Genomic DNA, 57,671 nt, shown 5'->3' with positions numbered 1-57,671 from the left:
AAGCCTTCCTCGCTCACTTCCAGTTCCTGCCCGGCCACCACGAGCGACGTCGCAGTCGCTTCCTCAATGACCAGAGGGCCGGCAATTCTCGCGAAAGACGGCAGCCGGGTGCGCTCGTAGACGGGGCAGGACACCCACCCGGTCGTCCCGCCGAAATAGACTTCGCGGCGCCCCTTCAAGGCCGCATCCAGCGATCGGCCGGCACGATCCAGTTTCGGGATGGCGATAACCGGGCCATGGAGCACAGCCTCCAGATGGATCATCGTGATCTCGACCGGCGAACTAGACAGGGAGAAGGTGTAGGCGCGCTCATGAGCCGCATGGAAGCGTTCGGCAAAGCTTTCGGCATCATCCTCCATTTCGAAGAGAGCGAAAACGCCGTGTTCCTGGCCGCGATAGCGGGCTTCGACGCGGCAGGCATAGCGTATTTCTGCTGCATCGCCCTTGGCGAAATATTTGACCGCCTCGCGCTTCAGCTCGTCGAACCGGCGCTTCAGATTGCTGACGGCTTCCGGACCAAGGGGAGCGAACCACGTGCTGCGGAAATCGGCCCGCGGCTCGGCTGCCAGCATTCCCCAGGCCGAAAATATGCCGGGATGCGGCGGCACGACCGTCATCTTCACGCCAAGATCGCGCCCCAGACGCGCAGCAAGCGCAGGGCCGGCTCCTCCGGAGATGACGAAAGCGGCATCGCGCGGATCGTGGCCACGCTGGACGGTCACCAGCTTCAACGCATTGATCATCGATGCATGCGCAATCTCGACGATGGCGAGCGCCGCATCTTCGACTGACAGCCCCATTGGCCTGGCAATCGTCGCAATCGCGGCCGCAGCCTTGGACTTGTCGAGCTGCATCTGCCCGCCGGCAAAGCTTGCCGGATCGAAAATGCCGAGCGTCAGCAAGGCATCGGACAACGTAGGCTTCTCGCCGCCCCGGCCATAACAGGCAGGGCCCGGTGTCGATCCGGCGCTTTGTGGGCCGACGCAGAGCGCGCCGCGCTCGTCGATGCGGGCAATCGAGCCGCCGCCGGCACCGATCTCGACGATATCGACCACCGGCACCTGAACCGGATAGCCGGGCGCGATGCGGGTGTGCTCGAGCTTGTATTCGCTGTCGAGCGTCGGGCGGCTGTCATGGATCAACGAGCATTTTGCCGTCGTGCCGCCGACATCGAGCGACAAGACTTCGGATTCGCCAAGCACCGTCCCGATGCGCGCGGCACCGGCAACGCCACCGGCCGGGCCGGATTCGACCAGTGTCAGAGGGCTCATCTGCGCCTGATCGAAGGTGGAGATACCGCCATTCGACTGCATGGCATAATAGGGGCAGGTGAGGTCGCGCTCCGTCAGCGCGCTCTCGAGCCGCGCAAAATAATGCTTGATGATCGGCTGCACATAGGCGTTGAGTACGGTCGTGTTCGACCGCTCATATTCGCGCCATTGGCGGGAAACCTGGTGACTAGCGCAAACCGTAACATCCGGCAACGCCTCAGCGAGCGCATTGGCGCAGGCGATCTCATGCTCAGGATTGGCATAGCTGTGAAGGAAGATGATGGCAACTGCCTCCACATCGCGAGCGCGGCATTCGCGAACGATCGGTTCGATATCTCCAAGCTCGATGGGCGTCAGCACGCGGCCCTTGGCGTCCATGCGCTCGCGCACCTCGAAGCGCAGGCTGCGCGGCACGAAGGCTTCCGGGCTCTTGAACTGCAGATTGTAGAGATCGGGACGATTGCCGCGGCCGATTTCCAGCACGTCACGAAATCCTGCGGTGGTCACCAGTGCCGTCTTGACACCCTTGCGCTCTGTAATCGCGTTGATGACGGTCGTTCCGCCATGGGCGAAAAAGATCACATCGCGGGTCGAAAGCCCGTCCTTCTTTTCGGCAAGCTCGATCGCTGCAAGAACGCCCTCGGATTGGTCGTGAACGGTCGTCAGGCTCTTGGCGGTGAAGATTTCGCCCGTGCGCTCATCATAACCAACGAGGTCGGTAAAGGTACCGCCTACATCCGTCGCCAGTCTGATCATGACGCCATACTTTCTTCATATCCATAAAGGTTGCGCGCCACCTCTCGACTGATGTAGCCATCTTCGACATCACGGCGGACCTGCTCCGGCTCGCGAGCGCGCGGATCGCCCCAGCCGCCGCCGCCGCCGGTGATGATCCGCACGAGATCCCCGCGCTTCAGTTCGATATGCGGCTCGCGGCCGAAATTGTGGACTTTCCCGCCGTTCTCCTCCACCTGCAGAAGATTGACGCTGCCGGGCTTGCCGCCCTCTGCTCCCCAGGGTGGCGTATCCGTTCGCCCGAAGCTGCAATAGGCGGAAGCGCCGTCCCCGAGGATTTCATAATCGCGAATGACGCCGAACCCGCCGCGACGGCGTCCGGCCCCCGATCCACCCTCGACATTGAGCCCATAGCGGCGCACGAGCAAAGGAAAGCGCGCTTCGATGACCTCCACGGAGTAATTATAGGTATCGCCATCGGTGAGTGCGATCAGCGCGCTAGCGCCGTCACTGTCCCTGCTCGCTCCCCAACCGCCATGCTGCGGCTCGATATGGATGAATGGCTGCCCTGCGTGGTCCTTGCCGGAAACATAGACGACGCAGAGGCTCGTATAGGATCCGGCGGAGAACCGCTCAGGCATCAGCTTGGCAAGGGACTTCCAGACCAGTTCTGAAGCATGCACCGAGCCCTCATAGTACCAGCCTGTTGGCGATGGCTTCTCGGCAGTGAAAACAGAGCCTTGCGGCGCGATGACGGAAAGTGGACGAAACCACCCCTCATTGGAGGGCGCCTGGGGCGCAACCAGCGCCTTAAAGATGGTGCGCACTGCCGATTGCAGAGCACCGGCCGCGCAATTGATCGGGCCTGCGACCGCTGGCGGGCAACCGGTAAAATCCGCCGTCAGGCGATCTCCGAAAATCGTGACGGCCACCTTGACCGAAATAGGATCGGTGGTGACGCCATCCCCGTCGATGATATCTTCCGCCTCATAGGTGCCATCGGGCAGTGCGGCGATGGCCGCGCGCGCCTGCTTCTCGCTCACCGACAGAAGGCGATCGAATGCGGCCTCGACGACATCGGTGCCATATTTGCGCGCAAGCTCGGCCATGCGTCTGGCGGCAACGCGGACGGTCGCAACCTGCGCCGTGAGATCGCCTATTGCGACTTCGGGCAGACGGACATTCTCGCGGATGATGCGCAGAACCTCGCCCGAAAAGCGATCACTGCGCACGACTTTCACGCCCGGCAGCCTCAAGCCCTCCTGAAAGACAGAGGTGGCATTGGGCGCAAGCGAGCCCGGAACCGAACCGCCGACATCGAGATAATGGGCAACATTGATGGCATAGGCAAGGATTCGGCCATCCAAGAAGATCGGCTTGACGATAGCAAAATCGCAGGCATGCGTGCCGCCGGAATAAGGATCATTGGTAAGCAGAATGTCGCCGTCTTCCAGATCGTCGCCATAGAGTGCGATCAGCGACTTGACCTGTGTGCCGAAGGTGCCGGTAAAGAGGGTGATGCCGTTCATCTGCGCCACCAGCTCACCGTCACGGGTGAGGAGACCGCAGGCAAAATCAAGCACTTCATAGATCACAGGACTCATCGAGGTCCTGGCCATGACTACGCCCATCTCGTCGACAGTGGCTGCCAGCTTGCCCTCGATAATCTCCTGCGTCACCGGATCGACGACGATCACGAATCTACCTCTCATCATTATATTCGCACGAGTGCAGATTAGGGGTTTTTTCATCCATCGATAGCCTCTCCGATGGGTGGGCGGAGACGTCAAAACCCACCCGAATGGGTAGGTTATCGATCAAGCACGCCTTTTTGACGTGCCGCCGTAACAGCCGCGGTCCGCGTTGAGACGTTGAGCTTCGCAAAGATATTGCGCAGGTGAAACTTGATGGTGTTGTCGGACAAGACGAGCATTCGGCCGATTTCCTTGTTGGAAAGCCCCGAGCTCAGCAATTCCAGCACCATGCGCTCCCGGCCGGTGAAGACAGAACCGTCTTCACCGCCGATGGTCGGCTCTTCCGATAGGTCCGCATCCGAAAATAGCGACTGAAGGCGCTGGCGAGTGATGGCTGCGACAGTCGGATGTTTGACAAGCGCACGAAGCTCTGAAAGCGCGGCCGGGTGACCCAAACGAAACAGGCTGCGATAATCGGCAAGCGGAGTCGTCAACACGAGATCGGATAGGCGGGCGGCGGCAGCTTCGCCGCGGCCTTCCGCCAGGAGAATTTCGATTTCGATGAGAGCAAGCTCGATCGCACGCGGAACATGCGGGCGCTGCGTCTGGCGCATCATGAACTGATCGAAGATCTCGCGCGCCTTGGCCTTGTCACCAAGGACCAGATGGGAGCGTGTCCAGAAGATCGCCGGCGTGGTTCCACGCAAATGAATAGCCAGCGTGTTGGCGCGATCCGAAGCGATTGCCTGCAAGCCGAAGCCGTTGGCCTCAGCATGGCGGATTGCATGATCGAGATCGCCAGAGGCCATGAGCAGCATGGCGCGCTCGCCATCGATCAGCCGAGTGAGCCGATCGAAACTACGCCGTCTCGCAGTGGCGCGAATGCGGTCCATGGCTGCATGGGCGGCAAGCAGATCCCCACGCATGCGCAGAATCTGCTGTTCAGCCATGAAGCCGGCCGCCAGAAGATCGAACCAGGTATCGTGGAGCTCAAGATGCGGCAGCGCCCATCCGAGCATCTCCGCCGCAATTTCCGTCTCACCGCGCATCGACAGAACCTCGGCCTTCAACACCTGGCCGACGGCATCGAGATCACTGCCCGGGCCAATATTGGTCTGCGCTTCGCAGATCAGTTCCTCGTAGGCCGACAAGGCGCTCGCACAATCGCCGGATAGAAAGAATGCCTGACCGACATGAGTATAAAGATGCATCGCGCCGAAATCGGCTCCGCCGTCGCGAAAGGCGCGAATGGCCAGGTGTCCGTAGTGTAGGGCCCGGTCAAGCTCGCTACGGATCAGAAAATTGTAGGAGAGCATATTGAGCGCCAGTGCTCGATGGATGAGTTCCATTCCATCCGGCTGTCGCAGGTCATCCTCGAGAGCGGAAAGATCGGACGCACTGGCCCAATGATCAGTATAAAGCGCCAACAGAATGCGCACCACGCGCACATCCTTCGCCAAGATCGGATCGCCGGCGGCCGCCCGATCGGCGATGACGAGATAATGGTTGGCCGCGGCAAGCTGCGCCGCCTTGGCATTGAAGATCGAAAGACCAAGGGTCGCAAGCGGAAAGCGGGCCAGATCGATTTCCGAGGCGTGCCCGCTCAGGGCCTGAAACAGTGTTGCGCCGCCGCGGGTGGTGGCATAGACGCGCCGCCAGCCGCCAGCAGTTTCGACAATGCGCGCCGCAAGATTGGAATCGCTTGCCGAAAGTGCGTGATGCACGGCCCGGTCTATGTCGCCCCGGGCTTCGAACCAGTGTGCCGCACGAGTAAGAGCGCGATTGGCATCGACACCCCTGCGACTGGCGGTTTTCTTGAGGAATTCGTTGAAGACAGGATGAAACCGCATCCAATTGCCGGGACCGGCAAGCAAGGTGACCGGAAGTGCATATTCGGCCAGACTTTCGCAGAGGTCGGCACGCTCTCTGCTTTCCAGCACCGCTTCGAGAAGCGAATGATTGAAAGCCGGAAGAGCAGCCGTATCGATGAGAAACTGGCGTATCTCCTCAGGGAGATGCTCGAACACCTGCTCCGACAGATAGGAGCCCATATCCGTATCGCCGCCATCGAAAGAGGCAAGGATGCTGTCACTTTCATCCGATTCCGATACGAGCAAGCTCACCATCTGCAGTGCGACCGCCCAGCCTTCGGTTCGCCGATTGAAAGAACCGATCTGCTCCTCGGTCAGATATGTGCCCTTGCCGGCAAAGAGCTCCCCGGCTTCGGCATCGCTGAAGCCCAGCTCGGCAACGCCGAACTGCTTGAATTCACCACGCAACCGCAATGCCGAGAGTGGAAAGCGTGGCGGGCTGCGGCTGACCAGCACCAGCTTGACGTGCTCGAGTGAAAGATCGGCGAGGATCTTCGCCATAAGCGCCTCGGTCGCATCCGTCTGGGCGAAATGATAGTCGTCGAGAAAGACGACAAGGGGGCCTTCGATCTTGCGAAGGCGGGTCGCTAGCACCGAAAGCAATGCTGCCGCGGGCAGGTTGCCGGCATCCCCCCCATCCTCATGAAGCAGCGCCTGCAAGGCATCGATCAATGCAAGCAGAAAGGCTTCCTGGTTCGTGTGTTCAGCATCGAGCGACACCCAGCAGAGCTTGACACCATCCGCCTTCAACAACTCGTACCATTGAACGGCAAGCGACGTCTTTCCGTAGCCGGCGGGTGCGACAATGGTCGTCAAACGGCGCAGCCCGGCTCGCCGGAGCTGCCGCAACAGGTCGCTACGTTTGATTGTTTGCTGCCCGCTTGAAGGGGGAGCAAATCGATTCTGTCCACTCATGGGGCGGGATGATGATGTCTTGGCAGATAGTTTGCAACCCACGCGAAAACGTTTGCAGGGCCTGTTTTTCTTCATCATCTGGAAGATGTCACCCCACAGGCAGTGGTTGATATCTCGCGACATTGCAACGAAGACCTTGAAATTGCAGGAAAGGGCTCGATGCGACCGAAGATGGAGCTGATGAACGGGCGCTGGCGAAGAAAATTCCCTGTTTCCTGCCATAAACGGTCCGTTAGGGATTTGTTGACCATAATTGGAGGGTATAGCGATGCCGCAGGCGCGGCGCCTCTGGTTTCTGTTTCTCTTAGCAAGGGCGAAAGTCGTATCCGTGCATCACGTGATCTTTTCCATTCCGGCGGCATTCTTCGCCACGACTTTCTCGTTCATCGCTTTCCGAGTGGCGCTGATCGCGGTGCTGATGCTCGGCGCCTTTGCAGGCTCGGCGGCGGCCGAGGACCGGGCTCTCAAGCTCTTCTTCACGCATACGGGGGAAAGGTCGACCATCGTCTTCAAGCGCAACGGCAATTATGACCCGCGCGGCCTTGCTCAGATCAACCGCTTCTTGCGCGACTGGCGAAAGAACGAGCCGACCAGGATCGATCCGGAGCTGCTCGATCTCGTCTGGGAAGTCTACCGCCGCAGCGGCGCCAAGGAGGCCATTCACGTGGTTTCGGCCTACCGCTCTCCCTCGACCAACAGCATGCTGCGCAACCGCTCGCGCAGCTCCGGCGTCGCCAAGCACAGCCAGCACACCCTCGGCAAGGCAATGGATTTTTACATTCCCGGCGTGAAGCTTTCGAGCCTGCGCGCAATCGCCATGCAGATGCAGATTGGCGGCGTGGGCTTCTATCCCAATTCCGGCTCGCCCTTCGTGCATCTGGATGTCGGCAGGGTGCGGGCCTGGCCGAGAATGTCGCGTCAGGAGCTTGCGCGGCTTTTCCCAAATGGGCAAACGCTTCACGTGCCGGCGGATGGCAGACCGCTGCCGGGTTATGACGTAGCAGTCGCGCAATCAAAAAAGCGCCCTTCCCAGATGGCGAGTAAGATCGCTGTCATGGATGACGATAGTGACGATGCAGGATCCCTCACAGCGTCTCGCAACGTTGAACCCGACCGCAGCCTTTTGACCAGCATGCTGCCAACCCCCAGAAGCCGAGCCGTGGATGGACTGGAGGCTCAGCTTGGCAAGCGGGTGGCTGAAGCAAACAAGAGCGAGCCCTTCGCCGACCTCGCGGCCTATGCCGTTCCGCTACCGGCGTGGCGGCCGAGCAGCAGCATCGTCGTCATCCCTGCGACCGCACCGGAAAGACCAACTCCCGCGCTCGCCAGCCTAGTCGTGGGACGCAGCGACGCCGGAAAGCTCGTCGTGTCTGACAATGCGGAGAATACGGCCGAGAGCGCCATGGCAAAGATGCAGCCGATCGCCGCCCTTCCCTCAGCGGCGACACGGGATGTCTCGGCCGGTATAGGAGACATGTCGACGAAGGCGATCGTCGCCTGGGCCTTGCGTCCGCCGGGCATGGCCATCGACATGACACTTCCAGGCCTCGTCAGCGCGCCCATTCCGATGCATGACGACATGGCGGAGGCTCAAGCCGGAGCTATCAGCTATGACGGTGACGATTTCGATGTCGAGCGGTTCGGCTTCGAAGGTTGAGGCGAACTCGCACGATCCGGCAATACGATTCGCTCCGGTCGGACATGATCGGAGCGGGGCAAGCCACTTTGTTCCGCTATCTCAACAGATGCAATCAACCTGCCATGTATTGAATGTTGCATCGGCCGTGAACCAAAGATTTCTGGACATGCGCGCGCACGCCGAAAACCCGTGCGATCAGTTCCTGCGTCAGCACCTCTTCGGGCGGCCCGGCCGCAACGACCTCGCCATTTTGTAAAACGGCAAGGCTGTCGCAAAACATGGCCGCAAGATTGAGATCGTGCAATGCCACGATGGAGGTGACATCGAGCTTGGAGACTAGGCCGAGAATATCGAGCTGATGTTGGATATCGAGATGGTTCGTCGGCTCGTCCAGCAGTAGCTCGCTTGGAGTCTGGGCAAGCGCCCTCGCAATATGGACGCGCTGTCGTTCACCGCCCGACAAGGTTTGCCACGGCTGACTAGCACGGCCTTGCATACCGACACGGGCAAGCGCATCGGAAACCGCCGCATCGTCATAAGCGCTCCAGGCCGACAGAGGACCGCGATGGGGAGTGCGGCCGAGACGCACGACGTCCATCACGGTGACCTGCGTATCGGTTGTCGCCTGCTGCTCGACGAGCGCGATGCGGCGGGCGATATCGCCGCGGGAGATGGAGGCAATATCGCTGCCGCCGAGCCGGATGACGCCGCTTTTGACCTTCCGCAAGCGGCAGATCAGCCTGAGCAGGCTCGATTTACCCGAGCCGTTCGGCCCAAGAAGCCCGAGTACCTTGCCTTTTTCCACCGTGAGGCTGACGCCGTTGACGATCAGACTATTGCCGGCTGCAAAGGTTACCGTGTCCACAGCGATGCTCATGCTGTCCTCCGGGCGCGATAGAGAATGAGGGCGAAGGCCGGCGCTCCGAACAAGGCCGTGACGACGCCGATCGGCAGAATCTGCTGGGGAATGATGACCCGCGAGATGATATCGGCCGCAGCCATGAAGATTGCGCCGGCCAGAGCCGCTGCCGGCAGCAGCCGATTATGGCTTGGCCCGACAACGAAGCGGGCCGCATGCGGAATGACGAGCCCGACGAAGCCAATCGAGCCGACGATGCTGACGACCGCCGCCGTCATGAAGGCAGTCACGCCAAGCAGAACGATCTGCGCGCGCTTGACCGCAATACCAAGCGATGCGGCCGCATCCGTGCCGAAAATGAAGGCATCGAGCACGCGGACATGCGCCATGCAGATGGCAAAGCCGATGATGGCAACCGGCGCCGAAAGATAGACATCCGGCCAGCGCACGCCGCTCATGGAGCCGAGCAGCCAGAACATGACGCCTCTCGCCTGCTCGGCGTTGGCTGAGGTGGTGACGATATAGGAAGTGAGCGCGTTGAAGAGCTGCGATCCAGCGACGCCGCATAGAATGATGCGCTCACTCGTGCCGCCGACGCCGGCGGCAAGCAGGCCGACGAACAGGAAGGCGACGACCGCGCCGAGGAAGGCGCCGCCGGAAAGGCCCAGAATGCCGTAGCCAAGGCCGAGGATCATGATGCAGACCGCGCCGGTGGAGGCGCCGGCGGAAATGCCCAGCACGAAGGGTTCGGCGAGCGGATTGCGCAGCAACGCCTGCAAGACCACCCCGCTCAAGGCAAGCGACGCGCCGGTACTCGCAGCAACGATCGCGCGACTGAGACGATAGTCCCAGACGATGCCCTGATGGATCCGGCTGAGTTCGAAGCTCGTTCCGAATAACCGGTTCGAGACGGCCTTTACTGTTGTCGACAGCGGGATGGAAATCTCGCCGATGGATACGGCAAGACTGATCATGAAAGCAAGAAGGACGACAGCAGCCATCGCGAGTGCCAAGAGCACCCACCACGTCCTGCGTTTTGCGGCGGGGCTCATATCTTACTGCGCCAGGCCAAAGGACTTGATGCCCTTGGCCAGGACTTCAATGCCGTCGATGGTGCGGATGGTCGGGTTCATCGATTGCGCATCCATCATGACGAAACGCTTGTTCTTGACAGCATCGAGCTGGCTCGTGACGGGATCTTTTTCGAGGAAATCGACCTTGACCTTCGGATCGTCGGCCGCATAGCGGCGGCGATCCATGGTGGCGATGACGATCACGGCCGGGTTGGCCTGCGCAATGGTCTCCCACCCGACCTGCGGCCATTCCTCTTCCGTCGTCACCACGTTTCTGGCGCCGAGCGTCTCCAGAATATAGGCGGGAGCGCTGTTCTTGCCGGCGATATAAGCGTCGCCATTGACCTCCTTGCTGGAGAACCAGAACACGATCGGAAGGCCCTTGGCCTTGGCACCGGCGATCGAAGCGACCGCATCCGCCTCGCGCTTCTTCAAGTCCGCGATCAGAGCATCGCCGCGATCCCTGACGTCGAAGATCTCAGAAAGCTCGGCGATTTCCTGATAGACCAGATCCATCGTGAAAAGCTCTTTGCGCACGCCGTCGCCGCCATCGGTATTGACCTTGGCGACACAATCGGTCGGCGCAAGATAGGTATTGATACCAAGCTCGGAAAATTGCTCGCGCTTGCCGACGGAACCCTGCGCGCCGACATGCCATTCGAATTCGGCAGCGACTAGATCTGGCTCCTTGCCGACAACGGATTCGAAGCTTGGATCGTTATCGGCAAGCCGCGGGATTTTGCTGTCGGCCTCGGCATATCGCGGCAGAACCGGACCGACCCAGACCGCCGTTCCGGCGATCTTGTCGGCAAGGCCGAGCGAAAAGAGGATTTCGGTCATGCCCTGGCCGATCGAAACGATCTTCGTCGGAACCTTTTCAAAGGTAACCTTTTGACCGCAATTGTTGATGGTGAGCGGATATTGGGTGGCGGCAAAACCGGAGCCGGCCAAACCGGTCAGCCCAAGTGCAAATGCAATGGTCGTCAAAAAATGGTGCATGAAAGATCCCGATGGGATTAAGGAAACGAAGCGTCTTCAGCGCGATCGCGCAGAGAAAGACGGTCGCCGGCTGCGGAGATCCCAATCAAGGCCGATAGATTTCGGATAATGTCGAAGGCGCAGGTCAATCATTCTCTGTCCTTTCCGGGCATCCCCGCCCGGCTGATTGGATCGTGATCGACGGCAGGTCTCCTGGCTTGCGGATCTCTGACGATCATCGGCCTTCCCGCAAGCATGCTTGCAGTGGCACGGCTCAAAGCCTCAGGAAGGAACCAACAGGCTGGTCACTCCCGGATGATCGGCAATCCGCTTACAGTTGCGGGGGCAGCCACGGTCTAGGTCCCGCTTGGGTCGTCCTCACCGTGTTCCCTATTAATCCCCGCGGAGTCTTCCTTGGGGAACCGTCACGCCCAGTTATTCCGGACTGCCCCTTTCCGTCAAGGACGAGAAATGAGAAAGAGCACGTCGCGACCATTGAAAGGCGGCGAGCCTAAGCCGCCTCCGCCAGTTCCACGCGATTTCTCCCGCCTGCCTTCGCGCGATAAAGCGCCTTGTCGGCGGCCTCAAGCACATGCTTGAAATCCGTCGTCGGTTCGAGGGAGCAGGCGATTCCGATGCTGACCGTGACATGGACGGCCTCCTGCTCGAACATCAAGGTTGTACCCTCGATATCCTTGCGAATTTTCTCCGCGATGGCAGCCGCAGCCCGCGTATCGGTGTTGGGCAGCAGCACGACAATCTCCTCGCCGCCGTAGCGGGCGGCAATGTCGGTCTTGCGCACGGTTCGCCTGATGACATCGGCCAATCGCGCCAGAACGGTATCACCGAAGGAATGGCCCCAGCTGTCGTTGATCTTCTTGAAGTGGTCGATATCAAGCATGATGATCGAAAAGGGGATACGCCGCGTGCCCGCTTCCTTGCTGCAACGATCGCCTTCGCGCTGCAGCACCCGGCGGTTGGGAAGCCTTGTGAGCGGATCGAGGCTCGCTTCATTCTCCAACGCACGCTGGATGCCGATGCGATATTGCTCCCGCTGCAAGAGATCCGACAACAGCATGACACCGAGGATATTGACGATCGTCACCGGAAGTGTGGCCGAGATCAGAAGGGCGCGCGCAACCGCCCACGGCAAAAGGAAGACAACCACAATGGATGAGCAGGTCGCTAAGCCGAACAGAGCCGATCGCCGCCAGCCCGTGCCGGTCCATTGCCGCGGCAGCAGACTGAGTACATAGCCCACGATCGCGACGATTACGATGCCGGCAACGCCGATTGCGGCACCCATGCCGCCCACCATGTACCGAAACAGGCCCATCATCGCCGCAGCGACAACGGTTGCCAAAAGGCCGCCATAGATCGGCGTTAGGACAAGGAGGATCGAGCGGCCATCCTGAATCACGCCTGGCATCCATTGGATGGGATCGCCCATGGAAAGAATGCCGACCAGCCCGAACAGCAGCCCGACGGCCACGGATTTCAAAGCGCCACGCTCGACGGTACGGATGACCCAGGAATAGGCATAGACAATAATTGCCACCTGGCCGAGGACACGTATTAGAGAGATCAGATGTGTTTCGACTTCCATGGCGATTCCCAGTCTTCGCAACGCGCCGCAATGGATGAGCTGCGGCGGCATGGTCGAAGTCCTTACGAGATACCATGCGATCTCTAAAAATAGTTTATATGCCTCTCATCGATCGGCAGTGCAGCGGCATCACGGCACGAATTGACGCATTGCGCTTGCGATAGGCCTGCCCTATGACTGAGACCTTATCCGCGAATGCGGTGGTGGGGACAAGCATGCGGAAGACGATTTCGCGAACATTTCAGTGGAGCGCGCGCATTCTTTGCGCCGTTGCGCTGTTGTTCGTCGGCTTCGCCCATCAACCGATCGTAGCAACCGCCGACGAAATATCCCCGATCGAGCTTGCCCAATACCGGCTTCCGGACGGATCGCTGCCCGTCCTCTGCATCACCTATAAGGATGCCGATGGCAAGGTGCATGGGAAAGCCTATGCGCCCGGATGCGAGGCATGCCGGATTGCGTCTGCCGCGATGCTGCCTGCGCCTCCGACCGACATTTGCGAACGCCTCGCTTCTCCGTTTGGAGAGACGGTCGTCGCTAGATCGGAGGCGTTCCACCGCCAGCTTTATCCGCCGAATACAGGTCCGAGAGCCCCTCCCCTCCTCGACATCGTTGGCTGAACCGGCATTGCGGCTTTCGTCGCGATGCCCGCCGTCAACCCTGCCGCTTGCGCGACCATTACGTCGCGACATCTGAGGATTGGTGTTCCCAGCTGCATCCTGCCGAACAAAGCAGGCCGATTGGCCCGTCGTTCAGGGAAAGCTCGCGCCAAATGGCGAACCATCTCGCCGCACCATCCTCAGATCGACTGCTTGCGGCAGCCTTGCCGATCTTCGGAGGATTTCATGTCTGCCATTACCACTGTAGAGCCTGCAGCCGCAGCATCTCATAATATGTCGCTCTATCGCGCGATCTGGCGCTGGCATTTTTTCGCCGGCCTGCTCGTCATCCCTTTCATGCTCAATCTGGCGATCACCGGCTCGCTCTACCTCTTCAAGGACCAGATCGCCGATACCTTCTATTCGCACCGCTATCTTGTCACCGAGGCCGGCGCCATGCTGCGGCCGCAGCAGATCGCCGATGCGGCGCTTTCGGCCTTTCCGGGCGCGCGCGCAATCTCCTATCACGAAGCGTCGGCGCCGAACCGCTCGGCCTGGATAACGCTGTCCAAGGATGGACAATCGACCATCGTCTACGTCAATCCTTACGACGGCGGCATCCTGGGATCGGTGGGGTCGAAACAGGAATTCGGCTGGGTCGTCAAGCGCATTCACAGTCTCGATTATTTCGGGAAGTGGGCCAATCGCATCATCGAGATCGTCGCGGGCTTCGCCCTCGTCCTCGTGGTAACCGGCATCTATCTGTGGTGGCCGCGCCAACAGAGCGGCGGCGTTCTTACGGTTCGAGGCACCCCGTCGCGGCGCGTCTTCTGGCGTGACCTGCATGCCGTAACGGGAGCGCTCGCCGGCATTCTGATCTTTTTTCTTGCCTTCAGTGGCATGCCGTGGTCCGGCTATTGGGGCGCCAATGTCAACGCCTGGCTGACCGCAAACAATCTCGGCACGCCGGCAGCCGTGTGGGACGATGTGCCGAAATCGACGAAGGTCACGCAGGATATCGTCAGCCGCGCCGGCTGGGTGGTCGAAAACGCACCCGTTCCGCTCTCCGACATCGCGGCGGCGCAATCGGCCGAGCCGATCGGTCTCGACAAGGCCGTCGAGATCATGCATGGGCTGGGCATGGTCGCCGGCGCGGATCTTGCAATCCCTGCGGATGAGACCGGCGTCTATACGGCAAGCCATTATTTCGGAGACCTCGGCAAGGAACGCACCGTCCATATCGACCAATATTCCGGCAAGCCGCTGGTCGATATTTCCTATGACCAGTATCCGGCACTCGGCAAGGCGATCGAATGGAGCATCAATGTCCATCAGGGACAGGAATGGGGTCTCTTCAACCAGCTTCTAATGCTGGCCGCGTGTCTCGCCATCATCCTTTGCTGCGTGACGGCCGCGACCATGTGGTGGAAGCGACGGCCATCGGGTCGTCTCGGCGTGCCGCCGATGCCGCCGCAGAAGTCCGTGTATATCGGTCTGTGGCTCATTGCCATCGTCTTCGGAATCGCTTTCCCGCTGACGGGCGTTGCCATCGTCGCGATGCTGCTCCTCGATCAGCTCCTGCTTCGCTTCGTGCCGCCTCTCCGGCGCTTCTTCTCCTGACGAGGTGAGGCGGAGCCAGTGGTTTCGCCCGCCTGCTCCCGCCGGATCAAGGATAACGATCATGCAGAAACACATCTTTGCCCTCGCGGCAACGGATATTGATGACCGACCGATCGCCATCACACGAATCCGCGGGCTTTCCGCGGATCACCAACATAATGAGGAAATCAAATGCCCCCTATCAAGAAACTGCTCCCCGCTGCCCTTGCAATCAGTATCGCCCTTGCCGGCCAGGCTATGGCGCATGCCCATCTGAAATCCGCCGTTCCGGCGGCCGACGGCACGGTCAAGACCACTCCGTCAAAACTCGACCTGACCTTCTCGGAAGCTCTCAATGTGAAATTCAGCGGCATTGAGATAACCGGTCCCAACAAGGCAATCGTCAAGACCGGCGAGGCCATGCTGATGAATAGCGGCACCACGCTCATGGTGCCGGTAACCGACAAGCTTGCACCGGGAAAGTACACGGTCGAATGGCAAGTACTCTCAACGGATGGCCACAAGACCAACGGGAGCTACAGTTTCACCATAGCGCCCTGAACGGCCCGGACACTGGCGGCAAACGCCTGATTGCCAGTCGACTTACTTGCGATAAGCGGATGGATTGATGCCGTGACGCTGCAGGCGCGCATAGAGACTGCGGCGGGGCAGTCTGAGCGCCTGCGCGACCTCGGCGATATCCCCTTCGAAGCGTTCCAGCGTGGCCCGCAGAATGTTTGCCTCGAAGTGATCTATCTGCTCCGAGAGGCCAAGCCCCGGCGCAGGCTGACTAAGAGCGGAGGAAAGACCTAGCGCCGCTTGGGTCGCATAGTTGCGAAGCTCCCGGACATTGCCTGGCCAATCGTGCGTCAGAAACCGTGCCTCCATCGCGGCATCGATGGGCGGGCGCGGCACGCCATGCAGGCGGGCGGCCTCGTCGAGGAAAGCGCTGAACAACAGGCCGATATCGGCGCGGCGTTCCCGCAAGGGCGGAATGCGGATTCGTACGGTTTCCAGCCGATAGAGCAGATCGGCGCGAAAACGGCCATCAGCGACGGCAGCATGCAGATCGCTTTTGGTTGCAGCGACGATACGGAGATCGACGGAGGTCGGCTCGCCGCTTGCAGAAGGCAGCTCGCGTTCCTCGGCGACACGCAGAAGCCGCCCCTGCAGCATGGGCGACATGCTGTCGATCTCGTCGAGAAACAGCGTGCCGCGATCCGCTTCGGCAATGCGTCCGCGCCGAACGCGGTTTCCGAACAGGGCTTCATCGGCGATCACATCCGGCAGAGCAGCGCAATCGACCGCGATAAAGCTGCGCGCACGCCGTCTGCTCCAGCGGTGGATGAGCCGGGCCACGAGCTCCTTGCCGGTCCCCGTTTCGCCTTCGATCAGAACATCCACGTCGGCATTTGCGACCTGGCGGATCGTTTCCCGCAGCCGTGCCATGACCGCCGTCTGGCCGAGAAGCGGCGATGCATCCTCCGCCTCGGCGGCGGCCTGCCGTAAACGCCGGTTTTCCAGCACCAGGCGGCGCGTTTCCAGCGCCCGGCGCACGGACGCAATCAGGTGATCGGTGGCAAAGGGCTTGGCAACGAAATCATAGGCGCCCTGCTTCAGCGCTCGGACAGCCATGGCGATATCGCCGTGGCCGGTCATTAAGATAACGGGCAAGTCCGGATCGCGCGCCAGCACGGCTTCGAGCAGATCGTGCCCATCGACGCGCGGCAGGCGGATATCGCTGACGATCACACCGGGCAGTGCGGTTGCAAGGCTTGCCAACGCCGATTGCCCATCACCATGCGTCTCCACGTCGAAGCCCGCTATGGCGAAGGAATCGGCGAGCGCGGCATTGAAGGGGCCGTCATCTTCGACCAGAAGAACTTTTTGCGACGCTTCCAAGGTCATGCCCGCCTCATCGTCATTATGAAAGCCGCGCCACCGAGCGGAGAAGGGCCGATGGTCAACGACCCGCCGAGATCATTCATGATGTCCTGCGCAATCCCTAACCCGAGACCAAGTCCATCGGGCTTGCCGGTAATAAACGGACGGAATATCTCCTTGGCCAGTGCCGGATCGACGCCGGGACCATTATCGGCGATGGTCAGTTTCACCATGTCCTTTCCGGCGGCGTCGACGAGCAGCGCAACATGCGGATCCTCGACACCGGCAACCGCATCGATAGCGTTCTGCAGCAGATTGACGATGACTTGCTCCAGCCGCACCCGCTCGGCAAGCACATGGGGCTGGCCCTCCGCCGGCAGCTCCAGCCGCACGCCGGCTTTGCGAAACCGATTCCCCACCAGCAGCAAGGCGCCGGCGATGATCACATCGAGCGGTTCCGCTCCGGCCGCGCGCCGCCCCCGGCGTGAAAAACGCCGCATCTCCTGCGTGATCGTCCCGATGCGCGCAGTCACTTCGACCGCGGCATCCAGATTGGCGACGACGCGATCGAGGCGATTGGCCGCAAGATGGTGGCGCGCATTCTCCGCGAGGGTGCGGATGGTAGCGACAGGCTGATTGATCTCATGCATCAACCCCGCCGTGATCGAACCGACGGAAGCAAGCCGGTTCGCCTGGGCAAGTTCCTCACGGGCATCGCGATATCGATCCTCGGCGCGCGCACGTTCAGCCATCTCGTCGTGCAACTCGGCCGTGCGTGCGGCGACGGCCTCCTCAAGCGCACGCCGATCCTCCGCTGCCCTGGCCGCTCGGGTGATCCGCCACCAGATTGCAGCCGCGATGACGGCCAAACCGACGATGACAGGCAAAGCCAACAACCAGGCCTGCGCCTGCGCCTCCTGTAACGCCGCGCGGCTGTCGAGAAGGTGCAGCAGACGCAAATGCGTCCCGGCCACCGGCTGCTCCGCAGCGATCAGGATCCGACCGCGCGGGCCGCGTATGCGACCGGCATCCTCGGCATGATAGTTGCCCTGCCCGAGGGCGGCGTCGCGATATTGGCCGCTGGCGGCGATGCCGGCCCTGACGTCGGGTGAAAGAGGTGCAAGCGTCGTCAGCACCTGTGACGGCTCGGATGCGGCAAGGATGATCTGATGTTCGTCGACAACAAATGTTTTTCCGGGATCGTTCGCCCAGATCCGCGATACCGCATCGAACTCGAATTTGACGACGACAACTCCCACCGGAGCGGCGGCATCACCGACCCTGCGGGCCAAAAACAGACCCGGCCGGCCGCTGATCGCTCCAGCGCCGTAATATTCCGCCGTGCCGTCTTTCAGCGCCTCGGAAAAATAGGGACGGAAGCTGAAGTTCTTGCCGACGAAGCTGTCTTCAGTCCCTGCATTTGATGCGGAAATGACAAGCCCCTTCTGATCGACGAGATAGATGATATAGGCGCCGGTTTCCCGCGCCAGGAAACGAAGTTTTTCGTCAAGGCGGCGGGCGGCATCCGTTGTGGGGCTCGCGAGCGCCTCACCAAGATCGCGATATTCGCCGAGCACGATTGGAAGAAGCCGGAACCGCGCCAGCTCACTGTCGAGCAGGCGGATATGCTGGACCGCAAGGCCGCTCGCCTCCGCATTCAGCCGCCTGAGAGCGTCCTGACGCGAAAACGAAAGCGCCGCATACCAAATGGCGGCGGCAGCGGCCAAACCAGTTACCACTAGCAGCACAATTTTCTTCAGACTTGGCCCCTTCATTTGTGCAGAATATTGCACAAGCTTCGAAATGGCCATGCAAAATCTTGCGCACGACGCATGAAGACCGAGGATCTCAGCTTGGGAAAAATGAGATATATCAACGGAATATCCTGAGCGATCCTTAAATCTCGTGCCCCGCGTTTTCCCCACGTATCAATAGCGTCACTGGGAGAGTGACCTTCAATACGCAAGACGGGCGCCTGTTGGCCAGGCAATAGCATTGCCGATAACCGCGCTGGATACCGGCCGCCAGGCACCCGAATGCGCACGGCTCTCCTGACAAACCCGTCGTTTGCAGCGCCATCGTTGCGCACGACGATCCGAAGCAAGAACGGGAGGAGAGGAACAATGCTCAATACACTAGAAGATTCCATCACGACGACGGCAGCGACGGAAGCAGCCGCGCGGCGTCAACGCCTGAAATCGATCATCGGCGGTTCCACCGGCAATCTGGTCGAATGGTTCGACTGGTATGTCTATGCGGCTTTCGCGCTCTATTTCGCACCGCATTTCTTCCCCGCCGGCGACCAGACGGCCCAGCTGTTGAATTCGGCGGCAGTTTTTGCCGTGGGTTTTGTCATGCGGCCGATCGGCGCCTGGATCATGGGGCTCTATGCCGACCGCAAGGGCCGGAAAGCCGGCCTCGCCCTTTCCGTGACGCTGATGTGCGCGGGGTCGCTGATCATTGCGCTGACGCCGGGATATGAAACCATTGGCGTTGTGGCACCGGCACTTCTGGTCCTCGCCCGCCTGATGCAGGGCCTGTCCGTCGGTGGCGAGTACGGCGCCTCGGCGACCTATCTTTCCGAAATGGCCGGCCGCCAGCGCCGCGGCTTCTTCTCATCCTTTCAGTACGTGACGCTGATCTCGGGCCAGCTCCTCGCCATCGCACTGTTGATCCTGCTGCAGGCCGCGATGACAACGGAAGCACTGAACGCCTGGGGATGGCGCATTCCCTTCTTCATGGGAGCGGCGCTTGCAGTCGTGGTCTTCTGGCTGCGGCGTGGCCTTGCCGAAACCGAGAGCTTCAAGAATGTGCGCGCGAGCGATACGCAGAAATCCGGCTTCTGGATGCTCATCACCCGGCATCCCAAGGAAACAGCGCTCGTCATGCTGCTGACGGCCGGCGGCACGCTCGCCTTCTATGCCTATTCGATCTACATGCAGAAATTCCTGGTCAATACCTCCGGGTTCAGCCGGGAAACGTCGAGCGAAATCAACGCAATCACGTTGTTCATCTTCATGCTGCTGCAGCCGATCGCAGGCGGGCTTTCCGACAAGATCGGCCGCAAGCCGCTGATGATCGGCTTCGGCCTTTGCGGTATGCTGTTTACCTATCCGATCTTCTCGGCGCTCGAAAACACGAGGGATCCAATCATCGCTGGCCTGCTTGTCATGGGCGCATTGGTCATCGTCACCGGCTACACATCGATCAATGCGGTGGTGAAGGCGGAGCTGTTTCCCGCCCATATCCGCGCCCTCGGCGTGGCATTGCCTTATGCTCTAGCTAATACGCTCTTTGGCGGCACAGCCGAATTCGTGGCGTTGAAATTCAAAAGCAGTGGTTGGGAACAGGGCTTCTATTGGTATGTAACCGCGATGATCGGCATTTCGCTCATCGTCTATCTCTTCATGCGGGATACGGCCCGAGACAGCGCCATCCAGGAAGATTGAGAAGACGGCGGCAGAAAGGTTTCTGCCGACACAAGCTCAACCAAACAAGAAAGGCGGGACATCCATGATGTTCCGCCTGAGGCTTTAGCAGTCCACGGCATTTTCTGACTGCTTCGCAGATTGCAGCCGTCAGTGCACCAGCCCACGGCCTTTCTTGCGCCCATTCAGCAGGTGGATGAAGGTGATTCCCTGCTCCAGCAGCAGTTCCGCGGCTTTGAGATCGTTCGGGCCGAGATCGGACGAACAGCCGCGAAGATTGCAAGCCAGAAACAGCGAGTTGGTGACAGCAAACGTATCGCCGTCCTCCTCCGCCTCTTCGGCAGTGGCCTGCAGCATATCCGCGACGGCGGCCATGAGATCGGCACGCTCCTGCAGGTTCATTTCACCAAGACTTTTCGAGATCTCATTCATAGCTTCTCCTCGGCGCGCACGACTGCTGCCAACATTGGCCGGTATCGGCGCGGCTTACAATTTGGAATTGATTGAAATGCGATTGGTAAGTGAAATATGGCGATGAGCGCTCGAAGCAGCAAGGCATGGCTTCCATGTTGGAAACGCATGGCACTCCAGTTGGTTCACCATATATGAGATGGGACGTCAGCGCTCGCAGGCCCCAGCCGGAAGCTTCGTCCGTGGTCGACAAGTTTTAAAGTCGCGCCATCCAGTCGTGGTCCGGATGCAATCGTTTGAGCCAGAGGCGTAAGCCTGCTCTTTCCAAAGCCAAAAGTCCGGAGCCAGTCGGCTGGCCCCGGACGTAAGACATCTTCACGGCAAGCCGCTCAACGCGGACGGCGGATCGCTCGCAGTTTGCCGCTGCCGCCGCCACCGGCATAGAAGCGGTCCTTGCCATCGGATTCCAGACCGGAAACGCCGGCGCCCTCGGGCATTTCCAACCGCTCCAACACCTCGCCGGTCACCGGATCGACGCGGCGGACATCGCTTTCGTCGCCCTCCCAGGTGCCGTGCCATAACTCGCCATCCACCCATGTCACGCCCGTGACGATGCGGTTGGATTCGATAGTGCGTCGGATAGCGCCCGTTTCTGGATCGATTTCATAGATCTTGCGGCCGCGATGCTGCCCGACCCACAAGCTGCCCTCACTCCAGGCTAGGCCTGAATCGCCGCCTTGGCCGGGCGCCGGTATCGTGGAGACTATCTTGCCGGTTTCCGGGTCGACTTTGTGAATCTGGTCTTCGGCGATCTGATAAAGGTAACGGCCGTCAAAGGCGGTGCCGGCGTGCGAGGCAACGTCGATCGTGCGCACTTGCTCGCCGCTTTCGGGGTTGAGGGCGTGCAGTTTCTCGCCGGAGGCGAACCAGACATGCCGGCCGTCGAAGGTGACACCGTTTACGCGCGGCGCATTGTCAAAAGGGCCATATTCGCGGATGATCTCCGCTTGGGACTTTTTCATGCTTCCATCCTCCGGTCGGGAGCGGTTGAGTATCGATAATAAGAAGTCTAGTCGCTCGGCAGCGGTCCGGGGAGTAACAATGTTGTCGGGAAGCCGACGACGGGCGGCATCATCCAGCGACAGGCCCGTCCGTTACCGACGCTTTGCACCATGCCTGCAACCGCAAGCGCGTCGAGCGCACGCTGCACCGTACGCGGACTTGTCGACAGCGCAACCGACAATGCCGAACTCGACCAAGACTCGCCATCCGAGAGCAGGGCAAGCACGGAGGCATGCTCGACCTCGACCGGAGGCGCCAGCACGACGACATCACCTGCCAGCCGAGGCGCCAGCACGAAACCTTCCGCCGTCGCTCGGATCTCGGCGAGCGGCCCCAAGGCGGCTCGAAGCCTGCCGACCTCCACACGCAGCCGCGCCCTGTGGGATTCGTCGGCATGGCGGGCGCGGAACGCGCGGGAAAGCAACAGCGCCCGCGGCGCGTCGGCGGGGGCTGCCTCGGCGAGCACGCGCGCAAGGGCAAAAAGCACGGGCCTGCTCGCAAGCGATATGATGTCTCCAGCGCGGCGCACGACGTTGCGGCAGGCGTCCACGACCAAGGCATCGGACGCCAGAAGCGCCTCGACCTCATCCAGCGACAGCAATCTCTCGCTCCCCCGCGCGACCAGGCGCGCGGCCGGCTCGTCGAGTATGCGCGCCGCATCCTGTACCTCGACCACGAGCGCGGGGATTCCCGCCTTTTTTGCCGCTTCCGCCGCACGCATTAGAGCGGCACGTGCCGGCTCGATACGCAGACGACGGATAGCAATGCCGGCGACCGCCAATTCATGGCTTGCCTTTGCGGCCGGCGGCAACGGCGATGGGTCGAGCTTCGCCAGCAAGCGCTCCGCCTCATCCAGATGACCGATGAGCAGCAGGCGGCGTATCTGCAGATTGCGGGCATGGGCGGCATTAATACGATCGCCGTGTTTTTCGAGAGCGGCCCGCGCCGCCTCCAGCGCCTTTTCCGGCCAGCCGAGGTCGCGTGAGACAAGTGCGATCTCCGCCTCGGCCACCACGCAGCGGGCGCGGGCCACAGCCTCGCGGGGACCGAAGGCGCGCGCGGCACTTTTCAGAAGGGTCTTGGCGCGGGCGAGATCGCCGAGCTGGGCCATAGCAATGCCGCGAAGCGCCAGCGCCGGAGCATCGTCGCGCAATGCGACGCGCTTCAGCGCTCCCAGCACATCTCCGGCAGCGAGCGCCTGGGCAGCCGCGACGATCAGCGAGTCCATCGAAATCCCGTCACACTTGTAACTCCCACCCCTTCGCACTCCAGCCGTAAGGTATCGCACATCGGCAGGCAAGACGCAGCGCCGACAAGGACAGATGTCGCTGACAAGAGGAGATCAACCATGACGATGCATGCGACTGGAACACGTAAAGAATGGCTTTCGGCCCGACTTTCCCTGCTGGAGCAGGAAAAGGAGCTGACGCGACGCAGCGACGAGATCGCCGCCCGCCGCCAGGAATTGCCCTGGGTTAAGGTGGAAAAGGACTATCGGCTCGAGACGGACCAAGGTGTCGTTCCGCTCTCGGGTCTCTTCAAAGGGCGCTCGCAGCTTCTCGTCTATCATTTCATGTTCGGGCCGGACTATACGGCCGGTTGCCCATCCTGCTCATCGATCGCGGATGGTTTCAACGGCATCGCCGTGCATCTTGAAAACCACGATGTCGCCTTCTCGGCCATTTCCCGCGCACCGCTCGCGAAGCTGCAAGAATTCAAGCAACGCATGGGCTGGACCTTTGACTGGGCCTCTTCCGCAAACAGCGATTTTAACCATGATTTCAATGTCTGGTTCACGCCGGAGGAGCAGAGCGGCGGCAGCATCGAATATAATTATCGCCGCGAGCCGCCAATGCTCGATGCTCAGGCAGGCAAGACGATACAGCAATGGGAGCTGCGCGGCAGCGAAGGCCCGGTCGAACTAATGGCGTCAATGACGGGGACCGATATCGCGACTTACACGCGTGACCGGCCTGGCGTCAGCGCCTTCGCCATGCAGGACGAAGACGTCTATCACACCTACTCGTCCTATGCCCGCGGGCTCGACGGGCTCTGGGGTATGTATCAGTGGCTCGACCGAGCCCCGCTCGGGCGCAACGAGACCGGCGTGTGGTGGAGGCACCATGACCGCTATGGAGCAAACTGATGTCCGTCTCGTCCGAAATCGGTGAGAGGGGCGGCCGCACCGCCCCTACCCTACCCGTCATCGCCGGCCGGCTGCTGGCTTTGGCCGCCGCGCCGAGCTTCGCCCTGATGGCCGTGCTTTCCGCTTATGGTTCAGCCGGCGACATGATCTGTTCCACACAGGGCAGCTCGATGCTCGGCGGGATGGTGCCGATGTATCTGCTCATGACCTTTTTCCATTGCGGTCCCTGGCTGAAGCTGCTTGCGAGAGATGGAAATGGTGCGCGTCTGTTGGGCTAGAGCCTCGACCGAACTAGGCGAGATTCTTGAGGTAGAGGGAAAGCAGCTGGGTCTGAGAGGAAATACCGAGCTTGCGGTAGACGTTGCGGCGATGAACCTTCACTGTACCCGTCGAAATATTGAGCTTCAGGCCGATCGATTCCGATGAGTGCCCCTGCAAGACGAGTTCGACGATGGCAGTCTCACGGCTTGTCAGATTGAGGTCCCGCCAGACGGTTTCGGCTGGCGGGACAGTCTCGTTCTCACCCTTCCGGCGCCGGCGCCTGCCTCCGGCGGCCAATTGCGCATCGAAACGCGACGCAAGGCCGGACCAGTAATACCGCACCAGGCTTGCGATGAGCGGCTCGACCTTCTTCAATATCGTGAATTCCGCCGGCGGGAAAACACCGGTCTTCTCGCGTCGCATCAACGACAGGACGATGGTAATGTCGTCGTCGGCATTAACGAAGAAACCGATTTCCTCGGCAAGTCCGGTCTGCACATAATAAGTCCGGTAATACTCGCTGGAAAAGAAGCGGTCCGGCGCCAGCTCCCGCATCCTGAGCACGCCTTCGCGGCGTTCGCGCGCCGTGTGATAGAACGGATCGAGCAGATAGGGGCCGGCCTGGTAAAGCGTGACGAAGATGACATGCTCCTTGCGATCGAAGGTGCTGTAAAGATCGATCGGCCGCTCCTTCCCGCGATAGGCGAAGACGACCACGTAATCGAACCGTACTAGCGACGCCATCATCTGGCGGAACGTCTCTCCGAACTCGGCATCCGTCATCGTCGATCGGCCGATCGTGGCATTGAAGGCGGCGAAAAGCCCTTCAAGGTCGGTGCTCATATGACGATCCCCTTTGCCGCCCTGCGCAATCGAGAGCAGCCCCATATACACCTTCCATGAAGCAATCCGTACGAAAATACCTCTTTCGGGGTATATACCTCACGAGAAGCTCAGGCTTACTCTTTCCTTAACGACGGTGGCAATAAGGCAGATCAAGACTGCCGACCAACCGCAGGGAACAGACGTGGCATCCGCTTCAACGAACGATATCGAATTCCGTTCGGTCACGAAGAAATATGGCGCCGTGACCGCCGTAACGGACATCAACCTCAATGTGCCCAAGGGCGCATTTCTGGCACTTCTCGGCCCTTCCGGCTGCGGCAAGACGACGTGCCTGCGCATGATCGGCGGTTTCGAACAGCCGAGCGAAGGCACGGTGCTGATCGACGGACACGAGATGAACGGCGTTCCGGCTTACCGGCGTCCGGTCAACATGGTCTTCCAGCACTATGCGCTGTTCCCACATTTTAACGTCGCGCAGAACGTCGCCTACGGGCTGAAGCAGATGCGTCCGAAGATTGGCGCTGCCGAGATCGACCGGCGCGTTGCCGAAGCGCTCGAGATGGTCCGGCTTGGCGGCTTTGCCAGGCGGCGCATCCACGAAATGTCCGGCGGCCAGCAGCAGCGCGTGGCACTTGCGCGCGCCATCGTCAACCGCCCTTCCGTCCTGCTGCTCGACGAGCCGCTTGCCGCGCTCGACAAGAAGCTGCGCTCGGCCATGCAGATCGAGCTTCAGACGCTGCAGCGCGAGCTCGGCATCACCTTCGTTCTCGTCACCCACGACCAGGAAGAGGCGCTATCGATGGCCGATATCGTCTGCGTGATGAGCGCTGGCCGCATCCGCCAGCTCGGCACGCCGCAGGAAGTCTATGATCGCCCCGCCGATCTCTTCGTCGCCGATTTCGTCGGCAAGACCAACCGCATCGAGGCGACGATGGAAGCCGATGGCAAAACGCTTCGCCTGGCGGACGGTTCGGCACTGTCAACCGGCAAGCGGCTCGCACCGGGAGCGGCAATTGCCGCCCTGCGTCCGGAAGCGATCCATCTCAGCCACAGCATGGCGGCAGCCGGAATGTCCTTCAAGGGCACGGTGACGCATCGCATCTTCCTGGGCTCGTCTGCCGAATATGCGGTCACCGTGCCCGGTCTCGGCGATTTTCTGATCACTTCGGATCGCCGCGGCATGAACGAAAGCGATCTCGTGGGGCCGGGCGAACAGGTCTTCCTCGGCTTCGACCCCAAAGCCTTACATGTCTTTCCAGCATCGAATGCATAGACCAAAACAAGGGAACAGCATCATGAGCAAGGATTACAAGGACAATCTTCCGATTTCAGCCGAAGGCTTCATGGATGAATTCATGCGCCTGAAGCGCGGCTCCGTCAGCCGCCGTCATTTCCTCGGCATCACCGGCCTCGGCCTTGCGACGGCGGTGCTGTCTCGCGTTCCGGGCGCGCTTTCGACACCCGCCTATGCCGCCGGCGAACTCGGCACGCAAATGTCGATCGCCACTTGGCCGAACTATCACGATCCCCAGACCTTTGAGAACTTCAAGGCGGCAACCGGCGTCGCCGTCGAGGTCAATGTGTTCGGCTCGAACGAGGAAATGCTCGCCAAGCTACAGGCCGGTGCCTCCGGTTGGTCGCTGTTCGTACCGACCAACTACACGATCTCGACCCATCACAAGCTTGGCCTCATCGAAGAGCTTGACCTGTCAAAGATCCCGAACTTCAGCCAGGCAACGGAAAGCCCGCGCTTCACCAAAGAAGGACAGATCGACGGCAAAACCTACGCCGTGCCGAAGAACTGGGGCACGACCGGCTTTTCCGTCAACACCAAGAAGATCAAGACGAAGCTTTCAAGCTGGAAGGACTTCTTCGAGGTCGCTCAGACGGAAGCCGACGGCCGTGCCATGGTGCACGACTACCAGCTGACGACCATCGGCAGTGCACTGGTTTCCCTCGGCTATGACTTCAACTCGATCAAGCCGGAAGAACTCGCCAAGGCCGAGGAACTGCTGATCAAGGTCAAGCCGCATCTCTTCGCCATCAATTCCGATTATCAGCCGTCCATGCGGTCGACGGACGCCTGGCTGACGATGTGCTGGACGAATGATGGCGCGCAGCTCAACCGCGACATGCCGGAGCTTGCCTATGTGCTCGGTAAAGACGGCGGCGAGATCTGGACCGACTATTATGCAATCCCGAAGGATGCGCCGAACAAGGCGGCCGGCTACGCTTTGCTCAACTATCTGATGGACCCGAAGAATGCGGTGAAGGAGCATATCGCCAACGGCGCGCCGACCACCGACAGCCGCGTCATCTCGCTTCTGCCGAAAGACATCACCTCGAACAAGATAGTCTATCCGGACGAGGCCGCGCTGACGCCGCTCGAATTCGGCGCCGCCGTCACGCTCACCGATCCGAGCCGTGCCGAGCTGATGGCCCGTTTCAAATCGGCCTGATCTCTCCGTCAACTCCGGTCCCCGCCGCGATTGCGGCCGGGGACCGGCCCCACGTTCCGAACCGACGGATAAAGAACCTCTCGATGCCCCTTAACCCCGCCACCAAACGGCGCCTCGTCACCGCTGCCCTTGTCGGTCCGGCAGGCATCTGGCTGTTCATCTTCCTGGTGCTGCCCTTCATAGCCATCATCGTCTTTGCCTTTGGCGAGCGTGCTCCGGAGGGCGGTTATCAAGCAGCCTTCACCTTCGCGCAATTTGCCAATCTCGGCTCGCGCTCGGCTGCCTTCGTCAATACGCTGATCCTTGCGCCGATTGGCGCAGCGGCCTGCCTGCTCATCGCCTATCCGGTCGCCTATTATCTCGCTGTCAAGGCCAGCCCGCAGCGCCGGTTGCTGCTTGTTTCGCTTGTCGTCGTTCCCTTTTGGACGAGCCTTCTCGTGCGGACCTATGCCTGGATGTATCTGCTTGGCGCGCGCGGTATTCCGCATCTGCTTGAATATGTCGGAATCGAGAATGTCCGGCTCATCAATACCCCCGGTGCCGTGCTGCTCGGTATCGTGTACGGCTACCTGCCGCTGATGATCATGCCGATCTATGTCAGCCTGGAAAAGCTTGACCGCCGGCTGCTGGAGGCATCGGCCGACCTTGGCGCCAAACCCATCTCGACCTTCTTCGGCATTACGCTGCCGTTGTCCCTGCCGGGCGTTATGACCGGCGTCGCTCTGGTGACGATCCTGTTGCTCGGGGAATATCTGATCCCGCAGCTGCTCGGCGGCGGCAAGGTGTTCTTCATCGGCAATGCGCTCGTCGATCTCTTCCTGCAGTCGCGCAACTGGCCATTCGGATCGGCGATTGCCGTGACGCTCGTTGCCGTCGTCGTCATCGTGCTCCTGATTGCCATGCGCATTGCTTGGCGCGTCGCAGGCACCCGCCAGGTGGATCTCGTCTGATGCGCGCACTCGTCACTTTCGTCTATATGTTCCTCTACACACCGATCGCGCTCGTCGTCTTGTTCTCCTTCAACGCGGGCCGCAACGCCAGCGAGTTCACCGGCTTTTCGACGCAATGGTACGGGCGGGCGCTGTCCAATACCTTCCTGATGGAAGCACTGCGCAATAGTCTCATCATCGCTTTTACCAGCGCCGCGCTTGCTGCAATCTTCGGTACGATGGCGGCAATCGGCCTGGAACGGCTCGGCCCTCGCGTCCGCGCCATCTTTGACGGGCTGTTTGCCGCGGCGATCGTCGTGCCTGGTGTCGTCATCGGCATAGCGACGCTGGTGGCGTTGGTCGAAGTCTTCGGCATTATCAACCCGCTGATCGCGGCTGTCTGGCCCGGCGACCAGCCGCCTAAATTCGCGCTCGGCTACGGCTCGATCATTGCGGCACACGGCCTTTTCACCATGGCCCTGGTGACGATGATCGTGAAGGCGCGCATTGCAAGCCTGGGCCGCGATATCGTCGAGGCGTCCAACGATCTCTACGCCACACCGCTGACTACATTCCGCCAGATCGTCCTGCCGCAGATCATGCCGTCGATCCTCGCCGGCTTTCTACTCGCCTTCACCTTTTCCTTCGACGACTTCATCATCGCCTTCTTTGTCGCTGGATCGAATACGACGCTGCCGATCTATGTATTCGCCTCGATCCGCCGCGGCGTCACGCCGGAGATCAACGCAATCGCGACGATGGTGCTGATCGCATCGCTCGTCCTCATCCTCATCGCGCGCTTTCTGATGCGCGAAAAGACAACGACAAACTGACCAGGGAAAAATCAATGATACTCAAGGATCGGGTCGCAATCGTCACCGGAGCCGGCTCCGGCATCGGCCGCGCCGGGGCGCTCATCATGGCGCGCGAGGGTGCGCATGTGATCGTCGCCGATATCAATTTGGAAAATGCGACGGAAACCGTGCGCCAGATCGCCGAGGCTGACGGCAGCGCTGAAAGCCTTGCTGTCAACGTCATGGACGACGAGGCGCTCGAGGACGGTATTGCAAAGATCGCAACACGGCATGGCCGCATCGATATCCTCCACAATCATGCAGGCGCGCAGGTCGCAGGCAATCTGGAGGAGGTTGCGGTCTCCGGGTTCGATACCTCCTGGAACCTGAATGTCCGCGCGCATTTCATGGCCTCGCGTTTCGTCATGCCGATCATGAAAAAGGCGGGCAAAGGCGTCATTCTCAACACCTCGTCATCATCAGGCGTACTCTATGATCGCGAGATGATCGCTTATACCACTTCCAAGCATGCGGTCATCGCCATGACCCGGCAGATGGCCGGCGACTATGCTCGCTTTGGCATCCGCGTCAACGCGCTCTGCCCCGGCTGGGTCGACACGCCCTTCAACGCGCCATTCATCGCGCAGATGGGCGGACGCAGCGCCATCGAAGACTATATCGCCGAAAAGGTGCCACTCGGACGCTGGGCCGACGTTTCAGAAATCGCCGAGCCGATCCTGTTCCTCGTTTCCGACCGTTCCTCCTACATGACGGGACAGATCCTCGTCGTCGATGGCGGCGAGACGGTCGTCTGATCCCGATCAAAGCTCGCAGTCGACAGCATGGCCACAATCGCGGCCGATACCGGCAGCAAGGTCTCTCTTCCCACTAAAAACGTTGCGGCGAGAAGGGCGCCAGATCGATCACCAGCCTTTGTCCCGTAAGAAGGTCGGCGACCAGACGCGCAGTGCCCGCCGATTGGGTCAGGCCGAGGTGGCCGTGGCCGAAGGCATAGATCACATCCGGCGTGACCCTGGCCGGGCCGATAGCCGGCAGGCTGTCCGGCAACGATGGCCGGAAGCCCATCCATTGCTTTCCCCCCTCCGGATTGAGACCGGTCAGAAAGGCGCGGGCCTTCTGCAGCATGGCTTCGGAGCGGCGAAAATTCGCAGGCAATTCCAATCCGCCCAGTTCCACCGCACCGCCGACGCGAATGCCGGTGGAAAGCTTGCTGACGACGAAACCATGGCCACCGAAGGTTATCTGCGTGCGCAGATCGAAGGCATTGGGCGGAAGCGTCGTATTGTAGCCGCGTTCAGTTTCAAGCGGGATGCGCTCGCCCAGCGTTTTGGCGATGCGATGCGAGAAGGCGCCTGCGGTCACAACGACCTTGCCAGCCTGACGGAGCTTCCCATCCGCCGCGACCACATCGACCCCGTTGGGGATCGCGCGAAGCGACGCAATCTCGGCCCTCTCGATGACACCTCCGCGGTTGCGAAAATGCTCAGCCAGCGCCAGCGTATAAAGCTTTGGGTCGGCAATGGAGTACCAGCCAGGCGTAAAGGTGCCGAGGATGAAGCGCGAGGCCAGTCCCGGCTGGACCGCCGCCATCTCGTCTGCTTTCAGGTGCCGAAATTCGATGCCGTGATTGCGGCGCGCGTCCCAGCCGGGCAGCGAAGCATGGAACTCCGCCTCGCTTTCATAGACCTGCAGATTGCCCTCCTTGCGCAGCATCGAGAGTGTATCGGTGGCAGCGAGGAAAGGCTCCAGTTCCGCCCTGGAAAGATCCATCAGGCTTGTCTGGGCCGCCGTCGAATGGGCAACGCGCGACGGCTGGCAGGCGCGCCAGAACCGGAACATCCAGGGCGCGATCTGCAGCGCATAGGCGGGAGGTACCGAGAGCGGCCCAAGCGGATCGAGGAGCCATTTCGGCGCCTTCTTCAAAATACCGGGAGAGGCAAGCGGCAGGATATCGGTGAAGGCGAAAGCGCCGGCATTGCCGGCGGAAGCGCCAGCGGCCGGTCCTTCGCGGTCGACAACCAGGACATTCAAGCCGCGCGACTGAGCTGCAATCGCGGCGGAAAGGCCGATCACGCCGGCCCCGATGACGATAACGTCCGGTCTGCTCATGTCCGTATTTCCTCAATCCGCGTCGCTCCGCGGACAAACGCTATTCCAGGTCTCAGGCTGATCATGGGCATCCCTCTTCCCGGTATGGGATCAAGCGCGGATATCGATACGTTAAGCAATTATCGTCAAGCGTTGTGGCAAAGCGACATGCGCAACATGGGGACGAGTCGCATGTCGATTTTTTGTATACTTTATGTATTTATATTTTCCATGTTTATGATGCAAGCAAGCATAATAGGGAGAACCGAAATTGACCGATGTGACCACCCTGACACCCGCAGCATTGCAAAGCCGCCTTGAAGCGATCCTTTTCAAGGCCGGCTTCAATGCACAACAGGGAGCAGCGATCGCGCGGACGATCGTTGCCGGCGAACGGGACGCCTGCAAATCGCATGGCGTCTATCGCATCGAAGGCGTGCTGCGCACGGTCAAGGCCGGCAAAGTGCGGCCAGACGCAGTGCCTGAACTGGAGCAACGGGCTGACTCAGCCATCGTGCGCGTCGATGCCAGGAGCGGCTTTTCCAATGCCGCTTTCGAACTCGGCGTACCTGTACTTGCTGAAAAGGCTCGCCTCTTCGGCATTGCTGCGCTTGCCATCAACGACTGCACGCATTTCGCAGCACTCTGGCCGGAGGTGGAAGCGCTGACGGAGCGCGGCCTTGCCGCCTCTGCCATGTGCCCGAGCTATTCCACCGTCGCGCCCGCCGGCGGCACCGCGCCGCTGCTTGGAACCAACCCGTTCGCCTTCGGTTGGCCGCGCCTCGATAACCCGCCTTACGTCTTCGACTTTGCGACTTCCGTTGCGGCGCGCGGCGAGATAGAACTGCATCGGCGCGCCGGCAAGCCTTTGCCCGAGGGTTGGGCGATAGATGCCGATGGTCAGCCGACGACCGATCCGGAAGCAGCACTCTCCGGCGCTATGCTGCCGTTCGGCGGCCACAAGGGTTCGGCGATCGGCACCATGATCGAACTTCTGGCCGGCATCATGATCGGCGATTTTACCAGCCGCGAGGCGCTCGACTATCTCGGCTCGACCGCGTTTGCGCCACGCCACGGCGAACTCATCGTCGCCTTCTCGCCAGAGGCCTTCGCGTCAGGCCGACCAGGAAATCCGCTTGCTCGCGCCGAAGTGCTGTTCGAGGCAATTGTCGGCCAAGGCGCGCGCCTGCCCTCGCAGCGTCGCTTCGCCGCCCGCGCTCGTGCGGAAAAGGATGGCATCCCGCTGACTGCAGATGAAATCCGTCAACTCGATCGCCTGGAGGAGCTTGGCCTCGATGCTGTCGCCTGATCGACATCGAAATGTAAAGGCCAGAGCAAGATAAAAAGGAGGCCCCGCGGGGCCTCTCGCATATTGATCCTAAGCTGTCTGTAAGAGCTTAGGCCTTGTACTTCTCCACGGCGCCGGGAAGCCTGCTCCACTCGGCGTACCAGCTGTTGAACAGCTTGAACTGCGTCTCGACATAGCCGCGCTGGCTATCATTCAAGACGTCGCTTTCATTGAAATGCAGCTCGTATTCCTTGTCGCCCTTCAGCACCATCATGTACTTGAAGAAGAGAACCAGGTCCGGTCCTTCGTCGAAAGAGGACAGGACGGCAAGCGCCTGCTCCAGCTCGAGCGCGCGCTGGCGCGCGTCGACGTCACCCTTGGCGGCAGCCTGGGCAAGGTTGCAGAGATGGATAACTTCCTTGGGCAGCACGTTGCCGATGCCGGTGATCGCGCCCGTCGCGCCGCAATTGACGAAGCCGTGGAAGACGGCCGTATCGACGCCGATCATCAGCGATACCTCATCGTCGCGGCTGGTGATGTTCTCGGCGGCATAGCGCATGTCGGCGGGGCCACCGAACTCCTTGAAGCCGACGAGGTTCGGATGCTCGGCACGCAGCGCAAAGAAGAGATCGGCACGCGTGGCAAAGCCGTAATAAGGGCTGTTATAGATCACCGCCGGAAGATCGGGCGCGGCCGACAGGATCGCCTTGAAGTGCGCCTTCTGGGCTGAAATCACCGAGCCGCGCGACAGCACGCGGGGGATCACCATCAGACCCTTGGCGCCGACCTTCTGTGCATGCGCGGCATGGGCAACGGCCGAGGCCGTATTGACGGCGCCGGTACCCACCACGACAGGCACGCCTGCTTTGGCCAGCCGCTCCACCCCTTCCATGCGCTGCGCATCGGTCAGCAGCGGCCAATCGCCCATGGAGCCGCAATAGACGACAGCCGACATTCCCTCGGCAATAAGCTGCTTGCCCTTGCGCACGAGCGCATCGAAATCGGGGCTGCGATCGGCCTTGCACGGGGTCATCAAGGCAGGGATTACGCCGGAGAAAATGCTTGCGGTCATCTGTCTATCCTCTTGTGGCTTGGGCTCGAGCGGATCGGCAACCAGCCGCATCCGCCGCCACGCCTCACCATCCATGCAGCATTCATACAGCCTTGTATTTAATTTGTCGACAAGAAATATGCAGGCTAAAGACGGACGTCGAGACGCTCTCCACGCATCAGCAGTTTCTGGATCTGGCTGACGATCTGTTCGGCATGTTCGCGCGCCAGACGCTCGGCAAGTTCGGTATTCCTCGCCTCGATCGCGGCTATGATTTCATCGTGCTCCTCGACGAAACGACGCGGCAGCCGATCGTTGTAGGATTGATAATAGAGGCGCAGGAGGCGCCGGCCTTCGTTCAGCAAACGCGAGAAGAGGCTGGTGAAATAGGGATTGCGCCCGGCCTCGGCGATCGCGAGATGCAGCGCGGCATTGGTCGAGATCATCGCAAGCGCATCCTGTGCTTCGACGGCATCGGCGAATTCAGCCTGGAGAGCCTTCACGGCCTCCAAATCCTCCGGACGGTGATATTTCGCCGCAAGCTGCGTCGTGACCCGATACATCAGCACCAGCGCGTCGAAATAGCTATGCATGTTGAGGAAGTCGATCTGCGACACCATGGTCGAGCGATTGGGCAGCGTATCGATCAGCCCCTCACCCGCCAGCCGCACCAAGGCTTCACGGATCGGCGTGCGCGACATGCCGAAACGTTCGGAAAGCTGCACCTCGTCGATCGGGCTGCCCGGCGGTAGCTCCAGATCCAGAATCTCGTCACGCAAGATGTCGTAGACCACCTTCACGCCGGAGCCGCGCTTGCGCTCGTTTCGGAGGCTTGTTTCATGATCCATGGCTGGCTCACCTTTTCTTTCAGCGAGACAAGTAAAGGGCCATGCCAGCTAAATCAACGCCGCTTTCGAGCCTTCGCTAAATCGAGACTCAGCTTTTGTATATTCGACGGCGCCGCAAGCGGCGATCTTCACAGACCACCTCTTCCGGCGCCGGCACATCGCTGATCTGTGATTAAATGCGCAAATACGGCAAGTTATGATGAAGCTGCGTCGTATTTGGCCGGCCGGAGCGCCCACTTTGCGGCAAGTATGCTGCCTGGCCCGTGCACGGCTGCGAAGAGCAGCCCTGCCAGGAAAACGAAATGATCCACGAAAAAGCCGAATTCGGCCTGGTTGCCGGCCCAGTGTGCCGGACCGTGGAACGAGAAACCGAGGAAGATGACATAAACGGCGGCAACGAGCGCAGCCGGAGTAAACAGGGCACCGGTCAAGAAGCCAATGACGAGCAGCACTTCAAGGATCGCAGCACACCACGCCAGGAACAATGGAAACGGGAAACCGGCGGCGGCGATATAGCCGGCGGTGGCACCCATATCCATGAATTTGAACGAGACAGCCATCAAGAAGACGGCAGCGAAGATCAGGCGAGCGACGAGAATGGCGGCAATCTGCCAAACTGATTGAGCGTTTTCCACGATATTCCTCCAAGTTGAAGCGGTCGATGCTCCAAGGACGACCGACAGAAGGCGGTTCCGACAAGTGGAGGAAATTATTTTGACAGTGCCGACCGCTATCATCTGGTCCAGTTTGCAGTTTACTTGGCCATGCAGGCCAAGCTTAGACCCTGCGACATTTTCGCGGGCCTGCTTGTTGCGAATTCGGGATTGAGAGAGGATGCCGCGTACGCACTACCTATCGCGACGCCGCAAAAACTAGCCAACCAGCTATGAAAATCTCGTTAACCAAACTTGCTGCAGAACAAGGCACCCCATATATGGACATCGGCTTGGCGTGAGGGCGAATAAGCGGGGCCAGATTTCGTTGCTGTCTCGTCAAAATCACTTCACAATCAAACCGTAATGGAATTGCACGCAGAGGAACGATTTGATGGAAGAATCCTGGACGACCAATCGCGAACCGATCGTGGCGACGGAGCTCGACGTCAAGAAGGCGGCTGCGATCAATACGCTCCTGCTTCGCCCCATCGGTATCCTGCCTGCCAAGGCCGGTGATCCGATCCGTCCTTTTGCGCTTGGTCTCTGGAATGAAATTCGTCCGCTCTTGAAGCCGGACGTACCTGTCATGTCGCTTCGTCGCGCCACCAGCGCATTTCTGCATTCCAAACGATATTATCATGCCTGCGCTCAATCGGATTCCATGCGCCACGATCTCGCCGGCAATCCCATCGAGCCGCTTTCGGCCGAGGACAGGCTTGCCGCGCAGCAGCGCCTGATCGCGCTGCGTCAAACACACACCAAGGCGGAAGTTCAGCGCGAAGAACCGCCCCCGCCGCCGGCCTTGAGCAAGGCAGAACTCATTCGAGCCTCCCTGCTGGGCAGACGATCCGACCGCGCCGCTCGCTGAGGTGCCCCAGGCACGCCGCCTATACTTTCTCATTCACGGCGGTGGAGCGATGGAAGCACGCCGGATCAATTGACATTCCATTTTCAACCGCACCGGCGGCTTCTTGGGTTGAGCCACTTTTTCCAAAAGTTCAGTCACCGCCCATCGGCCCATATCTTCATGCGGCAGCTTCAACGTCGTAAGCGGAGGCAGGATTTTACGAGCAAAGCTTTCATCGTCGAAGCCGACGACGGAAATGTCGTCAGGAATCTTCAGGCCACGCATCCTGATCGCATCATAGGCACCCATTGCCACGCGGTCTGAAAAGCAGAAGACCGCGGTCGGCGGCGACGGCAGGTCGAGCAACTGAAGCATCTTCTCCCGACCGAGATCGAGTGACCACGCTTCGGAGAGGATCAGCTCAGGATCGACGGCAATATCGTAAGTCGTCAGCGCCTGACGATAACCGCTGAGGCGATCCCGCGCCGCTTCCAAGCGCTGCCTGCCTGCATCGATCATGGCGATGCGACGATGCCCGGCCTTGATCAATGCCTCCGTAGCCGCAAAACCGCCGGCGTGATCGCCTGGAATGATCGACGAAAACTCCGCCCGCTGCTGATGGCAGTTCAAAAGAACGGCCGGATGGCTGCCGAGCTTGGACGGCAGTACGGGAGCGAGCTGAGTAATGAGCGTGGCGTAGATCACGCCGAGGATCTGGCGCCGCCCGAGATAATCGAGAATGGATTCGGCGAACTCGACCTGCCCGCCGGTCACGACGGTGAGCGCCGCCAGACCCTGCTCTTCGGCTGCGACGCGTACGCCTTCTATCAACGGAGGAGCATGCTGCGATGCCATGAGATCGTCGATCAACAGAACGATGATGCCGCCGATCGGGTCATTGGCCGGCGCGGTCTTCCGGTAGCCAAGTTCCTTGGCAACCGCCAGCACACGCTCGCGCACCTTTTCCGAAACCCGCTTGCCGGGCACCTCGTTCAGTACCAGTGAAACCGTGGCATGGGAAACGCCGATCCGCGAGGCGATATCGGACATAGTCGGTCGTTTCTTGGTTTGGTCGTTCACTCAGTTTCTTTCTCGGACTTAGGAGCACTCTCGCACCCACGTTAGAAAATCTGACGAAAAATGGGAAGCTGCGGCTCTTGCGGAAGTTAAATATATAAGTTACGAAACTTGTATGTAACTTATTTTGTGACTTAATCAAACCGGAAAGCTCGCGGCTATGACCATCGCCTCCCGCCGTTTCGCCGATACACATTCCGGGCCGCGTGTGCGCCTGTCTCTCGACGGAACCTGGGACTTTCATCTGGAAGGGCAAACACCAACGACGATTGTCGTACCCGCACCCTGGCAAGCGCATTTTCCGGATTTGCGAGCCGCGGCTGGCATTGCCATCTATTCGCGCGCGCTCACGGTGCCCAAAGAATGGCGGGATCGTCAGGTCATCGTGCATTTCGGCGCCGTGAACTATTTCGCCGAAGTTTCGGTCAACGGCTGTATGCTCGGCTCTCACGAAGGCGGCTATCTGCCGTTCGAATTCGCCATTCCCGGTGACCTTCTTGACAGCGAAATGCGCCTGGAGGTTAAGGTTACATTGCCGAGTGCCGATGCGCAGGCTTTTCCAGACTTTCCGTTTGACGAGATCCCGCACGGCAAGCAGAGCTGGTACGGCATGCTAGGCGGCATCTGGCAGTCGGTCTGGCTTGAATGCCGCTGTAAAGCGCATATCACCCATCAAGCCATTCACGCCGACCTCGCCACGGGCGACGTCACCATCGATGTCGAGCTGGCATCGGCCTTTTCCGGCGCCTTGTCGGTCACGCTTCTCGACCGCAATGGCGCGGTCGCATCAGCCACCGAGCTCGCACTCAACGGCGAAGCAAAAGCCTCCGCCACCCTCAAAGTGGTCAACGTGGAGGCATGGTCGCTCGATGATCCCGCTCTCTATCGCGCCGTTGCGGAGCTATCGGAGGGAGGCGCCCTAATCGACGCAGCAGAGCAGAATTTCGGCTTTCGCACCTTCGAAGCAAGGGATGGCAAGCTCTTCCTGAACGGACAGCCCTTCTACATGCGTGGCGCATTGGATCAGGACTATTATCCCGAGGATATCTACACGCCGCCATCGATCGAATTTCTGGAAGATCAGGCGCGCAAGGCGAAGGAACTGGGCCTTAACCTGCTGCGCTGCCACATCAAGGTGCCCGATCCACGCTACTACGATGTGGCGGACCGGTTTGGCCTGCTGGTCTGGACTGAAATCCCGAACATTCAGACCTTCACCGAGAAGTCGGCGAAGCGCCTGCTCGATACGATGGAAGGAATTCTGCGCCGCGACGGCAATCATCCCTCCATCGTGATCTGGACCATCATCAACGAGGACTGGGGGACGCGCCTTGTCGAAAGCGCCGATCAGCGATCCTGGTTGGAAAAGGCCTATCACTGGCTGAAAGAGAAGGATCCGACGCGGCTTGTCGTCGACAATTCCGCCTGCATTCCCAACTTTCACATCGTTTCCGACATCGACGACTACCATTACTATGCCTCCGTCCCGGAAATGGCGCGCGAATGGGCCGATTGGGTTTCAGCCTTCGCGGGAAGGCCAAGCTGGTCCTATTCGCCGAACGGCGACGCGAAACGGCGTGGCGACGAGCCGCTCGTCGTCTCCGAGTTCGGCGTCTGGGGCCTGCCGCATCCCGACAAGCTCAAGCAGGATGGCAAAGAACCGTTCTGGTTCATCAACGGTCTGGAATGGGATAGCGACGGCGCGACCTATCCGCACGGCGTCGAGCAACGCTTCCGCACCTATCAGTTCGACAAGATCTTTCCGTCCTTCGGCTCCTTCATCGAGGACACGCAATGGCATCAGTTCAATGCGCTCAAATTCGAGATCGAAGAGATGCGTCGCCATGCCTCGATCCAGGGCTATGTCATTACCGAGCTGACCGACTTGCATTGGGAAGCAAACGGACTGATGGATATGCAGCGCAATAGGCGTGCCTATCACAACCGCTTCCACGAGATTAATACCGATGTCGTCATCGTGCCGCGCATGCAGCATTACGCGGTCTGGGCAGGCGATACAGCCGCCATCGAACTCGAAATCTCGACCGGCGCTAAGGCGCTCCCACCGACTGAACTACGCTGGAGCGTCAATGGCGCGAATAGCGGAAGAATCGCAATACCGGCACTGAACGCGACGTCGGTACATCATTTGCCAGCCCTTTCCCTGTCCTTTACGGCGGATATGGCCGGCAAACAGATCACTATCCAGTTCACGCTTACAGCCGGCGACCGCGAGATCGCGCGCAACAGCCTCGAGGTCAGCGTCTACGGCCGCCGGACCAAGCCTGCAATCTCCGTATTCTCGGCGGAACCCGAGATCGCACAATATCTGCGCGCGCTTGGCTACGAGCTTACCGATGCCGACAATGCGGAGGTGCGGGTCGCATTCTCCCTCAGCCAGGCCGATATCGATGCCATGGAGCACGGCGCCTATTATGTATCGCTGGCCGATGCGGCACCCCTTCCCTTCGGCAATCTGCGCAATGACCAGCCGAACTGGAATTATCCGACCGGAGGCGATCGCGGCCAATCCATGCCGCAGATGCGTGTAACCGAACGCCAAGGCACCATCTGGAAAGGCAATTGGGTTACGGGCTTCAGCTGGGTGAAGCATTCTGGAGCCTTCACGCGCCTGCCAGGCGGCCCACTGACCGACCTTTCCTTCGTCGGTGTTAATCCCAACCGGGTCATCACTGGCTTCCGTCCGATCCATTTCGATGGATTGGTCCATGCCGGCACGATGGTGGGCTGGATTCACAAACCCTGTGCGACCATTGCCGAACGACGTGTCGGTGCTGGCCGCATTGTCGCCACCACCTTCGGTCTGATGCGCGAACCCGCCGGTGCCGATCCCGTCGCAGCAACCTTGCTTGATTGCATCATCGAAACAGCAGCTGCCCGATAAGCCGGAGGCAGAAGCGGGTCGCCGCCCGTCAGCGAGAGGAAATGCGGAAGGTCTCATATGGACAGGTGGTGCCTAGATGCGTTTGCCGCCGCCGAAACGAAAGGGTGCCATTTGAACGATCATCACGCAGCTCATGGGCGGCGTCACAGGGCATAAGGCCACCCTTGAGGGGAGGCTTGGGAGGAAAATAGAACAGTCTGGAGGAGAGAAATGCGTAATCTGTTAAGAACATCGATCGCAGCGATAGCCCTCGCGACCGCCTTTCCGGCGTTTGCTGTCGAGAATGTCGTTTGGTGGGACTTCTTGTCCGGAGGCGACGGCGTGCGAATGAAGGCACTGATCCAGCGCTTCAACGACGAGCATAAGGATAAGATCCAAATCACGGGCACGACGCTCGAATGGGGCATTCCCTATTATACCAAACTGCAGACATCGGCTGCCGTCGGCCAAGGGCCCGATATCGCGACCTATCACCTGTCGCGGCTGGCTGCCGCGGTTTCCGCCAAGACAGTCTCGCCGATCGATCCGAAAGAACTCGAGGCCGTCGGCCTGAAGGACAGCGACTATCCGCCGAACGCGATTGCCGCCTCGACAGTCGACAATATCCGTTATGCCGTTCCTTTTGATGTGCATGGCGAGGTGCTCTATTACAACAAAAATCTGCTGAAGGACCTCGGAGCGCTCGGCAACGACGGAAAGCCCACCGGCATCGACACGCTGGAAGGTTGGCGCGCGCTCTTGGCCAAGGCCAAGGAGGCAGGAAAGAATGGTGTCGTTATTGCCTCTTCAACCGGCGATTTGCGCGAGATCTATACGCTGTTCGGCCAGCTGGGAGGTACGCTGACAGACAATGGCAAGTTCCTGCAGGGCGACAATCTCGACAAGATGGAAAAGGCCTATAACGAGGTTGCCGATTGGGTGAAGCAAGGTTGGGCTCAGCCCTATATCGACTCCGAAACCATCACGCCGACGTTCCTCGCCGGTCAATCCGCCTTTTTCCTGAACGGAAACTGGGAGCTGCCGACCATGGAAACCGAGGTCGCCAAAGGCAACGGCTTCGATTACGGCATGATCAACATTCCAGCCTGGATGGGCAAGCCCGCCAATTGGGCGGACTCGCACTCCTTCGTCATTCCCAACAATGTCGGTGTCACCCTGACGCCGGAAAAGCGCGCCGCGGTTCTCGAAGTCATCCGGTGGATGAACGTGAACTCGCTGGAATGGGCGGCGGCCGGCCATATCCCCGCCTATCTACCCGTCAGCACATCCGCGGCCTACAAGGCGCTCAAACCGCAGTCGGATTACGCCGCCATGGCGCTCAATGCCTTCTACATGCCGAAGACGCCGCTCACGGGTGCCGCGTCCAAGTTCGACGACGACTGGCAGAACATGGCGTCCGGCCCGCTGAACGGCGAAGGCGATGTGAAGGAAACGCTTGAGAAATTTCGTGACCACATGAATTCTCAATGAGGTTTTCCATCAACGATCCCCAGGGGCCATACCCTCCCCTGGGGCTTGGTAACCGAGGCAGATGACAGATGGCGGCAGTCAGCAACAGGAAGCAGGATAATGTGATTGCGGCACTGCTGGTGGCTCCGGCGGTCATCACCTTTCTGCTCATATTTGCCTATCCGACCTTTCGCATGGTGGCGATGAGCCTGACCAATGCGCCGCTGATCGGCCCCGGCGAATGGGTCGGCCTCGACAATTACACGCGCCAGCTTGCCTCACCTCAATTGCAAAAGGCGCTTGTGAATACGCTGTACTTCATTCTTCTGACCGTCGTTCCCGGCACATTTCTCGCACTGTTCATCGCCATGGGCATCAACCGTTTGAGCGGGCGCATACAGATGCTCGTTCTCGCGTGCTTTTTCCTGCCCTCCATTCTGCCTGTTTCCGTCGTGACCCAGATTTGGACCTGGATCGCAAACATGCAATACGGTGTTATCCAGAACGTCATCGGTCTATTTACCGGCGGTAGACCGCTGCCGGTGCTGCGTTCGCCGACCTATTTCATGCCTTCTGTCGCGGTCGTCACGATCTGGTGGACGATCGGCTTCAATATTCTTTTGTTCCTGGCTGCCCTGCGCAATATTTCGCCGGAGGTCTATGAAGCGGCCGCGCTCGACAATGCGAACCGCTGGCGCACGTTCTCAAGGATAACCTGGCCACTGATCTGGCCCGTCACGGCACTGGTGCTGACGCTGCAGCTGATCGCGCAGTTCAAGATTTTTGCGCAGCCCTACCTGCTCGGCTATTTCGCCCATACGCCAGCTGACGCTCAATCAGTCGTCATGAGCGTCATCTACGATCTCGCCTTCAAGCAGAACAAGGGCGGCGAAGGCGCGGCCGTCGCCACTATTCTGTTCGTCATCATTCTGATTGCCTCAGTCCTGCAATACCAGTTCCTGCGTGCGCGAGGCGAAAGATGAGCGGCAGGATAAGCGATCCGGAGGCAGGCCTTGCGCCGGCAAGCCACTATGTCGCTGCCGGACGCTGGAGCGGCCGCGCGCTAACGGTGTTGACTGCGCTCGGAGCGCTGATCTGGTTCTTTCCGCTTTACTGGGCCATCGCGACATCGCTCAAATCGGACACCGAAGTCGTGAGCAAAACGCCCGGGCTTTTGCCAAAGGCGCCGACGCTTGAACCTTATCTCTATGTGATCGAACGCTCCAGCATCATACAATGGTATATCAACTCCGTCGCGACATCGGCGATTGTCGCGGCTCTGGTGCTTGCGATGAGTCTTTGCTGCGCCTATGCACTAAGCCAAATCCAGTTTCCCTGCCGCCGCCTGATTTATGGCGCGCTGATCGCCTCCGTGATGGTCCCCACTGAAGCACTCATCATCAACCATTTCGTATTGATGAACTCGTTTGGCTTGATCAACACATGGGGCGGCATCGTTTTGCCGCAGTTGGTCGTACCCTCTGTCATCATCATCCTGAAGCAGTTCTTCGACCAGATCCCGAAGGAATTTCGCGAGGCGGCAATGCTCGACAATGCCGGACATTTGAGAACGCTTTGGAAGATTTATGTGCCAATGAACTGGGGTGTCATCACCGCGCTTGGCATCACCACATTCATTGCGGCATGGAACAATTTCCTCTGGCCCTTCTTGGTCGCGACGTCGGATGCGACAATTACAATCCCCGTTGGTATCACCCAGGTGAAAGATGTCTTCGGCGTACGTTTCGCCAAAGACATGGCCGCCGCGGTATTGGCAGGCCTCCCGGTCGCCATTCTCTACCTCCTCTTCCAACGGCAAATCACGCGCGCCATCATGCTTTCGGCTGGGATAAAGGGATAGCAGGTTGCTTCAATCCCATATGGGGAGCCATGAAAAACAAGCCTATCCGCAACGTCCCGTTGTGACACTAAGAATATCGATTGGTTAAACGTGAATAATGCGCTAATTTAATCCATGGAAACTCTGGATCGCGAAGATGTTTGACGCCAAGAAATTCATATTGTCTGGGCTATCGTCTGCTGCTGGCAGGTTTCATAAGAATAGCAATCTACAAAAAACTATTTTCAACGCCATTCGCCTGAACAGGGCCGAGATAGCAGACATCATACTGGACGATAATGCCCGATTCATCAGCTATTGTCTGGCCAGGCGAAGCTGGTCGCGCGCTCAGATTATGCAGGATCTCTGGGTCTGTTTTGAACTGGCAGAGAAAAGAAACGGATTTTTTGTGGAATTTGGCTCGACCAATGGTTTGAAGAACAGCAACAGCTGGCTCCTTGAAAAGAAGTTCGGCTGGAATGGGATCCTCGCTGAGCCAAACCCGATCTGGCATTCGGATCTGGCCACCAACAGATCCGCCTCCATCGAGCATCGGTGCGTGTCGTCGAGCTCCGGCGCGACAGTCAAGTTCATCGTCACGGATGAAACCGACCCGGAATTGAGCGCAATCGCAGAATTTTCTCATGGCGATCATTTTTCCGGCGTTCGCAGTCAGGGAAAACAGATCGAGGTGGAAACCATATCGCTGGATGACCTGCTTGAAACCTACAATGCGCCAAGCGTCATCGACTACCTTTCAATAGACACGGAAGGGAGCGAGCTGGATATACTTTCCGCCTACAGTTTCAGCCGCGAATGTCAGCTTATCTCCGTTGAGAACAATCCCAAGACCGAAGCGTCGATCCAAACGCTTCTAGAGGGCAAGGGATACAAGCGCGTATTTCCACAATTCTCACAATGGGACGGCTGGTATGTCTCGCGAAAGCTCAGAAGCGCAGAACCGCCGCAAATTATCGCGCCTCAATCCTGAGTAACGCACAGACCTTGAGGCAATACAAAGCTGCAGACTGCCAGTGCGATTTCTCTTTTAGTCGTGTATCCCTGGGCGCGCTTTGTCTACACCCCCGCGCTCGGCTTTCGCAGAAAGCCTTGCATCCGAATGAGCCTTAAACAGGTTGCTGCTGAAGAGATCCGACCCGTTCCTCGACTTCGACCTGCCGATATCCCGTCCGAGCACTTTCACATAGATGATGTAAAGTAACAGATGCGGAAAAATATACCCGGCCTCGAGCACGGCAGCCAGAATGAAAGACCATGCAGCGATGTCCAGTGCGGAGCTATCGGAGCCGATATTTGAAAGTGCATAACCGACCATCACAACCAGGACGATGATGGTAAAAAGCAGGATTGGTACCCTTAGGGCACATAACGCCCCGACCACGAATGAGACAATGAGACCCCAAGCCATCAAACGTCTAGCTCCGAGTAGTTCATCTTCAATCAAAAATAATACCTATTGCTAGTATCCGTGATCTGCGCCTCTGGGACAAGTCGAATATTTCCAGCTTATGCGGTTATACGCCCAATTTTCAGAGAAAGACTGATGACGAGAGCGAAATTACTACTATGAGATGATTACTGGCCGCAGTCGATACCCGTGCAATGCGAAAAGCGCTCAAAGCGCATCCTCTGCTTGCGGGCTTTTTTTGAATTTGCCCGAATCTATGGAACGGTCTTCTCATCACGGAGACAATGCTGGGCCTAACCCATTGTCTGTCGTTTGCGTCAGCGCCTGCGGCTTTTCATCTTCGACTCGGATGACATCGCCGGGCGCGATTGGGTCATTGTCGCTTGCGGCCATGCTATGCAAGCTGCCGTCGACGATACGATCGATCGTGGTCTTGAGCGTTCGCCGCGGATCCTCACTTGCCAGACTGGCCGCAGCTGCGGGGGCACGCGCTTGGATATTGTCGAGCAGAGCTTGGGTCGTCGCTACCTTTTCCCTATTGGACGCAAGACGATCACGCACATCTGCGGCCTCAGTCAATGCCTGCGTACGATAGCGATTGCTAACATCTGCGATATCGCCATCCGCTTTCGCGATGTCCTGCCGTGCCTTGAGATTGGCAAGTGCCACGTCAAGGTTCTGGCTTTCGAGCTGAGCCAGGTTCTGGTTGGCGTTGAGTTCACGCGACGACACGGTCAAACCCTGGGAAATCAGCTTGTTGACCGTCCCGACATCCTTAGTGGCCAGCTCGATCTGCTTTGCAAGCGAGGCAGCCTTCGCGGTAAGAGCTTCAATCTGATTGCTGGCAAGAAGCTTTGCCTGGTTCAGCGCATCGATCTCGGTGCGCAAGGAGCGCTCTCGCGTATCGAACAAATCCTGCTCCTCATGCATCATGCGGGTGATAAGCGGATCGTCTGCACGTTGCGTCAACTCCGGCGGAAAGCTGATCGAGGGCTTATTGTCGATAACCGCATCCAGACGCGCCTGCCGAGCCAGAAGGCTAAGCCGCTCGACATCCAGAGTCCGCAGATCACCTCGGGCGACCACGGCGTCTCGCTGTAGACCGACAAGCGTCGGGTCGGTTACTCCGAATGTTCCTCCGGCCATACTGAGGGCCTGAATGACCGTAAGGCCAGGGCTGTAATCATAACGCCCGGGCTTAGCCACCAGACCTGTCAGAAAGAACGGCCGGTATTGCGCTACCTCCACCGAGGCGTTGGGACGCTTTTGCATGCCGACCTGTGTCTTCAAACGCTCGCCGATGCTCTCGGCGACCTGCTCCGAGGTCATGCCGGCTGCCGGTACGGTCCCGATGATCGGCAGAGACAGGTTACCCGACGCCGATATGACAAATTCGCCGGTCAACGGCTCCCATTCAACGGCAGAGCCGGCCATCGGGCGCCATTCATATACGCGTATGCGCAACTTGTCCTGCGGGCCGAGGATATAGTCATCCGCATGAGCGCTCGACATGCCCAGCACGAAAGCCACGCCGATCGCAGCTAGAATGGATAACCGATATCCGGGACGCCGATTATCTTTCTCGGCCATATCGCGATGCCCCCCTGCCCTTCGCACCGATCTATTCAACTCCATGGCTTCCACTCCTACTCAACGGTGAAGACGCCTCATTGAGGCCGTCCTGCGGCAAACGCTAGCCATGAAGGACTTTAGGCTGCTCCCCGGTCGATCTGTTGATGAAGGACGCAAATCTTCTCATGAAGATTTCCGTTCTGAATTCCGCAGCACGCGCAACGGCGTCGCCGGGACGGAGATCCATACGTTCGAGATGCTCCACCGCTTCGATCAATGCATCGACCGTCTGTGAATCGAAAAAGATCCCCGTCTTCCCGGCAACGACCGTTTCCGTTGCCCCCCCGCGATTGAACGCGATAACCGGCCGGCCGCTCGCCATTGCTTCAACGGGCACGATCCCAAAATCCTCTTCACCCGGAAAAACCAATGCCTTGCAGCGTGCATATTGCTCCTGCAGCACACGAAATGGCTGCGGCCCCATCATCGTCACCGTCGGCCCCGCCATTTTCTGCAATCGTTCCAGCATCTCGCCGCCGCCGATAACGACAAGCTTCATCTTCATTTGGTTGAATGCCTCGACGGCAAGATCCGGTCGCTTATAGCCGACGAGTTCGCCGACCATAAGATAATGGTCGCCGACTTCCGACTGAGGCACAGGGTGAAATGCAGACGTGTCGACCGGTGGATGGATGATTTCGGCATCGCGCCGGTAGTAGCTCTTGATACGCCGGGCAACCGTCAGCGAATTTGCAGCAAAATCATCGACGCGATTGGCGGTCGCAACGTCCCATGTTCTCAGATAGTGGGCAAGCGGTGGCATCATCAGGCGCGTCATGAGGCCGGAACTATCGTAATAACTATTATACATGTTCCAGATGTACCTCATCGGCGAATGACAATAACACACATGCAGTGCAGTCGAATTGGGGATTATTCCCTTTGCTGGGCCGGATTCACTGCTGATAACGAGATCATATTCATTCAGATTGACCTGCTCGAGCGCCATGGGCATCAACGGAAGATATTTCTTATACATCCGCCTGGCGTAGGGAAGCCGATCTATGAACGTCGTATAGACACGATGCCTCTTGATGACTTCGGATATAACCGTGGGATCGTAGACATGCGTAAAGATATCAGCGCCCGGATACATCCGGCAGAGGGCTTCAAGAACCTTCTCGCCTCCACGCATTCCAACCAACCAATAATGTATGATTGCAACACGCATGAAGCACCCCGCGAACAAACAATTAGACTATATTCAATGTATAGTCTGGAGTTATACTGATTTATTCAGCCGCCCTGATATACTCAGGCTTCGCACCTTGACATCTGTCGCATTTTTCTGCCGGAACGTGTGCCAGGAGGGGTGAGCCGTATCGGAATTCAGCCACTTATACGGGCTTATGCTTTCACTATGATGCTCGATGAAAGCTCGCATATCAGCTTCCAATTGGCTTGCTGAGGTCTGAGCGCCAGGCGGTGAACGCCTGAGCCTCATTTCGCTGAACCAGCTCTCGACCTGACGCAGCCAGAAAACCGGCGTTGGTGTAAAATGCAGGTGATAGCGAGGACGATGCTTCAGCCACGACTGAACCAACGAGTTCTTGTGCACCTCGCTATTATCCAAGATGATATGAATATCGATCTCGGGCCGAGCGCTCGCATCAATCTCTTTCAGAAACTCCAGAAACTCGCCGGCGCCATGCTGCTTGTGATATTTATCGACGACAAAACCGCAAACAATATCGAGGGCGCCGACCAGAGAGACCGTCCCTTGCCAAGGGGCGGAATTGGCCTGGCCTTCCGTCCCGAAGTGGTTTGACGAGGCGGCGTGCCGCTCGTTCCCAAGCTCCTGGAGAAGACCGCGCTCGTTGACGCCCAACACCAGCGCGCGATTGGGCGGAGACATGTAAAGTCCAAGAATATCAATGACCTTATCGATGAAAAGCGGATCAGTTGATAGCTTGAACGTCTGCATGCGATGAGGCTGCAGACCGAACGCCGCCCATATGCGACGAATTGTCGTATGCGAAAATCCCGTCGCCGCCGCCATCGAACGGATCGACCAATGGGTGGCACCCTGCGTGGATTGGAGGGTGCGCTCAATAACGGCCGCAATCTGCGCGTCGTCTATTGTGCGCGGCCGACCCGGCCGTTCCTCATCGAGAAGTCCGTCTACACGATTTTTCAAGAAGCGCCGCCGCCATTTGCCGACGGTGTTTTCATGGATTCCCAGCTTCGCCGCCACGGCCTTACTGGTCATGCCATCTGCGCAGTGAAGGATGATCTGGCATCGTTCCGCCATAGAGCGTGTTGCCGCTCGACGCCGATGCACTTGCAGCTCCAGATAATCCCGCTCTTCCTTACTCAAAACCAAGGGCTCTGTGGGCCGTCCGGTCGCATTTGCCATCGCTAAGCTCCCTGCCAACAAGTACTCACTAAATAACTCGAACTTATGTTCCGACCTATAATCACACAACAAAATATACATAGAGACGATAACCGCTATATATATCAACATATACAAAAATAAGTTGTGTAATAACTCGAATTTATCGGAAATAATGCACATATATTGCAGAGCAACAAAGACATTGTCAAATTATTTATTATTTGTTAATCTCAAACTACATTCGATCTCGGCGCGGGACAGCGCCTTTCTAAAAATTGCTGACGACATTTCTTTGTTTCTTCCGAATGCGGGGCAAGCTGATGAGGGAAATTAACGTTAGACGTGAGCTCGATACACTGGGCGATCTGCGAACGCGTCGCCGCAGCGGCACGTCCATTCGTCGGGCGAATACCAGAACTCAATCCTCCAGCACAGCCAAGCGCTGTATTGATGCCACTTTAGCTGGAGTAGCACTAGTTGTATTGGCGCCTTTGATTATCATGGTCGCGGCTATTCTTTTGGTAACGCAGGGGCGACCCATCTTCCATTCGCATCGGCGCGTTGGCAGAAATGGGGTTCTGTTTCCCTGCCTCAAATTCAGAACCATGGTCAAAAATGGCGAGGAAGTTCTGGCGCAGCATCTTGATGCGAATCCGTCCCTCAGGGCCGAGTGGAACGCGACGCGCAAACTGAAGGACGACCCCCGCGTCACGCAATTCGGCAGGCTGCTGCGCAAGAACAGCGTTGATGAAATCCCCCAGCTTTTCAACGTGATCCGCGGAGAAATGAGCCTTGTCGGGCCACGTCCGATTGTCACGAGTGAAGCCGAGCTCTATGGCGCGCATTTTGCCGACTATATTCGTGTCCGGCCCGGTCTGACAGGCCTTTGGCAGGTCAGCGGGCGTAGCGACACCAGCTATGATACGCGCATTGCACTTGATGTGCGCTACATTGCGGAACAGAGCCTATGGGGCGACGTCGTAATCATGGCAAAGACCATTCCGGCGGTCTTATCCTCTCGAGGCAGCTATTGATTTGGCTGCCTTGATTGCATCTTACATACGAGTTGCGTAAGCTTATCCTTTCGTAAGCTGCAGCTACCAGAAGACCCATTATAGATCCCAGAACCTCCGCGGCAGTCGACAGGAGGTATAAACTCCTGGCAGGGAAGGGTTAGCTTTGCACGATATCTATCTCACCGAACAATATGCCGAACTGAATCCGACGTGGCACGAGGAGGATTCCCCGTGGAAAGCACGTCAGATCGAGGCGATTATTCGCAAAAACCGGCTGAACTTCGACACCCTTTGCGAAGTCGGCTGCGGTACCGGTGAAATCCTCCTGAATCTGTCGCGCTCTTTTCCAAAGGCACATTTTACCGGCTATGAGATTTCCCCCCACGCCTATCAAAGAGCAAAGATGAAGGAAACCGGTCGGGTTTCCTTTCAACTAGCGGATATACTTGAGGAAAAGAATAGTACTTTTGACGTTGTCGTCATTGCTGACGTGATCGAGCATGTCGAAGACTATATCTCCTTCATCAAGGGGCTGCATTCTTGTGGACGCTACAAGATTTTCCATATCCCCCTCGATCTTTCCGTGCAGTCGGTCCTGCGTGCTTGGCCGATCGCGAATTTGCGCGAGAACGTCGGGCACCTGCATTATTTTTTCAAGGATACGGCGCTTGCTACCCTGCGGAGCTGCGGCTACTCCGTTATCGATTATGCGTACACCGCAAGCCGCCTGGAATTACCCAATCAGGCGTTCAGTAGCACATTGATGCGGCTGCCGCGCAGGCTGCTTTATTCGATTCATCCGGATTTGGCAGTGCGAATTCTTGGCGGCTACTCTCTTCTCGTTCTTGCAGAGTAGTCATCCATGGCATCAGCGCAAACCCATGCCGACGCCTGTGATGCGGCAGATTTGCCGCTTCGTCTCGACGCCCCCTCCTCATGGCGCGCCGGGAACGGCAACGCTGTCCAATATCGATCTCGTTGCCGGGAGACTCTTCCATGAGCATCGAGCCGATCGGTATGGCTGCCATTCTATGCGGGCTCTTCTGCCTGTTTCTCGGTGACGGTGCAACCGTCATAGCCCTGGGTGTGGCGGCGGTATTCGGATCGGCAGCGGCAATGTTTGTCGGAGCCGCAAATATTCAGCCCGGCCATGTTATGCTCGGCTTCTTACTATTGGGGGTCATGACGCGCGAGCGCGCAACGCGCGAATTTCTCCATGCGTTGAAATTCGGTCAACCAGGCTTCTGGTTTGCTCTTCTTGTTCTTTATGGGGTGCTGAGCGCATATTTTTCGCCGCGGATTCTGTCGGGCGTCACACAAATCGTCCCCCTCGGTACGACCATATTTGACGATAGTCGATCGACGGTTCCGCTCGTTCCGGTTTCCAGCAATCTCACGCAAAGCGTCTATATGATTGGCAATCTTCTTTGCTATTCCTTGACAGTTGCGGTTGCCTCCAACTGGCGCGGCTTCAATGCGGTCTTGACCGGGCTGCTTGCCTATGCTGTTGCCAACACCGCTTTAGCACTTCTTGATGTCGCCACCTATTCGACAGGCACACAAGGCATGCTCGCTTTCATGCGAAATGCTCAATATGTTCTCCATACTGACGATCAGATTGCCGGCGTCAAACGTATCGTTGGATCATTCACCGAGGCCTCGTCTTTTGCACGCTCTACTCTCGGCGTTTTTGCCTTTACCGGTACGCTCTGGCTTTGTGGCCGCCGTCCCTATCTTACCGGTTCCATTGCCGTAACATCGCTTATTCTGGTCGTGATGTCGACATCTTCAACCGGCCTCGTCGGCGCACCCGTCATGGGCTTGATCCTGTACGTGACTGCAATTGCCGTCGGAGGGCATAAGAACGCTCGCCGCTTCAGTACGCTGGCCATCGTATTCATCCCGACGATTGCGACTGCAGCGGCGCTCCTGATCGCTATAGATCCTGAAGTCTCAAAGATCGTATATAATTACGTCGACATCATCGCCCTCGGCAAATCCACCTCCGACTCCGCCATCGAGCGCAGCTCCTGGAATATGGCCGCAATCCAGAATGTCTTCGATACCATGGGCGTAGGTGTCGGCCTCGGCACAGCTCGCACCTCCAGCTTTGCCCTTGCACTTCTTGCAAATGTCGGCATCGCCGGCACGGTTTTCTATCTGCTGTTTGCCTTCGGAGCCTTGATCAAGAAGCGCGGAACCCCTGGCAGCCTCACGGCGGATGCACGGCTTGCAGCCTGCAACGGCTGCTTTGGCCTCCTGGTCGGCGATATGCTCGTCAGCCCCGTCATCGATCAGGGCCTATTCTTCTGCATGCTCGCCGGATTGGCATCAGCCCTACCTGAACGCAGCAGACAACATGCACGCGCGGGTCGCCCGATAGGAGTAGTCACCATATGAGCGCTGGCGCCCTCTTTGCGGTCAACGGCCGCTTCCTCGGTCAGAATCCAACGGGCGTGCAGCGCTACGCATCGAATGTGGTGCGCGCGCTTAACACGGCACTTGCCGCCGCCGACGAGCGGGCGGCGATTATTGCGCCTTCCGGGACAGCGGACCCGGGGTTCAGTCATATGCCACTGATGCAATCCGGAGCGCTTTCCGGCCATCCGTGGGAACAGATCACCTTGCCAGCACAATGGCATGGTCGCCTTCTCAATCTTTGCAACACGGCGCCGGCCACCAAGGCGGATCAGATCGTATGTATCCACGATGCTAACGTCTTCACCACGCCGGATAGCTATAGCCGGGCTTTCCGGATCGTCTATCAGACGCTGCAGCCGCTTCTCGTGAAACGCTCGGCCCGCATCGTGACCGTATCTCACGCGGCGGCACGCCAGATCACCCGGCACTTACCGATCCGGCTCGAGGAGATCGCCGTTCTTCCCAACGGTCACGAGCATGCCTTTGGCTGGGATCCGGCGCTTGCACAGATTGCGCCGAGCTTCGTTGCCGAAACCTTCGAGCGATGCGATCGTCAGTTCATCCTGGCACTCGGCTCCAAGGCACGACACAAGAATCTTGCCCTACTCGTCGACGCTGCACCCGGCCTTGATGAAATGGGCATTGATATCGTGATTGCCGGTGGCGATGCAGGAATTTTCGTTCCCGGCGCACTTAAGGAACGGCCGAACGTCCACATGATAGGACGTGTTTCTGATCATGACCTGGCTTACCTGCTCGAAAGAGCGCTCTGCCTTGCCTTTCCATCCCTGACGGAAGGTTTCGGCCTGCCGATCGTGGAGGCGATGGCGCGTGGCTGCCCTGTAGTCGCCTCCTACTGTGCAAGCATACCGGAAGTCTGTGGCGACGCCGCCCTGCTAGCCTCACCGACCGATCCGTCGGCATGGGTTCGGCAGATCCGAACGCTGAAGGAATCCCCTGGAATGCGCATCGATCTCATGGGGCGGGGATACGACCAGATCAAGAATTTCTCCTGGTCGCAGACGGCGGCCGGCTATATGGAACTGCTCGCTCAACCCGTTGCACGGCCGAAAACCTATAAGCCTTCCGGGGCTGGCACCCCCCATATTGCGGTTATCGTCGCAACGCGAGGACGCCCGGCGACAGTAAACGCGACCGTGCGCCACCTACTGGCCACGCAGACGTTGAAACCCAAAACGGTCATCGTCTCCTGTATCGATGCCGCGGATGCCGGCAATCTCATCGGTCACCCGGACGTAACGGTCGTGACGGGCCCCGGGGGGTTGACGAAGCAACGCAATACAGCGCTTTTGAACATCCCAGAGGAATGCGAGATCGTCGCCTTTTTCGACGATGATTTCCTGGCAGACGCGAATTGGCTGGCGGCGGCGGCGAGAGCGTTTCGCGATGACAATCAGATCGTGGGCTTCACCGGCCGTGTGCTGGCCGATGGCGTCGGCGGCCCGGGGATTGGCTTCGAGGAAGCACTGCGTCTTATCGAGGCCGCGCCGACCAGCGACTGGGCCTGGGTAGAGCCCTACAGCCCCTACGGATGCAACATGGCCTTCCGGGCGGAAGCGATCGGCGAAACGCGTTTCGACGAACGTCTTGTCCTTTATGGCTGGCTTGAGGATCGCGACTTTGCTGCAGCTCTCGGCAAGCATGGGGGCCGTTTCGTCAAATGCGCGGAAGCTTTCGGGGTGCATATGGGAGTGAAGAGCGGCCGCGTCAGTGGGGACCGCTTTGGTTATTCGCAGGTGATCAACCCTATCTATATGCTGCGTAAGGGAACGATGACCGGCCCGATGGTCGCCAATCATATCTTTTGCAACGTAGCCATGAATTTTTCGCGGGCCGTCTGGTCGGAACCGTTCATCGACAGATGGGGGCGCGCCAAAGGCAATCTCATTGCCATCAGAGATCTCCTTTACGGGCGCCTCGAACCCGAACGGGCGGCAAAACTGCCGACACGAAGCAATGCAGAACAACTCAAGTCGGAGGTGAGGACTAGATGACGCAAAACGCCCCGTCTCTACTGGAACGGTCGTCAAGGCTTTGGCGGTTGGACGAACTGCCCACGGACAAGACCAGCGAAGGGCCGGTGGCGCTGCTGCGATCACTGTGCATGCTCGCTCTGCGGCACAAAATGAAGCTCATTCTTTGCACGGCAGTCGGCGTCGGCTTGGCGGCAGCCTACGCCCATTCGTTGCCGCGCACCTATACGGCAACGGCCACTGTCTTGCTTGAACCTCGTCACCTCACTTTGACTTCAAGCCAGGACGCCCAGAATTTCGACCTCAACCGGGCAGACGGCGAGCTTCAAATCATCCGTTCCGAGCGTCTGCTCTCGGCCGTATTCAGCAGCCTTAATCTTGCCAACAACCCGGAACTTGGCCCTCAGCCGCCAAGTATAAGTGCGTATGTCATCGGCAACGTAACGGGTGCAATAAACTACGTGTGGTCTGCCATAAGCAGCCCTGATACGGGAAAAGCCCCTCGTTCCGATACCGCGTCGGGCACACCGGCAAATAGCTCAGCTGGCGATGCATACCAAGCAGCCTTCTCGAATTTCACACAGCATCTGGACGCGCGTCGTGTCGGTCAATCCTATGTCATCGAGATCAGCTATTCTTCGTCCAATCCGACACTTTCAGCCCGCATCGCGAATGCTACCGTTTCCGCCTACATACTGCAGGCTGTAAGCTTCAAAGACGAAATGGCTCGGGCGGGAACTGAGGTGCTTCAGTGGCGCCTCGACGCGCTGGCAGCCCAGGTTACCGCCGCGACCGATGCCATGAAGCTGGGAGCCCTGCCTGCGGTACCGACGCCCGATGGCGATGCGCGAATTATCGGCGCGGCACTCGTACCGCTCAGTCCCTCGGGGCCGCGCGCCACCTTGATTACCATTTTAGGCGGTATTCTCGGCGTGCTTTTTGGCTTCTCGATTATCGTCCTCAATCTCGCCTTCGATCGCAAGGTTCGCAATGCGAAAGATCTCGCGCGAGATACGGGGGTACCATGTCTGGGAAGTCTTCCCGATCCGGCTGGCCGGGCGAGTACCTTGCGTAGAGCTTACAGCAGAAAGTCCTCGGTTGTCGTCAATCAGCCAGGTAGCGCCTACGCCATGGCCATTCACAATCTCAGAACGTCTATCGAGATCGCATGCTCGACTATTCGAAATGAGCGCGGACTCATCATCGCGATTACCGGATGGGAGCCGGGCCTAGGCATCTCAAAAATGGGCGTCAGCCTGGCGCAATTCCTCAGCCGAAGCGGCCGGCATGTCACCCTCTTTTATGACGAGGCTGGCCAGCACAATCACAGCAATCGTGAACCGGATGATCTGCTGATGACATCGCTGGCGGATGCTCTCGTCGACGATATGCGGCCCGAGCAGATATTGCTTTCCAACGGACGCAATGACGGACAAGGCATCGCCCGTTTTCCAATCCATTCCACCAATGTGCTGACAAATCTCTATGTCGATTTCCGCGACAGAAGAGCAGGACGCATTGTTGAGACCGCAAGGGCCAGAGGCGATGTGCTGCTGGCGTTGCCTCCCGTCGGCAACTCATCGGATGCGGTGGCACTGGCGGTTCACGCCGATGCTGTCGTGGTGATTGCCAGCGCCGGCAAAACAACGACCGATCAGGTCAACGATGCCTTGCAGCAATTGCGGCGCGCCGGTGCCAATGTCATCGGCACGGTCATCGATCTGGCAAAGGCATGATGCATGCCAGATCAAGCCGAAACTCGCTACAAGGCACACGCCATTTCAAAGATAAATTCAAATGAAACCGCCAAGAATTGCCGTCATCATCACGTGCTGGAACTATGAAGCCTATGTGGCGAATGCGATCCGCAGCGTCGTATCGCAGCATTGTGACGAATGTGAACTTGTCGTCATCGACGACGGTTCTACCGATACGTCATGGGATGTCATTCAACGAGAAGGCGTCACAGCCTACCGCATCAAGAACAGTGGCCAGAGGGCGGCCGGGCTTTATGGCCTGGAGCGAACGCGCGCACCCTTCGTCCTGTTTCTTGATGCGGATGATGAGCTGGCGCCGGGCTCCCTTGAGACCATTCTGTCGGAATTGGACGACGATGTCGCTAAGCTTCAATTCTCGCTGACGCGGATCGATCATCGCGGAGACATTCTCGGCGCCGGCACGACGCTCGAAAGGTTTCGAGATCGTCATGTAATTGCAGATAGCGTACTGAATACGGGTGTTTATACCAGCCCCCCGACATCGGGGAATGTCTTCAGACGCGACGTCTGCGAATATTTGAGAGAAATGGATTACGATCCGGCGATCGACGGGTTGCCGCTCTTCGTCGCCCCTTTCATGGGCGATATCGTCAGCCTGCCGCAAAGGCTCGGGCGCTACCGCATTCACGGCAAAAATTTCTCCGGACTGGGACGCGCGGTCGATCCGGCCCCGTTGCGCCAGGAACTACGCCGCTTCGTTATGAGGATGGAGCACTTGCGCCGAATTCTGGAGCCAACCGGACGCGCAGACGCGCTCATTCGGCCCGAAGAGGCCTATTATTATATCGAGCGCAATTTCTATCTGGCGATCGCGGAAGGCAGACGCCCCGCGATCAAGGTTTTCTTTTCCCTGCTGCGAAAACTCCAGCATCAACAATATCCCTTGAAGACCAAGGGAACGATCGCGGCATTTTGCCTGCTCACGATGATATTGCCGAACCGGAACGCTCGCCGCGGCCTCGCTTATCGGCTGAACGGCGGCAACCGTTCGACCGTCGGGCTTCTGCAGGCTTTAATGTAACGAAGCTATCCTTCACGCGCGGTAAAAGCGAAAGATCATCGGCGATCAGCCAATTCGAACCGCCCTTGGCCCGCGATCAGGCGCATGCCGAGCGCCAGCAGCGTACCGACATAGGCTGCTGCGCCAGTCCCCGCTACGAAAGCAAGCTCCAAAACATGGTTCAAGGCACGTCCGGTCAGCTCATGCCGCAGCATGGTGACCCATATTACCATCACTGCCGCGGCGACGCCGATTTTCCAAAGATTCTTCAGCTGCGTCCCTATTCCAAGCCCCAGCTGCCGCCGCACCTCTTCCAGATAGAACGCAAACATGGTGGTTGAAAGGAGCACTCTTGCTGCGCTGACGCCCGTGATTGAGAAAAGATAGAAGCCGATCGATATCAGTATGATCCGCAGGCACAAATCGATGCTATTGAGCCGGAAGAGGACATGCGGGCGATCAAGCGCGAGACTGACTGAAGAGAGCGTCTGGACATAAGGTATGGGGATGATGGATAAGGATAGAAGGCTCAGTAGGGGAGCAGCATCTTTCCATTTCTCTCCAAGAAGCAGATCGGTGACGAGATCTGCCGTCAGAAATATTCCAATGCACGCCGGAACGGAAATGAGCATCGCAAACCGAACCGCCTTTAGAAAGGCCAGGCGCATTCGCTGCCGATCCGACGTTATGAGCGAGAATGCAGCCATGACTGGCTGCAGGGCGGGACCGATGAGGGACTGTGTTGGAACGACTGAGACATCGCTCGCAACCGCGTAGCGTCCAAGTGTAGTACTATCCGTCGTCGCACCGATGAGGAAGCGATCGAACTGCCAATTCAATGCTGAGATCAATTGCGCCGAACTAAACCATCCGACGAATCCGGCAAAATCCGAGAGACGCCGTAGCGAAAACGCCGGCCGATATGGTGCAAGCA

At 59.0% G+C, this 57,671-nt stretch carries 48 protein-coding genes and 1 riboswitch (1 of these 49 running past the window's edge); of the genes, 25 read left to right on the top strand and 23 right to left on the bottom strand.

Annotation, left to right across the window (positions count from 1 at the left end; all coding sequences use genetic code 11):
• The 3 genes from ACYJRZ_RS29030 to ACYJRZ_RS29020 form a co-directional block, all read right to left on the bottom strand.
• A protein-coding gene (locus tag ACYJRZ_RS29030) for a hydantoinase/oxoprolinase family protein (RefSeq protein ID WP_459464579.1) crosses the window boundary here: on the bottom strand, positions 1-2,027 show its 5' portion. It extends 37 nt beyond the left edge of the window; 2,027 of the gene's 2,064 nt are visible here — the first part of the coding sequence; it begins with the start codon at positions 2,025-2,027; its stop codon lies beyond the left edge, outside the window.
• On the bottom strand, positions 2,024-3,721 hold the full coding sequence (locus tag ACYJRZ_RS29025) for a hydantoinase B/oxoprolinase family protein (protein WP_459464577.1): 1,698 nt from the start codon (positions 3,719-3,721) through the stop codon (positions 2,024-2,026). The genes ACYJRZ_RS29030 and ACYJRZ_RS29025 overlap by 4 nt, the downstream gene beginning before the upstream one ends.
• A 95-nt stretch (positions 3,722-3,816) precedes the next feature.
• The gene (locus ACYJRZ_RS29020) at positions 3,817-6,387 is read right to left on the bottom strand and encodes a LuxR C-terminal-related transcriptional regulator (protein ID WP_459464575.1); all 2,571 of its coding nucleotides are present in this window, start codon (positions 6,385-6,387) and stop codon (positions 3,817-3,819) included.
• A gap of 367 nt (positions 6,388-6,754) precedes the next feature.
• Here ACYJRZ_RS29020 and ACYJRZ_RS29015 point away from each other — a divergent pair, with 367 nt between their 5' ends.
• The gene (locus ACYJRZ_RS29015; protein WP_459464574.1) at positions 6,755-8,143 is read left to right on the top strand and encodes a DUF882 domain-containing protein; all 1,389 of its coding nucleotides are present in this window, start codon (positions 6,755-6,757) and stop codon (positions 8,141-8,143) included.
• A gap of 94 nt (positions 8,144-8,237) precedes the next feature.
• Here the strand turns inward: ACYJRZ_RS29015 and ACYJRZ_RS29010 are convergent, their stop codons facing one another.
• The 4 genes from ACYJRZ_RS29010 to ACYJRZ_RS28995 form a co-directional block, all read right to left on the bottom strand.
• Positions 8,238-9,002, bottom strand: a complete 765-nt coding sequence (locus ACYJRZ_RS29010; RefSeq protein ID WP_459464572.1) for an ABC transporter ATP-binding protein — start codon at positions 9,000-9,002, stop codon at positions 8,238-8,240.
• Entirely contained in the window at positions 8,999-10,036 is a 1,038-nt protein-coding gene (locus ACYJRZ_RS29005) for a FecCD family ABC transporter permease (RefSeq protein ID WP_459464570.1), read from the bottom strand. Before ACYJRZ_RS29005 ends, ACYJRZ_RS29010 begins: the two co-directional genes overlap by 4 nt.
• A 3-nt stretch (positions 10,037-10,039) precedes the next feature.
• Positions 10,040-11,056: an ABC transporter substrate-binding protein gene (locus ACYJRZ_RS29000; RefSeq protein ID WP_459464568.1), complete on the bottom strand. Its 1,017-nt coding sequence runs from the start codon at positions 11,054-11,056 to the stop codon at positions 10,040-10,042.
• 165 nt (positions 11,057-11,221) lie between these two features.
• Positions 11,222-11,477, bottom strand: a riboswitch (cobalamin riboswitch).
• Between the two features lie 69 nt (positions 11,478-11,546).
• Entirely contained in the window at positions 11,547-12,641 is a 1,095-nt protein-coding gene (locus tag ACYJRZ_RS28995; RefSeq protein ID WP_459464566.1) for a GGDEF domain-containing protein, read from the bottom strand.
• 215 nt (positions 12,642-12,856) lie between these two features.
• Here ACYJRZ_RS28995 and ACYJRZ_RS28990 point away from each other — a divergent pair, with 215 nt between their 5' ends.
• The 3 genes from ACYJRZ_RS28990 (at position 12,857) to copC (ending at position 15,400) form a co-directional block, all read left to right on the top strand.
• A complete protein-coding gene (locus ACYJRZ_RS28990; RefSeq protein WP_459464564.1) occupies positions 12,857-13,261 on the top strand; it encodes a hypothetical protein in 405 nt (134 codons plus the stop codon).
• Between the two features lie 225 nt (positions 13,262-13,486).
• A complete protein-coding gene (locus ACYJRZ_RS28985) occupies positions 13,487-14,860 on the top strand; it encodes a PepSY-associated TM helix domain-containing protein (protein WP_459464562.1) in 1,374 nt (457 codons plus the stop codon).
• 171 nt (positions 14,861-15,031) lie between these two features.
• The gene (gene copC, locus ACYJRZ_RS28980) at positions 15,032-15,400 is read left to right on the top strand and encodes a copper homeostasis periplasmic binding protein CopC (protein ID WP_459464561.1); all 369 of its coding nucleotides are present in this window, start codon (positions 15,032-15,034) and stop codon (positions 15,398-15,400) included.
• A gap of 42 nt (positions 15,401-15,442) precedes the next feature.
• Here copC and ACYJRZ_RS28975 read toward each other — a convergent pair whose 3' ends face one another.
• Positions 15,443-16,747: a sigma-54-dependent transcriptional regulator gene (locus tag ACYJRZ_RS28975; protein WP_459464559.1), complete on the bottom strand. Its 1,305-nt coding sequence runs from the start codon at positions 16,745-16,747 to the stop codon at positions 15,443-15,445.
• Complete coding sequence (locus tag ACYJRZ_RS28970; protein ID WP_459464557.1) at positions 16,744-18,534, bottom strand: sensor histidine kinase; 1,791 nt, start codon at positions 18,532-18,534, stop codon at positions 16,744-16,746. The genes ACYJRZ_RS28975 and ACYJRZ_RS28970 overlap by 4 nt, the downstream gene beginning before the upstream one ends.
• Positions 18,535-18,846: 312 nt before the next feature.
• On the opposite strand from ACYJRZ_RS28970, the gene ACYJRZ_RS28965 reads away from it, so the two are divergent.
• Positions 18,847-20,172, top strand: coding sequence for an MFS transporter (locus tag ACYJRZ_RS28965; RefSeq protein ID WP_459464555.1), 1,326 nt, complete (start codon positions 18,847-18,849; stop codon positions 20,170-20,172).
• A gap of 129 nt (positions 20,173-20,301) precedes the next feature.
• Here ACYJRZ_RS28965 and ACYJRZ_RS28960 read toward each other — a convergent pair whose 3' ends face one another.
• The 3 genes from ACYJRZ_RS28960 to ACYJRZ_RS28950 all read right to left on the bottom strand — a co-directional run bounded on the left by ACYJRZ_RS28960 (position 20,302) and on the right by ACYJRZ_RS28950 (position 22,852).
• Positions 20,302-20,583, bottom strand: coding sequence for a hypothetical protein (locus ACYJRZ_RS28960; RefSeq protein ID WP_459464553.1), 282 nt, complete (start codon positions 20,581-20,583; stop codon positions 20,302-20,304).
• A gap of 368 nt (positions 20,584-20,951) precedes the next feature.
• Positions 20,952-21,584 carry a Vgb family protein gene (locus tag ACYJRZ_RS28955; protein WP_459464552.1) on the bottom strand — a complete coding sequence of 211 codons (633 nt, stop codon included), beginning with the start codon at positions 21,582-21,584 and terminating at the stop codon, positions 20,952-20,954.
• A 47-nt stretch (positions 21,585-21,631) separates the two neighbouring features.
• Positions 21,632-22,852 carry a helix-turn-helix domain-containing protein gene (locus tag ACYJRZ_RS28950; RefSeq protein WP_459464550.1) on the bottom strand — a complete coding sequence of 407 codons (1,221 nt, stop codon included), beginning with the start codon at positions 22,850-22,852 and terminating at the stop codon, positions 21,632-21,634.
• Between the two features lie 120 nt (positions 22,853-22,972).
• Between ACYJRZ_RS28950 and ACYJRZ_RS28945 the strand changes: the two genes are divergently transcribed.
• Both ACYJRZ_RS28945 and ACYJRZ_RS28940 read left to right on the top strand, forming a co-directional pair.
• A complete protein-coding gene (locus ACYJRZ_RS28945; protein ID WP_459464548.1) occupies positions 22,973-23,770 on the top strand; it encodes a DUF899 domain-containing protein in 798 nt (265 codons plus the stop codon).
• Positions 23,770-24,048: a hypothetical protein gene (locus ACYJRZ_RS28940; protein WP_459464546.1), complete on the top strand. Its 279-nt coding sequence runs from the start codon at positions 23,770-23,772 to the stop codon at positions 24,046-24,048. The genes ACYJRZ_RS28945 and ACYJRZ_RS28940 overlap by 1 nt, the downstream gene beginning before the upstream one ends.
• A 13-nt stretch (positions 24,049-24,061) precedes the next feature.
• Here ACYJRZ_RS28940 and ACYJRZ_RS28935 read toward each other — a convergent pair whose 3' ends face one another.
• Entirely contained in the window at positions 24,062-24,874 is an 813-nt protein-coding gene (locus tag ACYJRZ_RS28935) for a helix-turn-helix domain-containing protein (RefSeq protein ID WP_459464545.1), read from the bottom strand.
• Between the two features lie 184 nt (positions 24,875-25,058).
• On the opposite strand from ACYJRZ_RS28935, the gene ACYJRZ_RS28930 reads away from it, so the two are divergent.
• The 5 genes from ACYJRZ_RS28930 (at position 25,059) to ACYJRZ_RS28910 (ending at position 29,874) form a co-directional block, all read left to right on the top strand.
• Positions 25,059-26,150: an ABC transporter ATP-binding protein gene (locus ACYJRZ_RS28930; RefSeq protein ID WP_459464544.1), complete on the top strand. Its 1,092-nt coding sequence runs from the start codon at positions 25,059-25,061 to the stop codon at positions 26,148-26,150.
• 22 nt (positions 26,151-26,172) lie between these two features.
• On the top strand, positions 26,173-27,336 hold the full coding sequence (locus tag ACYJRZ_RS28925) for an ABC transporter substrate-binding protein (RefSeq protein ID WP_459464543.1): 1,164 nt from the start codon (positions 26,173-26,175) through the stop codon (positions 27,334-27,336).
• A gap of 83 nt (positions 27,337-27,419) precedes the next feature.
• Entirely contained in the window at positions 27,420-28,286 is an 867-nt protein-coding gene (locus ACYJRZ_RS28920) for an ABC transporter permease (RefSeq protein WP_459464541.1), read from the top strand.
• Positions 28,286-29,098 (top strand): ABC transporter permease, encoded by an 813-nt coding sequence (locus tag ACYJRZ_RS28915; RefSeq protein WP_459464539.1) that lies wholly within the window; start codon positions 28,286-28,288, stop codon positions 29,096-29,098. The genes ACYJRZ_RS28920 and ACYJRZ_RS28915 overlap by 1 nt, the downstream gene beginning before the upstream one ends.
• Before the next feature lie 14 nt (positions 29,099-29,112).
• Positions 29,113-29,874: an SDR family NAD(P)-dependent oxidoreductase gene (locus tag ACYJRZ_RS28910; protein ID WP_459464537.1), complete on the top strand. Its 762-nt coding sequence runs from the start codon at positions 29,113-29,115 to the stop codon at positions 29,872-29,874.
• A 73-nt stretch (positions 29,875-29,947) separates the two neighbouring features.
• On the opposite strand, the gene ACYJRZ_RS28905 is transcribed toward ACYJRZ_RS28910, so the two are convergent.
• The gene (locus tag ACYJRZ_RS28905; protein ID WP_459464535.1) at positions 29,948-31,189 is read right to left on the bottom strand and encodes an NAD(P)/FAD-dependent oxidoreductase; all 1,242 of its coding nucleotides are present in this window, start codon (positions 31,187-31,189) and stop codon (positions 29,948-29,950) included.
• A gap of 250 nt (positions 31,190-31,439) precedes the next feature.
• On the opposite strand from ACYJRZ_RS28905, the gene ACYJRZ_RS28900 reads away from it, so the two are divergent.
• On the top strand, positions 31,440-32,477 hold the full coding sequence (locus ACYJRZ_RS28900) for an Ldh family oxidoreductase (RefSeq protein ID WP_459464533.1): 1,038 nt from the start codon (positions 31,440-31,442) through the stop codon (positions 32,475-32,477).
• Between the two features lie 88 nt (positions 32,478-32,565).
• On the opposite strand, the gene ACYJRZ_RS28895 is transcribed toward ACYJRZ_RS28900, so the two are convergent.
• The 3 genes from ACYJRZ_RS28895 to ACYJRZ_RS28885 form a co-directional block, all read right to left on the bottom strand.
• A complete protein-coding gene (locus ACYJRZ_RS28895; RefSeq protein ID WP_459464531.1) occupies positions 32,566-33,528 on the bottom strand; it encodes a dihydrodipicolinate synthase family protein in 963 nt (320 codons plus the stop codon).
• Between the two features lie 125 nt (positions 33,529-33,653).
• The gene (locus tag ACYJRZ_RS28890) at positions 33,654-34,355 is read right to left on the bottom strand and encodes a GntR family transcriptional regulator (RefSeq protein WP_459464529.1); all 702 of its coding nucleotides are present in this window, start codon (positions 34,353-34,355) and stop codon (positions 33,654-33,656) included.
• Between the two features lie 194 nt (positions 34,356-34,549).
• Complete coding sequence (locus ACYJRZ_RS28885) at positions 34,550-34,990, bottom strand: DoxX family protein (protein ID WP_459464528.1); 441 nt, start codon at positions 34,988-34,990, stop codon at positions 34,550-34,552.
• A 412-nt stretch (positions 34,991-35,402) separates the two neighbouring features.
• Between ACYJRZ_RS28885 and ACYJRZ_RS28880 the strand changes: the two genes are divergently transcribed.
• Entirely contained in the window at positions 35,403-35,879 is a 477-nt protein-coding gene (locus tag ACYJRZ_RS28880; protein ID WP_459464526.1) for a ProQ/FINO family protein, read from the top strand.
• A gap of 33 nt (positions 35,880-35,912) precedes the next feature.
• On the opposite strand, the gene ACYJRZ_RS28875 is transcribed toward ACYJRZ_RS28880, so the two are convergent.
• Positions 35,913-36,938, bottom strand: a complete 1,026-nt coding sequence (locus ACYJRZ_RS28875; protein WP_459464524.1) for a LacI family DNA-binding transcriptional regulator — start codon at positions 36,936-36,938, stop codon at positions 35,913-35,915.
• 157 nt (positions 36,939-37,095) lie between these two features.
• Here ACYJRZ_RS28875 and ACYJRZ_RS28870 point away from each other — a divergent pair, with 157 nt between their 5' ends.
• The 5 genes from ACYJRZ_RS28870 (at position 37,096) to ACYJRZ_RS28850 (ending at position 44,120) form a co-directional block, all read left to right on the top strand.
• Positions 37,096-39,840, top strand: coding sequence for a glycoside hydrolase family 2 protein (locus ACYJRZ_RS28870; protein WP_459464522.1), 2,745 nt, complete (start codon positions 37,096-37,098; stop codon positions 39,838-39,840).
• A 210-nt stretch (positions 39,841-40,050) separates the two neighbouring features.
• Positions 40,051-41,310 carry a type 2 periplasmic-binding domain-containing protein gene (locus ACYJRZ_RS28865; RefSeq protein ID WP_459464520.1) on the top strand — a complete coding sequence of 420 codons (1,260 nt, stop codon included), beginning with the start codon at positions 40,051-40,053 and terminating at the stop codon, positions 41,308-41,310.
• Positions 41,311-41,378: 68 nt separating this feature from the next.
• A complete protein-coding gene (locus ACYJRZ_RS28860) occupies positions 41,379-42,272 on the top strand; it encodes a carbohydrate ABC transporter permease (RefSeq protein ID WP_459464518.1) in 894 nt (297 codons plus the stop codon).
• Positions 42,269-43,150 carry a carbohydrate ABC transporter permease gene (locus ACYJRZ_RS28855; RefSeq protein ID WP_459464517.1) on the top strand — a complete coding sequence of 294 codons (882 nt, stop codon included), beginning with the start codon at positions 42,269-42,271 and terminating at the stop codon, positions 43,148-43,150. Before ACYJRZ_RS28860 ends, ACYJRZ_RS28855 begins: the two co-directional genes overlap by 4 nt.
• Positions 43,151-43,286: 136 nt before the next feature.
• Entirely contained in the window at positions 43,287-44,120 is an 834-nt protein-coding gene (locus ACYJRZ_RS28850) for an FkbM family methyltransferase (protein WP_459464515.1), read from the top strand.
• A 57-nt stretch (positions 44,121-44,177) separates the two neighbouring features.
• On the opposite strand, the gene ACYJRZ_RS28845 is transcribed toward ACYJRZ_RS28850, so the two are convergent.
• The 4 genes from ACYJRZ_RS28845 to ACYJRZ_RS28830 form a co-directional block, all read right to left on the bottom strand.
• Positions 44,178-44,558, bottom strand: a complete 381-nt coding sequence (locus tag ACYJRZ_RS28845; RefSeq protein WP_459464513.1) for a hypothetical protein — start codon at positions 44,556-44,558, stop codon at positions 44,178-44,180.
• Between the two features lie 273 nt (positions 44,559-44,831).
• Positions 44,832-46,148, bottom strand: coding sequence for a polysaccharide biosynthesis/export family protein (locus ACYJRZ_RS28840; protein ID WP_459464511.1), 1,317 nt, complete (start codon positions 46,146-46,148; stop codon positions 44,832-44,834).
• Positions 46,149-46,251: 103 nt separating this feature from the next.
• Complete coding sequence (locus ACYJRZ_RS28835; protein ID WP_459464509.1) at positions 46,252-47,361, bottom strand: glycosyltransferase; 1,110 nt, start codon at positions 47,359-47,361, stop codon at positions 46,252-46,254.
• Positions 47,362-47,412: 51 nt separating this feature from the next.
• On the bottom strand, positions 47,413-48,546 hold the full coding sequence (locus ACYJRZ_RS28830) for an IS630 family transposase (RefSeq protein WP_459464508.1): 1,134 nt from the start codon (positions 48,544-48,546) through the stop codon (positions 47,413-47,415).
• A gap of 302 nt (positions 48,547-48,848) precedes the next feature.
• On the opposite strand from ACYJRZ_RS28830, the gene ACYJRZ_RS28825 reads away from it, so the two are divergent.
• From ACYJRZ_RS28825 to ACYJRZ_RS28800, 6 genes are all read left to right on the top strand, one after another.
• Positions 48,849-49,562 (top strand): sugar transferase, encoded by a 714-nt coding sequence (locus tag ACYJRZ_RS28825; RefSeq protein ID WP_459464506.1) that lies wholly within the window; start codon positions 48,849-48,851, stop codon positions 49,560-49,562.
• A gap of 145 nt (positions 49,563-49,707) precedes the next feature.
• Positions 49,708-50,400 (top strand): class I SAM-dependent methyltransferase, encoded by a 693-nt coding sequence (locus ACYJRZ_RS28820; RefSeq protein ID WP_459464504.1) that lies wholly within the window; start codon positions 49,708-49,710, stop codon positions 50,398-50,400.
• A 140-nt stretch (positions 50,401-50,540) separates the two neighbouring features.
• On the top strand, positions 50,541-51,944 hold the full coding sequence (locus ACYJRZ_RS28815; RefSeq protein WP_459464502.1) for a hypothetical protein: 1,404 nt from the start codon (positions 50,541-50,543) through the stop codon (positions 51,942-51,944).
• On the top strand, positions 51,941-53,980 hold the full coding sequence (locus ACYJRZ_RS28810) for a glycosyltransferase (RefSeq protein WP_459464500.1): 2,040 nt from the start codon (positions 51,941-51,943) through the stop codon (positions 53,978-53,980). The genes ACYJRZ_RS28815 and ACYJRZ_RS28810 overlap by 4 nt, the downstream gene beginning before the upstream one ends.
• A complete protein-coding gene (locus tag ACYJRZ_RS28805) occupies positions 53,977-55,695 on the top strand; it encodes a Wzz/FepE/Etk N-terminal domain-containing protein (protein WP_459464498.1) in 1,719 nt (572 codons plus the stop codon). Before ACYJRZ_RS28810 ends, ACYJRZ_RS28805 begins: the two co-directional genes overlap by 4 nt.
• Before the next feature lie 61 nt (positions 55,696-55,756).
• Positions 55,757-56,758 (top strand): glycosyltransferase family 2 protein, encoded by a 1,002-nt coding sequence (locus ACYJRZ_RS28800; protein ID WP_459464496.1) that lies wholly within the window; start codon positions 55,757-55,759, stop codon positions 56,756-56,758.
• Between the two features lie 35 nt (positions 56,759-56,793).
• On the opposite strand, the gene ACYJRZ_RS28795 is transcribed toward ACYJRZ_RS28800, so the two are convergent.
• Positions 56,794-57,671 (bottom strand): oligosaccharide flippase family protein (locus tag ACYJRZ_RS28795; protein ID WP_459464494.1); only part of this gene is annotated, 878 nt, incomplete at its 5' end.

The sequence above is a fragment of the Rhizobium sp. No.120 genome (assembly GCF_054558365.1).
Note: the sequence above shows the minus strand (reverse complement) of the source record. Positions and strands in the feature narration are given on the sequence as shown.

Bases quoted from the DNA above. Each gene is read 5' to 3' on its own strand.
- ACYJRZ_RS28800 (WP_459464496.1), top strand. From the start codon at position 55,757: ATGAAACCGCCAAGAATTGCCGTCATCATCACGTGCTGGAACTATGAA.
- ACYJRZ_RS28920 (WP_459464541.1), top strand. From the start codon at position 27,420: ATGCCCCTTAACCCCGCCACCAAACGGCGCCTCGTCACCGCTGCCCTT.
- ACYJRZ_RS28965 (WP_459464555.1), top strand. From the start codon at position 18,847: ATGCTCAATACACTAGAAGATTCCATCACGACGACGGCAGCGACGGAA.
- ACYJRZ_RS28970 (WP_459464557.1), bottom strand. From the start codon at position 18,534: ATGGCCATTTCGAAGCTTGTGCAATATTCTGCACAAATGAAGGGGCCA.
- ACYJRZ_RS28975 (WP_459464559.1), bottom strand. From the start codon at position 16,747: ATGACCTTGGAAGCGTCGCAAAAAGTTCTTCTGGTCGAAGATGACGGC.
- ACYJRZ_RS28935 (WP_459464545.1), bottom strand. From the start codon at position 24,874: ATGAGCACCGACCTTGAAGGGCTTTTCGCCGCCTTCAATGCCACGATC.
- ACYJRZ_RS28925 (WP_459464543.1), top strand. From the start codon at position 26,173: ATGAGCAAGGATTACAAGGACAATCTTCCGATTTCAGCCGAAGGCTTC.
- ACYJRZ_RS28940 (WP_459464546.1), top strand. From the start codon at position 23,770: ATGTCCGTCTCGTCCGAAATCGGTGAGAGGGGCGGCCGCACCGCCCCT.
- ACYJRZ_RS28810 (WP_459464500.1), top strand. From the start codon at position 51,941: ATGAGCGCTGGCGCCCTCTTTGCGGTCAACGGCCGCTTCCTCGGTCAG.
- ACYJRZ_RS28840 (WP_459464511.1), bottom strand. From the start codon at position 46,148: ATGGCCGAGAAAGATAATCGGCGTCCCGGATATCGGTTATCCATTCTA.
- ACYJRZ_RS28815 (WP_459464502.1), top strand. From the start codon at position 50,541: ATGAGCATCGAGCCGATCGGTATGGCTGCCATTCTATGCGGGCTCTTC.
- ACYJRZ_RS28960 (WP_459464553.1), bottom strand. From the start codon at position 20,583: ATGAATGAGATCTCGAAAAGTCTTGGTGAAATGAACCTGCAGGAGCGT.
- ACYJRZ_RS28855 (WP_459464517.1), top strand. From the start codon at position 42,269: ATGAGCGGCAGGATAAGCGATCCGGAGGCAGGCCTTGCGCCGGCAAGC.
- ACYJRZ_RS28995 (WP_459464566.1), bottom strand. From the start codon at position 12,641: ATGGAAGTCGAAACACATCTGATCTCTCTAATACGTGTCCTCGGCCAG.
- ACYJRZ_RS29005 (WP_459464570.1), bottom strand. From the start codon at position 10,036: ATGAGCCCCGCCGCAAAACGCAGGACGTGGTGGGTGCTCTTGGCACTC.
- ACYJRZ_RS28845 (WP_459464513.1), bottom strand. From the start codon at position 44,558: ATGGCTTGGGGTCTCATTGTCTCATTCGTGGTCGGGGCGTTATGTGCC.
- ACYJRZ_RS28950 (WP_459464550.1), bottom strand. From the start codon at position 22,852: ATGGACTCGCTGATCGTCGCGGCTGCCCAGGCGCTCGCTGCCGGAGAT.
- ACYJRZ_RS29025 (WP_459464577.1), bottom strand. From the start codon at position 3,721: ATGATGAGAGGTAGATTCGTGATCGTCGTCGATCCGGTGACGCAGGAG.
- ACYJRZ_RS28880 (WP_459464526.1), top strand. From the start codon at position 35,403: ATGGAAGAATCCTGGACGACCAATCGCGAACCGATCGTGGCGACGGAG.
- ACYJRZ_RS28915 (WP_459464539.1), top strand. From the start codon at position 28,286: ATGCGCGCACTCGTCACTTTCGTCTATATGTTCCTCTACACACCGATC.
- ACYJRZ_RS28860 (WP_459464518.1), top strand. From the start codon at position 41,379: ATGGCGGCAGTCAGCAACAGGAAGCAGGATAATGTGATTGCGGCACTG.
- ACYJRZ_RS28835 (WP_459464509.1), bottom strand. From the start codon at position 47,361: ATGCGTGTTGCAATCATACATTATTGGTTGGTTGGAATGCGTGGAGGC.
- copC (WP_459464561.1), top strand. From the start codon at position 15,032: ATGCCCCCTATCAAGAAACTGCTCCCCGCTGCCCTTGCAATCAGTATC.
- ACYJRZ_RS28945 (WP_459464548.1), top strand. From the start codon at position 22,973: ATGACGATGCATGCGACTGGAACACGTAAAGAATGGCTTTCGGCCCGA.
- ACYJRZ_RS28865 (WP_459464520.1), top strand. From the start codon at position 40,051: ATGCGTAATCTGTTAAGAACATCGATCGCAGCGATAGCCCTCGCGACC.
- ACYJRZ_RS28805 (WP_459464498.1), top strand. From the start codon at position 53,977: ATGACGCAAAACGCCCCGTCTCTACTGGAACGGTCGTCAAGGCTTTGG.
- ACYJRZ_RS28990 (WP_459464564.1), top strand. From the start codon at position 12,857: ATGCGGAAGACGATTTCGCGAACATTTCAGTGGAGCGCGCGCATTCTT.
- ACYJRZ_RS29010 (WP_459464572.1), bottom strand. From the start codon at position 9,002: ATGAGCATCGCTGTGGACACGGTAACCTTTGCAGCCGGCAATAGTCTG.
- ACYJRZ_RS28955 (WP_459464552.1), bottom strand. From the start codon at position 21,584: ATGAAAAAGTCCCAAGCGGAGATCATCCGCGAATATGGCCCTTTTGAC.
- ACYJRZ_RS28895 (WP_459464531.1), bottom strand. From the start codon at position 33,528: ATGACCGCAAGCATTTTCTCCGGCGTAATCCCTGCCTTGATGACCCCG.
- ACYJRZ_RS29000 (WP_459464568.1), bottom strand. From the start codon at position 11,056: ATGCACCATTTTTTGACGACCATTGCATTTGCACTTGGGCTGACCGGT.
- ACYJRZ_RS28825 (WP_459464506.1), top strand. From the start codon at position 48,849: ATGAGGGAAATTAACGTTAGACGTGAGCTCGATACACTGGGCGATCTG.
- ACYJRZ_RS28830 (WP_459464508.1), bottom strand. From the start codon at position 48,546: ATGGCAAATGCGACCGGACGGCCCACAGAGCCCTTGGTTTTGAGTAAG.
- ACYJRZ_RS28870 (WP_459464522.1), top strand. From the start codon at position 37,096: ATGACCATCGCCTCCCGCCGTTTCGCCGATACACATTCCGGGCCGCGT.
- ACYJRZ_RS29015 (WP_459464574.1), top strand. From the start codon at position 6,755: ATGCCGCAGGCGCGGCGCCTCTGGTTTCTGTTTCTCTTAGCAAGGGCG.
- ACYJRZ_RS28850 (WP_459464515.1), top strand. From the start codon at position 43,287: ATGTTTGACGCCAAGAAATTCATATTGTCTGGGCTATCGTCTGCTGCT.
- ACYJRZ_RS28985 (WP_459464562.1), top strand. From the start codon at position 13,487: ATGTCTGCCATTACCACTGTAGAGCCTGCAGCCGCAGCATCTCATAAT.
- ACYJRZ_RS28910 (WP_459464537.1), top strand. From the start codon at position 29,113: ATGATACTCAAGGATCGGGTCGCAATCGTCACCGGAGCCGGCTCCGGC.
- ACYJRZ_RS28890 (WP_459464529.1), bottom strand. From the start codon at position 34,355: ATGGATCATGAAACAAGCCTCCGAAACGAGCGCAAGCGCGGCTCCGGC.
- ACYJRZ_RS28905 (WP_459464535.1), bottom strand. From the start codon at position 31,189: ATGAGCAGACCGGACGTTATCGTCATCGGGGCCGGCGTGATCGGCCTT.